The sequence below is a fragment of the Acetivibrio mesophilus genome (assembly GCF_004102745.1).
Taxonomy (GTDB): domain Bacteria; phylum Bacillota; class Clostridia; order Acetivibrionales; family Acetivibrionaceae; genus Hungateiclostridium; species Hungateiclostridium mesophilum.
Genome location: NZ_RLII01000023.1, coordinates 1 through 56,103 on the forward strand (window position 1 = coordinate 1; position 56,103 = coordinate 56,103).

The following is a 56,103-nucleotide window of genomic DNA, read 5'->3' on the forward strand; positions in this document are numbered from 1 at the left end:
TTGGCAATAGATCAGATGGTATTTTGATGTATTTTTCAGCAGATTATTTTCTTGATTTATAGGTAAAAGTAATTTTAATTTGACGCTTTAGCAATCTAACAGGGAAAAACAATTTGTCGCTCTACACTATAGTACGAATCCAAACATCGAATTTAGACTTGTCTTTTAGCTTGCATAATCCTTCAAATGCGCTCATAAAAGTTATTTGAGTTATGTCTTTTGATAATTCTTCATCGTATGTAAGAGATAATGCAAGCCTGTATACTCTTTCATAGTTTTTAGAAAATAATAAGGATAAAGCATCTTCATATAATATATTATCTATTTCATTTTTTATCAACATTTTCCACCCCCTCTATTATAAGGAATAGAAATAATACTAACCATCCACATATTGTGTTATTTATCCTTTTATGTAAATATGTCACATATCCGATATAATGTCAATTTGAATGTTTTGATGGAACTACCAGCTTCAATCCATTGGGAATAATATCAAAAGTCGCTTCATAAGAGTCGAAAATTTCACCATCGACATTCAAGAGGAAGCCTTCTTCAGAACGTATTTTGATTTCCTTTGACACAAAATATCTGACCTCTTTAATCCCCTCATGCTTGCCTTTGATTAGCTTCGGAAAGAAAAATACGACTTTAAGCGGATTCGCCCTATCGATGTGGTAAACATCGAAATTACCATCATTAATGTTCGCTCCAGGAGCAATTTTCATTCCCCCTCCGTAATATTTGCCATTTGCAACCGCGAGCAGGAGAGTTTCTCTGTTGTAATCCATACCATTAACAGTTATTGCAGAATTAAAACTTTTATATCGAAACACAGTATAAAAAATTCCTGCGACATAAGAGCCCATGCCGAAAAACAAAGGATTCTTTTTGAACTTGCGTGCATTAGCCACAATTTCCGCATCAATTCCCACAGATGCAACATTCAAAAAATAACGACCGTTTACTCTGCCAACATCAATATATTTTTCCGTTCCGTTTATTGTCCGGTATAGAAGGCTTGGGTCAGCGATATCTCCTATATTTCTAAAAAAGTCATTCCCGCTTCCTGAAGGAATTACCGCAAGGCTACTTGAGCTGTCCATAACACCGTTTAGAACTTCGTTTAAAGTCCCGTCTCCCCCAATCGAATAGACTCTATACCGGTCATCTGCTACATATTTTTGTGCAATTTCAGTAGCATCCCCGGGACCCTTTGTAAATTCTATATAATAAGGCTCCTCATTGCCAAGCTCCTTGTTCTTCTCAAAATACCTTTCTATTTTTTCAACATATTCAACACCGCGACCTTTACCGGCGTACGGGTTAATGATAAACAAATGCTTCATTATTCACCTCTTACCAAAAACTCAAATCGACCTAGTATAATATTATACTCTATCCCAAAAAGTGTCTCAGTATTTTTCAATCTTTGTTGAATCAAAAACTAAAAAAATCATGTATAATAAAATAGAAATACTGATATTCGCAATTGAACATGGCTAATAAGGGGGAACAGTAAATGGATATTATCATAAAAGAAAATTATGAGCAAATGGGCAAATATGCCGCTAAAATTATCGCTTCATATGTAAAATCGAAACCCAACTGCGTCCTTGGTCTTGCAACCGGCGGAACGCCAATAAGCACTTATCGGGAACTTGTCAGAATGCACCGGGAAGAGGGGCTTGATTTTTCACAGGTAAAAACCTTTAATCTCGATGAATACCTCGGGATAGGAATAGATTTGAATAAGCCTTATGATATGGATCAAAGTTATGCACGATTTATGCACGAGGAGCTACTCAACCACATCAACATCAAAAAGGAAAATGTATATATTCCCGATGGTCTTACAAAAGATCCTGAAAAGTACTGCCAATGGTACGAAGAAGAGATTAAAAAGGCTGGAGGTATTGATTTGCAGCTTTTAGGGCTAGGTTGCGATGGCCATTGGGGATTTAACGAGCCCGGCTCATCCCTCGCCTCAAGAACTAGAGTGCAGGTGTTGACCAAGCAAACTTTGGACGACAATTATGAAGCTTTTTACAAAAAAGCCAATATTGAAAGGAGCCAAATGCCACACTTCGCCATTACAATGGGAATAGGAACCATTTTAGAGGCAAAAAACATTCTAATGATTGTAAACGGTGCAAAAAAAGCTGATGTTGTGGCCAAATGTCTGGAAGGTCCTGTAACATCGCAGATTACTGCATCAGCCATACAGCTACACAGTGGCAACATAACTGTTGTGCTCGATGAGGAAGCAGCATCAAAACTGCAAAACCTTGAACACTACAAATATGTGGAAAGTCTAAAAAAAGAACATGGGTTTTCAAAATTTTAATCAAAGTTATCAGCCATCATAGGTCAGGAGCCGTATCCTGGCCTTTTATTTTCCTTTCAAAATAAATCTCAGGCAGCACAATCCTGATCTCGTATTCTGAGCCTTCCCCTAAAAGCATTTTTTGCTCTATTGACGTATTGATTTTGAAATCTATTTTTATGTTCATGAGGATCCACATAATTTGTATTGCATTTATATGCGTTTGCGTATACTATGGAAACTAGTAGTGTATCCACAATTTACTGTGTAAAAAATCCTAGTATCTTGAAGATTCAACTATTTCGCAGGATTTTCATTAAGTAAATATTTTAGAAACACTATATTGGACAAATTCTAAACTTTTCTTTGGAGTGTGTGATCATGAAGCTTTTTTTGGCCCCAATACAGGGTATGACAATTGCATGTTACAGGAATGCATTTGCACGGCATTTCGGTAGTATTGATGCGTACTATGCCCCATTTATCGGGCTTTCGGAAACAAAGAAAATAAGCAATTTACTTCTAAAAGACCTTCTTCCCGAACGCAATGACAGTTCAATTAATGTTGTTCCGCAACTTCTTGGCAATGACGGTGTTCTCTTCAAGAATTTAGCTTATGCTATTTCAGCTATGGGATACAATGAAATCAACTGGAATATAGGCTGTCCTTATCCTATGGTAACAGGAAGAAAAAGAGGAGCCGGTATATTACCGTATCCGGATATGATAAAGAAGTTTCTTGATACTGCCTGCTCCGACAATTCTTACAAGGTCTCAATAAAAATGAGACTGGGACTGAAGGATCCTGAGGAAGGACTTCACGTCATGGAAGTGCTAAATGAATATCCTCTTTGCGGCGTAATAGTTCATGCCCGCACTGGAGAGCAGATGTACACAGGGCAAGTGGATTTGGATGCATTTAAAACTCTCGCCACCTCCTGCAAACACGAGATAACCTATAACGGTGACATCTCCACCTATGATAATTATCTTCACATTAATTCCTGTTTGCCCACAGTAAAAAATATAATGCTGGGCAGAGGAGCTTTAAGTGACCCTTTTCTTCCGTCCAGGATTAAAGGTCACAACATACCCTCTGAGGATAAAATTAGTATAATTCGTGATTTTCACGATGATATTTTTAACTATTACCAAACCCAACTTTCAGGGGATAAGCATTTATCGGATAAAATGAAGGAACTCTGGGATTATCTGCAAGTCCATATATGCATGGATAAAAGGTTATTGAAAAAAATCAAAAAATGCCACAACTCATCACAATATACAGAATTGGTTAATCAACTGTTTGATTCTGCGGTATGGATTGAGTAAGTGTACAATAAAACTTCTTTACGGAGATATTTTTGACCCTCATCAAAATATCCTTTTTGTTGCGGTACAACATCAAACAGAGTGCCGTACCTTGTTTTATTGCACAAGGAATTTCCCTATTGATTCCGAAAGGGATATGGCTGTATTTTCCATCTCTGAGCTTGTGACATTGAGTTCTTCAATCATTTTTGAATATTCATCCACCGACGCAGATACTTCCTGAGTACTGGATGCTGTTTCTTCCATAATTGCTGACAAATCGTTTATCATTTCAACTATTTTATTCTTCTTTACCTCCATATTGCTTCCTAGTGAAAACACGTCTTCTACTCTAAGCTTTGTATTCTGTATTGCCTTTGCAATTTCATTAAATATCTTGTTAGTTTGAGCCATAGAGTTTGTTTGGTCTTCTAAAATATCATTTATTTCAATTATCATTTCTTCCATATTATTTGAATTTAATTGTATATCCCTTATTATCTTATTTATTTCGTTAACAGATTTAGATGATTGTTCCGCCAGCTTTCTGACTTCCTCTGCAACTACAGCAAAGCCTTTTCCCGCTTCTCCGGCTCTTGCTGCTTCAATAGCTGCATTTAGGGAAAGAAGATTGGTTTGGGATGAAATATGTGATATGGTTTCCGATACTTTGCCTATTTGCTCTACCCCTCTTTGAGAATTTAGTAAAGTTTCACTTATCTTGCTTGAAAACTCAGTATTTTTCTTGGTTTTTTTACTAAGACTATCAATAGTTTCCATACCAATATTTTTTAATTCTTCTGTGTTTGTTATTTCCTCTTCGAGAATGTTTGTTGACGCAATTACTTTTTCAATTATATCTGCAAGATCATTAACCTCTTGAACACCTTCATTTATATCCATTGCTTGTTGTGTAACACCTTGTGTTATTTGTTCAATTGCAAGAGATATCTCCTTATTCAGTTTATAATTCATATTTGTGGATTTAGCTAGCTGGGTTGATGAAGCACTCAATAAATTTGAAGTTTCATCTATTTTAATTATTAAATGTGAAAGATTAGCTGACATTTCGAGAATTTTTTGTCCTAAAAAACCAATCTCATCTTTTGAATCAATCTCGACGGTGGAGGTAAAATCTCCATTAGATATTTTATCAACAAACTCGCAGAGCTTTTTTATAGATCTTACGATACCCCTAGAAACCAACAAAATTATCCCCCAAAGGATAAGAGTAATTATCACAGCCTGTCCTAGTGCATTAACTATATTTTTATATATTTCTTGCCTAGCATAGTACTTAGTAATCGTTAGTTTTATTCTCCCAATATTCTCTTCATTTTTTAAAACCTCACATTCTAGAGGAGGTAACAAATTTTTCTCAAGGTACTGATCACCATCTTTTTCTTTCTTAAATAAGGATTCATTATTATAGTCGAATATTTCAATAGCGGCAACTTCATTGTTTTCCATCAAAGAACTCGCCATAGCTTCAAGTGCAGCAAAATTCAATTGCCATAGGGGTTCAACAGAGGACACTTCGGCAATCCTTAAAAGCCCTTCTGCTCTTTCATTCAAGCTTTTATTTTGTGAATTATAAGCAATAATTGCAACAAAAAAATTATACACTAGCAAAAAGGCAATGACACTAATTATCGTTGGCACGCAAAAACGTAATGATATTTTCTTAAACTGTCCAAATTTAGTTTCCTTTGCTTTAGAATTATTGTTTAAAAATTTATCTCTTAATTGTAGTAAAAAATTCATTATAATTCCTCCAAGGATTTAATTTGGAAAAGAGAATGTTTACTGATTCTATAGTACAACAACCATAATTACAGCTTTGATGTGTCAATATATTTTGCCAGCATGTCAAGATACTCTTTTTCTAAATCCATATCTTTTACTACTTCATTGTATTTTTCTGCAAACTCATTTGCAGCTTTGGAAAATACCACGTAAAAACCTGCTTTGCTTTCAGGAATGTCAAGTATTTTTATATCATCTTCCAAGTCCATTTGCTTCATCAATTCTAAAAATGCCGCTTTGTCCGGAGCATAAACTGCATCTATCCTGTCTGACATAAGCCTTTTTAAATTTGTTTCGTGATAGTTGCTTGTAGATACCAAATCAAATTGTACCCTAGGATCTTTCATAAACTCACTTACAAAGCTTTTTTCAGCATATCCGATTTTAAGGTCTAGTATGTCATCAATTTTCTTAATTTCATTTAGTGGATTATCCTTTTTTACTGCTATTGCAGTTTGACTGTCAAAAAAGATTTTCTCGGAACATATAGAAACACTTTCTCTTTCGGGATTTTTGGTAAGCAAGGCAGACGCAAAAGGTTTTGTATTAGCTTCAAAATTGGCTGTTTGCCGTGGAATAGAGGTTCCTTCTTTATCCCACACAAGTTTTACATTCATTTTTGGTGCTATTTTTTGCTCAAGCAAATCATATACAGCACCTGTCAATTCACCACTTTGCTTGTCGATGAATATATGTGGGGGATTTTCAAACCACGAAACTTGAAGCTCATTTTCAGCAGTTTCATTTTTTACAAGATCTTTTTGCACTTCTTTTTCATTATTTTGATCCTTTGCCGTACTTTCAACTGGTTGAGTGCCATTATCGCCACCTGAACTTTCAACACTTTTGCATCCTGTCAACACAAAGATAATTACCAAAACAATCGCTAAGGGAAAAAATCTTTTCATTTCAGCATTCTCCTTTAAAATTTTTATTAAGATTTCCAAAATTATTTAACGTATCATACTTTTATATAATATCGGCTAAACTTCTATTACAATTTAGAGGTTACCTAATTAAATCAAAATTTACATAAATGTAAGTAAATCCAAAAACCACTTACCATTTACACCCATATTGGCCGTAGTTGTATTATTTAAAATAATTACCAGCGTTATCCCATCATCTGGTAGTCATATGAGATGATTTATTATACTTGATTTGCTCTCAAAGAATAGCTACAATATACGTATTATTTCTCGCACTCCGGATAAAAAATAATAGTAAGTATAAAATTAATATCCTAAAATATTAGAAACGAAAGGAATTTAAAATGAATAATAATAAGCTCAAATATTTAATAAGAACGGCAATGCTTCTGGCATTAACTATAGTTTTTCAGTCTCTGGGACGGCTTATCCCCCTAGGACAAAACAGCAACTTTATAGTAGGGCCTTTAGTTAACGCCTGCCTCATTATATCTGCAGGTTTGGTTGGGGTTTTTAGCGGGGCAGCAATATCCTTTCTGGCACCTTACGGGGCCATACTGACTGGCGCCACAATGCCTTTACCGTTAGCTCCGTTTATAGCGCTGGGGAACTTTGCTCTTGTACTTGTATTCTATATTTTTAGAAAGAAAAAAGTTATTGGTATAATCTTAGGTTCGATTGCGAAATTTGCAGTTATTTATGGTTCTCTCCTTTACATCATTCCATTTTTCAAACTGTTGCCTGCAAATAACGCAATGGCTTTAGCCAACGCCGCTTTCGGATGGCCTCAGCTTGTGACGGCACTAATAGGAGGAATTATTGCAATGCCCATTATCTATAGGCTTGAAAAACATATTTAGGCTCAATATATATTTTTCATCTTTAATTATTATTCTGATTAGATTTGCTTCTTAATTTGCAGATGGATTGAGTCATAGTTCCCATTGGACAAAAGGTGCACCATGTTCTTGGCTTATAAAGCACCATTACAATGAGTCCAATTAACATGGATGTAAGCATCAAACTATAAAATCCGAAGCTAAACTGCGCAATCCAATCCGGCACGGTTCCTGCCGTGTAGGTCCAACCCCATGGCACTTTGAATGTCCAGAATAACTTTATTGCTTCTGTTAAAGATCTCGCTTCTGCTGCGACAAGATATGTCTGGAACACCATATTAGAGAACATAGTAAGGAAAAACCCAAGAAAACCATACCTAAACCATTTTGATGCCATCCATCGGGGAGCCTGCTTGTTTCCAAGAAACTTAAGTGCGCCTCCCAATTTAGAAAGCAACTGCCCCCGGCCACACATGTTGTTGCAAAACCATTTATTCCCGCGAAATACCGCAATAATAATCGGCAACAGAAAATCAATCATTCCCAACCATGCAAACAAAATATTAAAAAAACCCAGTGAAAAATAGATTATTGACCAAATCCAAAGATAATCATACCAATGCTTACTCCTCATAGCTTCTCCCCCTGTCTCTCATTAATTAAATACCTTGACGAATCAAATTGACTTTAATGCATCCGGCAGGGCACGCCCTTGCGCACTTCCCGCATCCGATACATTTTTCAATATTTACCGCAGCAAAGCACCCATGGGGCACACTAATTGCTTCTTTTGGGCAGACATGAGTGCATTCACCGCAGGCAACACAACGGCTTTGGTCAACAACAGCATATTTCTTCGCTAGCATCTTTATCCCTCCATAAAAAAACCACCTTAGTCTTCTGAATAGATATTACCAGAAAACCAAAGTGGCGTATGTAATCAAATCACATTACAAATACTTTCTAAGTTTATTCTTATCAATAACTTCAATTTTTCCTCTTCTCAAAGTGACCACGCCCTCCTGTACAAAGTACTTCAATACCTTTGTAACAACTTCTCTTGCACTGCCTATATAACGGGCAATCTCATCATGCGTTAGACATATGGTTGTATGTTTGCTTTTGGTCAACTCATCCCACAGAAAAATAGCAACCCTTCTGTCTGCTCCCATAAACAGGATTTGCTGCATTGTCCACATCACATCTGAAAAGCGTTCTGCAGCAGTTTTATATAAATACACCTCCACCCGAGAATGCTCCTTCATGATTTGGGACAGCACAGAGGACGGAATCGTTATAACTTCTGTATCCTCCACCGCCTCTATCATAACGTCAAAAACAATGGAATCCATAAGGCAGGATCCTGATAAAACACATGTTTCTCCTTGTCTAATACGAAACAATGTAACCTCCCGCCCTTCATCTGAAACAATGTATGTTCGCAGTTGACCCGATAACACTAGCATAATACCCTTGCATCCTTGCTCAGAATGATGCAGAAGCACACCTTTCTCATATTTAGCTTTAATGCTGCTTTGTTCAATCATTTCCTTCTCACTGTTATTTAGTTCGCTCCAAAAAGGAAGCCCCTGCTCAAAATAAATGATTTTATCCATAAAGCAATTCTCCTCACGCAAAAAAGCAATGCAGAAATTATCAGTTCATTGTAATAGAGTATACATATTTTGTCAAGCAATAACCAGTATATAAACTCAGGTGTTAACTGTAGTTTTTTACAAGAATAAAAGATGAAAGCGTTTTCAATTATCAGCCCTTTATTGACTGGCCAAGTGCGATAAATGCAGTTTTGGCAACAGCTATTATTGTTGCAATTTATTTTCTGTTTTCTCATAAGCTGAAGGCTGATTCTGCATATAATACCGGTTTTGGTATTCTGCTTTGTTTAAGCTGTTTTTCTATCGTTTACGTAATTCCAACAATACTCAGTACTTTTAGAAATCTAGTAGTATCAAATAAATTAACTGCTGGGGGAATTACGCAAGAGGCATATGTTGCACAAGTAGCATTTAGTCAAATGATTTCTTATTTAAATCCGCTGCATTTGATCGCTGTAGTCCTGTTGTTGTGTGCCTATTCCATGTACTGGTACAGAACTAAATACTGTTGAGGCCAAATAAAAATTCCTCCTAGGTAGCAATCGAAGATTCTTACCTAAGAGGAATTCAATTAATCATTCCTGCACAAAATATTTTACATACTTCATTTAAAATTAATTAGCTATTGCAGCATAAAGAATCTCATTAATTATATTGGCTAAAGTTTCCTTTTCAAGTCTAATCTGATCATTTAAGATTTTTTCTTCTTTCATCAACTCTTCAACTGCATCCTTATCAACTGGCTTAGCTGCTCTTAATTCTTTTAATTTTGCCTTTACTTCATTTTTCTTTTCTTCTAATGCAATAATCTTTTTCTCAAATAATGCTTGCTGTTCTTCTATCTGTACTATAACATCTTTGCCATACTCTGCAATCAATTTAATTCTGTCAATTTGATTTTTCAATTCATCTCTCTTCGTCTTCAACTCATCATGCAATGCTTTTTCTTCTTCTCTTAATTTGGCAACTGCATCCTCATCCACAGTTTCGGCCGCCAACAAAGCTGCTATTTCAGCCTTTATCGCTTCTATTCTTTCTTTTATTTTACTTTCTTCTGCTGCAAATTTGGCCTGTGCTGTTTCAATTTGAGTTGTAGCCTCTTCCCCATACCTGAGAACCATTTTTGCTCTTTCAATTGCCTTATTTAACTCATCTCTCTTAGCTTTCAACTTGTCGTGCAATTCTTTATCTTCTTTTTTTAATTCTGCCATTGCTTCTTCGTCTACCGGTTTTACTTTTCCCAAGGCTTTTATTTCTTCATGCAAAGCCTTAAGACTTTCTTCTAGTTTGGCAATGTCTGCCTCATACAATGCTTTAATCTTTGCTACCTCTTCCTTTTCAATGAGAGATTCAACGTGCTTAGGATGAATAATCTGACCTATTGGTTTGTTGTAAATCTCATTTTGAATTGGAGCCTTTGAGGCAAAAGCACTTGTTGTAACAGAAAATACTACTGCTGCTGTTAATAAACAACCTGCAACTCTCTTCATTTCACATTCTCTCCTTTATTTTTTATTTAATAAGCTATATTTAAAACCAAAATTCTTTTTGTTTTATACATAGCTTATTTTCACTAATTCCCTTCGCTGAAGTCTTTCGGTAACACAATGTTTTTTTGTTCGGTTTATTTTACCTTTTAGCTATTCTTAAGTTTGAACCCTTAAATTCTTCAGTATTGGCTTGGAGGATAAAAGCTATATAATTTAATTGCTGCAATTTATTTATATATTACCGAATAAAAATAGAATCTATATACGAATGTCCTATAGAGAGGAGGGAATATTCATTGATAAGTTTAAAATCCTACAACTTATTATGGCATGAAAAAGATTCTTTTATAGAAATCATAAAAAGAATCAAATCTGGCGACAACTTACTGAGAAATAAGTTTATTGATGACTTCAAACCCTTTATTTTAAAATGTGTATCTCAATCCGTAGGTAAAAAAAATAATTTAATTCAAAGCGATGAGTACAGTATTGCTCTCATTGCCTTCAACGAAGCTATCGAGTCCTATGATTTGGATAAAAAGACAAGGTTCGTTAGTTTTTCGAAACAGGTAATAAAAAGACGGCTTATAGATTATTTGAGGAGCACAAAAAAGAACAATGTCACTGTACCTTTTTCATATTTTAATGATAATAATACTGGTTTTGATGATCACAGCACTTGTAGCTTCGAAGAAAAGTATTTATGTGATAAAAATTCAGACTATAGCATTGATTTTGAAACTAGAGAGGAAATCAAGAATCTGGAGTTAAAAATATGTGAATACAAAATGTCCATTGAGGATTTGATTGAATGTTCCCCAAAACATCGTGATACTATAATTTCATGCCTTAATATAGCAAATATTATTATAGAAAATGAATCACTATACCGAATATTCAGAGAAAGGAAAATTCTCCCATACAAAGAATTATCCGATCATTTTAATCTATGTCGAAGAACTCTCGAAAAAAACAGAAAATTTATTATCGCTATGGTTTTTATACTTAAAAGTGATCTTGAGATATTAAAAAAGTACATATATGATACAATAGGACGGTGAAATATTATGGTAAAGCAAAAGGGCACTATTTTGAAGTTTAAGAATAACTTGGCAATTATTATGACTAATGATTGTAAAATTGTTTCAATAATAAAACAGCCAGGTATGTATGTGGGATTAGAAATTTCATTCAATGAAAATGAAATTATTAATCGAAAGAAAAACCTTGCTTTTTCTTGTAGAATTGCTGCAGGAGTTGCTGCAATATTTATAGTCATGCTTGTTTGTTTTAACCCATTTGGTAATAGCGGAGTATATGCCTATGTTGCTATAGATTCTAATACTAGTATAGAATTTGAATTGGATAAAAACAACAAGATACTTAAAGTGAATTGTTACAATGATGACACAAATTCTTTATTAAATGAATTGGACTTAAAGAATCAATCTGTCGATTTTGCCATAAAAGAGGTAATTAAAAAACTAAATTTGAATGAATCAACTGTTTTGATATCAGCATGTTTGAATGAGCAAAGCAAAAAGAAATCCATTTCCCCAGTTGACAATGAGTCTATCGAATTCAGCAAATTAATTGATATATGTAAAAGCGCCGTGGAAACCAATATTAGTGAAAATATAGAGTCAAAGGTGGTAGAGGTCCCCTATGACTATAAAAAACTTGCGGATGCAAATAAAATTTCCATTGGTAGAAGTATTGTATATGAAAAAGCCAAAGAACAGGGCATTGATTTCGATATTGAAGAAATAAAAACCAAAAGTATTGAAGAGACTCTGCAGAAGGTCAAAATTGATGATGTGGGTGTTGTTCATAATGTAAAAAAGGTTGAATCAAATAGGCCTGCTCCGGAATCCCCAAAAAAGGATTCGCCAAAAGAAAAACCGATTCCAAAAGAAAAGAATGATCAAAACCCTATAGTTGAGCCAAAAGATAAACCCGATGAAAAGCCACATCCGGAACTAAAGGATAAGCCTGATGAAAAGCCATATCCGGAACCAAAGGATAAGCCCGATGAAAAGCCATATCCAGAACCAAAGGATAAGCCCGATGAAAAGCCATATCCGGAACCAAAGGATAAGCCCGATGATAAGCCATATCCGGAACCAAAGGATAAGCCTGATGAAAAACCTGCGGCGGAGCCAAAAGGTTCTTTAGAAGAAAAACCCATATCGAAGCCAAAGAATAGTCCCGAGGCCAAACCAAAGGATGATCTACAAGGACAAATTAAAGTGGAACTAAAGGATAGTCCCAAAGAGAAGTCAGAGGACCATCTCAAAGGTAAACCGGAGCACTTTTAATTTAATTCTCGGGATTTTAGGAGAAGATACCGGAAAGCAAACCATCTATATATGACAACCATGATTATGGCACCTGAAGGGTCAATCTCGGTCATTTTCCAGAATAACCGGTATTTCACGAATAATATCCATTCTCCTTTGATCCGCATCAACCTTACACACATAAGCCATAAGGTCAACGCCGGCCTCTGCGGCCACCTTTAACGCATTGGCAAAATCCTTGTCCGTCCTATCATTGGGTCTTACAACATCTGCATCCTCTCTCTGAACAACAAAAGCAACTCCTGCCCCCTTTCCACCAAGTCTTATCTTTGCCAACTCCTCTAGATGTCTAGTGCCTCTTTGCGTTGGAGCATCAGGGAAGAAGCCTTGTCTGTCTTCCACAAGTGTTACACCCTTAACTTCAATATAGTATTCTTTATCTTCAGAGAACAGTCCGAAGTCAAAGCGGCTGTTTAATACAGTTACTTCCCGACGTATCTCACTATAGCCGCGAAACTTATCGAACCTTCCCTGCACCAGCGCTTCATGCATTATTCTATTGGGTGCATTGGCCGAATCAATAGATACCCATATTCCGTTTTTTCTAGCCAATATGAGTCCAAAACGGGTCTTACGATCTGTTCTGTCATATTTTCTAACCATGACAACAGCCCCCTCTTCCAATAGCTCTTTTAACCTTCCTGTATTCGGAACATGGGCCAATTCCTGCATTCCATCAACCTCTACTACAGCTACAAATCGATTCAACCTTTTAATAAACCTTGCTTCTACAAGTTCTCCTTCAATCCGCATTTTATCCTCCTTTATTCCAGACCCAAAAAGCCAGTGTTTTATGACAAGATCAAGCATCGCATCGAACCTATGAATCTTTTTGATCCTACCGTTATTTTAGCCCTTTAACGGTACTTGTCAAACATTATTTTATTTTGCTTTTTAAATAATTTTGAGAAATTATATAAAATGTGCGACTTAAAAAAATGTGTCGCTGCGAATAATTAATATATAATTATAGGTTTATTGATTTTTTTCTTATGGCCATAAAGAAAAGAATCTGTAATGCCATCAACTTACTGCTAAGGTGAAGGCATATATTTTTTCAAAATAATAAGAAGGGGGAGCAAAATGAAGCAAAAACTGTTGGTAATTTTCATGATTTTAATGTCATTTACCATCTCGTTTACCCTATTCCCGGTAAACGTACACGCTCAAACAATCACGTCAAATCAGACGGGTACTCATGGCGGGTACAACTTTGAATACTGGAAGGATAGCGGAAACGGAACTATGGTCCTGAAGGATGGTGGCGCGTTCAGTTGCGAATGGAATAATATCAATAATATATTATTCCGTAAAGGTTTTAAATACAACGAAACGCAGACACACCAGCAACTTGGAAACATAACACTTACCTATTCCTGCAACTATCAGCCAAACGGAAATTCGTATTTATCCGTCTATGGATGGACTTCCGACCCACTCGTAGAATATTACATTATCGAGAGCTGGGGCAACTGGAGGCCACCAGGAGCAACCTCAAAGGGTACTATTACCGTTGATGGAGGTACATACGATATATATGAGACCACCAGAGTCAATCAACCTTCCATTAAGGGTAATGCAACTTTTCAGCAGTACTGGAGTGTACGTACCACAAAGCGCACAAGCGGAACCATATCTGTTAGTGAACACTTTAAAGCATGGGAAAAGATGGGTATGAAGATGGGAAAAATGTATGAAGTCTCTCTAGTGGTAGAGGGATATCAAAGCAGCGGAAAAGCCGATGTAACCAGTATGTCAATTACTGTAGGCGGTACACCGCCATCACCTCAACCCACAGCTACGCCCGCTCCAAGAAGTGCTTTTGAAATAATTGAGGCTGAAGAGTACAATTCTCTTAAGTCATCGACTATTGAGACAATAGGTACTTCCGATGGAGGAAGCGGTATAGGCTATATCGAAAATGGCGATTACCTAGTATTTAACAAAATAGACTTTGGAAGCGGTGCAAATTCATTCACAGCCCGAGTTGCATCTGATGCGGACGCACCTACCGATATTCAGTTGAGGTTAGGAAGTGCATCCGGTACCCTTATAGGCACTCTTTCAATACCTTCTACAGGTGGCTGGAATGATTATAAGGAAAAGACCTGCAGCATAACCAATACTACAGGTATAAAAGATCTGTATCTGGTATTTAGCGGTCCTGTTAATATTGACTACTTCACATTTGATTCCGGTAGTGTTGCCCCTACACCTACGCCTACATCACCACCTTCGCAAAACAAAGGTGATTTAAACGGGGATAAAAAAGTTAATTCAACAGATCTTACGATATTGAAAAGGCATTTGCTGGAAATAAGCAAACTTACGGGAACTGCTCTTGATAATGCCGATGTGAACAGTGATGGCAAGGTTAATTCAACTGACCTCACTATTCTAAAAAGACATGTCCTCGGTGTAATCTCTAACCTTTAATCTTGGTTCGAGCAAAGAAGGGGGGAATAAAATGAAGCAAAAACTGTTGGTAATTTTCATGATTTTAATGTCATTTACCATCTCGTTTACCCTTTTTCCGGTAAACGTACACGCTCAAACAATCACGTCAAATCAGACGGGTACTCATGGCGGGTACAACTTTGAATACTGGAAGGATAGAGGAAACGGAACTATGGTTCTGAAGGATGGTGGTGCGTTCAGTTGCGAATGGAGTAATATCAATAATATATTGTTCCGTAAAGGTTTTAAATACAACGAAACACAGACACACCAACAACTTGGAAACATAACACTTACCTATTCCTGCAACTATCAGCCAAACGGAAATTCGTATTTATCCGTCTATGGATGGACTTCCGACCCACTCGTAGAATATTACATTATCGAGAGCTGGGGCAACTGGAGGCCACCAGGAGCAACATCAAAGGGTACTATTACCGTTGATGGAGGTACATACGATATATATGAGACCACCAGAGTCGATCAACCTTCCATCAAGGGTGATGTAACAACTTTCCAGCAGTACTGGAGTGTACGTACCACAAAGCGCACAAGCGGAACCATATCTGTTAGTGAACACTTTAAAGCATGGGAAAATATGGGTATGAAGATGGGAAAAATGTATGAAGTCTCTCTAGTGGTAGAGGGATATCAAAGCAGCGGAAAAGCCGATGTAACCAGTATGTCAATTACTGTAGGCGGTACACCGCCATCACCCCAACCCACAGCTACGCCAGCTCCAAGAAGTGCTTTTGAAATAATTGAGGCTGAAGAGTACAATTCTCTTAAGTCATCGACTATTGAGACAATAGGTACTTCCGATGGAGGAAGCGGTATAGGCTATATCGAAAATGGCGATTACCTAGTATTTAACAAAATAGACTTTGGAAGCGGTGCAAATTCATTCACAGCCCGTGTTGCATCTGATGCGGACACACCTACCGATATTCAGTTGAGGTTAGGAAGTGCATCCGGTGCCCTTATAGGTACTCTTTCAATACCTTCTACAGGTGGCTGGAATGATTATAAGGAAAAAACCTGCAGCATAACCAATACTACAGGTATAAAAGATCTGTATCTGGTATTTAGCGGTCCCGTTAATATTGACTACTTCACATTTGATTCCGGTAGTGTTGCTCCTACACCTACGCCTACATCACAACCTTCGCAAAATAAAGGTGATTTAAACGGGGATAAAAAAGTTAATTCAACAGATCTTACGATATTGAAAAGGCATTTGCTGGAAATAAGTAAAATTACGGGAACTGCTCTTGATAATGCCGATGTGAACAGTGATGGCAAGGTTAATTCAACTGACCTCACAGTGTTAAAAAGATATATTCTCGGCGTAATCTCCGCTTTCCCCGGTGGCAATCCACAACCCAGCAACAGTCCGCAACCTACTGACGTTCCAAAGCCGACGATTAATCCAAATGCAAAGCTGGTAGCTCTTACCTTTGACGATGGTCCGGATAATGTGCTTACAGCGAGGGTTCTCGATAAGCTTGACAAATATAATGTTAAGGCAACATTCATGGTAATTGGTCAGAAGGTTAATAATTCTACGGCTTCTACCATCAAAAGAATGGTTGATTCGGGCCATGAGATAGGAAACCATTCATGGGGTTATTCAGGCATGGCCAATATGAGTCCGGCGGAGATAAAGAAATCTATTGATGATACAAATGCGGCTATCCTAAAATATTCAGGAACGACACCTAAGTTTTTCCGTCCGCCAAATCTTGAAACAAGCGCCACATTATTCAACAATGTTAATTTGGTCTTTGCAAGCGGTCTAACAGCAAATGACTGGATTCAGTCTACAACTGCTCAGCAGAGGGCATCGGCAATTATAAACGGCGTCAAGGACGGCACAATAATTCTATTGCATGATGTTCAACCCGAACCTCATCCAACACCGGAAGCTCTAGACATAATTATTCCAACACTAAAGAGTCAGGGCTATGAATTTGTGACCTTAAGTGAATTGTTCACATTAAAGGGTGTTCCAATAGATCCATCGGTTAAAAAGATGTATTACTCCGTGCCGTAAGCCAAATCAAAAGATTATTATTTTCAATTAAATAAAAAATAAGGGGAATGAGATTCTTCCCCTTATTTTTTATTTAATTTGTTGGGTGCATTATATAGCTTCTTTTTCCATATAATTTTTCGTTATAGCGGGTCGAAATAAACTCTTTTTGATTATCCAGATTAACAATTTATGCCATTTGATGCTTAAACACTATATATTACATAAATTTATATTGATTTGACAACAATAGCTTTAGATAAGGAGGTTGTTTTTATGAGTGAGACAATTCTTGAAAAAACAGAAGGCAGAGTAAGCTATCTTGACTCCGTCGAGGAAATGCTTAAAATCATACGAGAAGATGGTTTATCCAATGCATTTGACAGATACGCTTTGCAAGAAAAAATACGCTGTAAGTTTTGTCTGGAAGGATTAAGCTGTAAACTCTGTTCTGATGGACCTTGCAGAATAAGCGAAAAAGGCGGTCAGACTAAGGGAGTATGCGGTATCGGGCCGGACGCAATGGCAATGCGCGAATTTCTTCTCCATAACATTATGGGAGCAGGTACCTACAGCCACCACGCCTACGAGGCGTATCGCACCCTGAGAGAGACTGGCCGGGGGAATACTCCGTTTAAAATTACAGATATAAACAAACTAAAATGGCTATGCCAGATGGTAGGAATCGATACAAATAAAAGCGAAAGTCAAATGGCAATTGAGCTTGCAGATCTATTGGAATCCGAAATGTCTAAAGGCCCGGATCAGCCAAGTATTATGGTTGAAGCATTTGCCCCAAAAAAACGAAAACCTGTATGGAAAAATCTCAACATATACCCTTCAGGAGTTATTCATGAGATACAAAATTCTGTTGCAAGCTGCTTGACAAACGTGGACGGAGATTACGTGTCATTGGCTAAGAAATCTCTACGGCTCGGACTTGCAACAATTTACACCGCTCAGATTGGTCTGGAAATGGTTCAGGATATACTCTACGGAACCCCTACACCACATGAAGTCAATACAGACTTAGGAATCATGGATCCGGATTATGTCAATATCGTATTTAACGGACATCAGCCGTGGATTGGTGTAGCTACGATGCAAAAAGCGAGAACGCCGGAAATACAGCAACGGGTGAAAGATGCTGGAGCAAAAGGATTGCGTATTGTAGGTTCGATCGAAACAGGACAGGAGCTTTTGCAAAGATTCCCGGTTGATGACGTTTTTGTCGGCCTCACAGGTGACTGGCTGACAATCGAACCGCTCCTTGCCACGGGAACAGTTGACGTACTTGCAATGGAGGAAAACTGCTCTCCTCCGGCGATAGACCAATATGCAGAAAAATATCAGGCAACTCTTGTGAGTATAAGCACAATTATCGGTATGCCCGGATTAAAGGAACTCATACCATATCATCCTCAGGATGCGAACAAAATGGCCGATCGGTTAATTGAGCTGGCAATTGAAAACTTTAAAAAACGTCATGGCAAAATCACAGCAACAGTGCCAAAGAGAATCCAAAAGGCAATCGCCGGATTTTCGACGGAAGCAGTACTCGGGGCCCTTGGAAACAAGCTTGATCCATTGGTTGAAGTAATTAAGCAAGGAAAAATCAAAGGTGTTGTTGCCCTTGCAAGCTGTTCAACTTTAAGGAATGGACCGCAAAACTGGAACACAATTAACCTTGCCAAAGAGCTAATTAAAAAAGATATCCTTATTGTCAGCTGCGGCTGCGGAAATCATGCTCTTGAAGTAGCGGGACTGTGTGATTTATCAGCTCAAAACATGGCAGGTTCGGGACTGAAAGAAGTTTGCTCCATGCTTAAAATCCCCCCTGTTCTCAGTTTCGGCACCTGTACCGATACGGGAAGAGTCTCAATGCTTGTTACGGCGTTGGCCGACCATCTTGATGTGGACATACCTGACCTGCCAATTGCAGTAACAGCCCCCGAATGGATGGAGCAAAAGGCAACAATTGACGGGGTCTTTGCTGTGGCATACGGTGCATATACCCATCTGTCTCCAACCCCGTTTGTAACTGGAGCCCCAAACCTTGTAAAACTTCTTACCGAAGATGTTGAATCCCTCACCGGGGGAAAAGTTGCTCTCGGTGATGATCCGGTACAGGTCGCACAGGATATTGACGCGCATATTCAGAAGAAGAGAAAAGGACTCGGTTTAAATTAAAAGTACTTCATTAAAATTCATAACCACCGGACAAGCCGGTGGTTTTCTCCTATACCCTCTTTTTATATATTCGTGTTGATAGTGCAATGGATATTAAATTTATAGCCAACGTAAAAATCACAGTGACCAGCATTGCAGTGATAATGTTTATATATGATGTCGAAAGAAACCCTGCAAGTCGGTCACCAATCACCATTCCCACGCCCGTTATGATTCCGACTAGCACAAAAAATGCAAGGCGTCCCTTTTCCACCCCAAACTTGAACATACTGGGCAGATTAACAGCCTGAACTACAGTTGCAATACAGGCAATAAGTATAAGAGAGACAATGCCTTCAGGCTCAAAAGCTGTATTCTTTATCAAGGTGATAGCAATTTGCGCAACAATCGAGATTAGAAATGCAGCAGCAACTGCTATATAGCCTAAGATGTATTTGCTAAGCACTATACTTCTATCGGAATATGGCATCATCAAAGCAAGACTGTCCCATTTAGAGCGCTCGTCATAGGCCAACGCCGTAATCGGCAGCATAGCAGCATATACCATAGCAATCGCTGCTATAGAATTACCTGGAATACAGGCAAATACAATAATCATCACAATGTAAATTTTTATCTGCTTTATCAGTGTGTAAAAGTCCTTAAGGAGTAATGCCTTCATTATTTCTTATCTCCTTTCGCCAGAAATAAAATAATATCCTCCAAAGTAGTATACTCAGTGCTAAATACACCTGAAACAGCCGATTTGAGAACTAAGGCTTCAACACCGTATTTGCTGACCTTTTTGCCCCTTACCGCTTCTTCAGGTATCTTTTCAAAGTCGGCCTTTGACATCTTTATAATAGCATATTCTTCCAATAGCTTATCCTTCTCCTCGCAGAACAAGAGCCTGCCATTATGGATAAAAGCAATATAGTCGCATATCTTTTCAAGATCGCTGACTATATGGGAAGAAATAAGAACAGAATGCGTTTCATCCCGCGTAAAGTCGTTGAAAATGTCCAGTATCTCGTCACGAACGATGGGATCAAGACCGCTGGTGGCTTCATCCAATATCAGCAGCTTTGGACTATGGGACATGGCAACTGCAATTGCCAATTTCATTTTCATACCGCGGGAGAAATCCTTGAATGCCTTTGTCTCCGGCAGCTTGAATCTATCCAAGAAATTGTAATAGCAGGCTTCATCCCAGTTGCGATAAGTGTTTTTCATGACTTTACCCACATTTTTGGGTGTCAGAACCTCCGGGAAGTATGCCTCATCCAGCACAACGCCTATATCCTCCTTAACAACGTTGAACTCATTACTCCGGTTATTGACTCCTAAGACCTGCACGCTCCCGCTGTCTCGTGAAATAGCATTCATGATTAATTTGAGGGTCGTTGATTTGCCCGCTCCGTTTTCGCCAACAAGTCCCATAATGCTCCCGGCGGGAAGCACAAGATTTATATCTCGAAGATCAAATCCCGGATAAGACTTGCTTAGATTCTTGATTTCAATGGCATTCATTCCTTTACTCCTCCTTCTGGATGATGCTAAACATCTCAATAATGTCATCGTGGGAAAGATTGCAGACTTTAGCAAGACGCTGTATTTCACGTAGATGCCCCTCTATCCTTTTCAAATGCTCCTCACGGATAAGCTCCGTATTCTTTTCCGCTACATAACAGCCTTTTCCCGCAACAGTATAAATGTAACCGTCCCTTTCAAGCTCATCATAAGCCCGTTTGGTGGTAATGACGCTAATACGAAGATCTTTCGCAAGTGCTCGTATAGACGGAAGCATATCTCCTTCTCTAAGCTCACCCGAGATAATGTAGTTTTTTATCTGAGTATATATTTGCCCATATATCGGTTGATTACTCATATTGCTTAATACGATATCCAAGGTTATGCCTCCATTCAATACTGTATATATACACTATATACAGTATATACAAAAATTAGTTCCTTGTCAATAGATATATCAAAAAACAATGCAATCAAACCAAACTTCATTCCTTCACCTGCAACAGCAATATTTTACTGGCTTATAGCTCTTCCTTAATTTTTGTAAGTGTAGTAAAATCAAATAGTGTGTTTTTTGTTTTCATTAAAATTTCAATATATTATATAATAGATAACGTACATCAAAGGTTTTGGTAATTATCGGAAAAACCAGCTTTGATTGAGTTATTTGATGGAGGTTAATTGATATGAAAGGATGTATATTATACTTTTCTGCTACAGGAAATACCGAATATGTTGCAAGGGCAATAAAAGATGAGTTTGCAAATAACAATATACCTTGCGACATGTATGAGGTTTCTAAAAATTCAGGGTTTGAAGACAAATATGATTTCTACGTTTTCGGGGCACCAATTTATGCTGAAATGTTCCCGCCTTTTTATACAGAATGGGTTAAAAAGCATATAACTAAAGGAAACGGCAGAAAATGCATTGTTTTTTCTACTCAAGCAAATACCATTGCATGCGGACCTAGTACCTTTGCTAAAGAGCTAAATAAAATAGGCTTCGAAGTTGTTATTGAAGATAATGTTTTGATGCCCAACAACTACTACCTGGTTATGTTTAGAAAGTTTACCGAGCAACAGGTCAATGATACTTTAAAGAAATCAAAAGACCTCGCAAGGACACTTGTAGATAGGTTTATCAAACACGAAAACCAGCTTATTAATGCAAAGGCAAGAGAAATATGGGCAAAGCCGGTTTTCAAGCTGTTTTTGCTTTGGTCTAGAAAGTGGGCAAAAAAGAGCCTTGTTGCTGACATGGGTAAATGTACGCGGTGTGGGTTATGCCAAAAGCAATGTCCGGTAAATAATATCAAGGTTAATAAAGACAGCATTACATTCTTTGAGAATTGTGTTTCATGCCAAAGATGCGTGCACAAATGTCCTGCAAATGCTTTTCTATACAAGGATAAGGTGATTGATCAATATAAATTGCCAAAAGAGGTATTTTAGTGAGAATATTACAAGGCGAGTATCGGTTGGCCTTTTAGGTTAGAAGCTATGGGTGGCTTCGTTCAAACAGGGCTGAGAAAAGGAGCTAAATCAACTTGTCAAAAGTTATTCAGCTCCTTTTGTACTATCTAAATTGATGATTGAAGAAAGCTCTAAAAAGATAAAATATTGCCGACAAAAATCAAGTTGGATTATTATTTACTTTCCTTACTTACCACAAGACGATTAAGCCTTTCTGTCATGATTAACATCAAAATCAGAAACAGACTCAAATAAAACGGGTATAGGGATATTGTTGTAATACTTGCCAGGAAACCAAATATAGGCGGCATAAATGTTGAACCGGTATATGCACTTGCCATCTGAATACCAATAATAGCTTGAGAATTCTCTGCCCCAAAATTCTTTGGGGTCTCATGTATAATACACGGATAGATAGGGGCACATCCCATACCGATCAAAATTAGACCAATCAAAGTTAGAAGTTCAATTTGAACAGGCAGAATCACTGCCACCAGCCCCACGGTGATTATGCTTAATCCTATACGAATCATATTGCGATTTCCCAATTTGTCAGTTACAAATCCGTTCAAAAAGCGCCCGAAGGTAATACCTAAATAGAACAAAGAAGCCCATCTAGCCGCCACTTTTGCCTCAATTCCTTCATGCAATACCAAATAACTACTGGCCCATAAGCCTGCTGTGGTTTCAAGAGAACAATAAGCAAAGAACGCTATCAGCGCCTGTTTTACCCCTTTTATTTTTAATGCTTCGTGGATTTTCAAATGCTTTGGCTCCTCCGTTTGACTCTCTCGCTTCACATTTGCCTGTTTATTCCAAATAGGTAAACTGAAGAAGAGAATCGCTGTCAATACGATTTGAAAAATGCCTACCGTCATATAACCGCTTTCCCAACTGTTTTTGACCGATAGACTATAACTCATGATATAGGGTCCGATAGACGCACCTATACCCCAAAAACAGTGCAGCCAGCTCATATGCCTAGAAGCATAATGGAGGGCCACAAAATTGTTCAAAGCCGAATCCACCGCACCTGCTCCAAGACCATAGGGAATTGACCAAAGGCAAAGCATCCAAAAAGTTTTTGAAGTGGAAAACCCAAACAGAGCCAGCGCTGTCATCAATACACTAATTGCAGTCACAAGCCCAGTACCAAATTTGCGAATTACACGATTTGTATTTAAACTGGAGATAATGGTTCCCCCTGCTATAATCATAGATATTATACCTGCAGAAGAAACGGACACTCCCAATACGGGATACATGGTAGGCCAAGCCGATCCTAGAAGAGCATCCGGTAACCCCAAACTGATAAAAGCAAGATAAATCAGCGCCAGCAACAACGAATACATTATGTATGCCTCCTATTAATCTATTTACAAAAAAATACACCCATTATATTGAGATAATCTTAGAAAGTAACCAATTTGAATTCTTATGTTTACAATTAGAAGTATAAACAGGACAGTTTATTACTGCCCTGCTCTCTCTTATATCAAAAACTATATTCTTCTACAATCCAATAATTTAGTGCTCCATGTTTACATATCAAATCTTATATGTAAACAAAATATATTTTATAATAAATCTAATATAGTTGCAATAATCTATATCGGTATAATGGTTAAAATAGAGCCCTATAACCTGATATCTCTACTGCATTCTTGTGGAGACTAACCACAAGATGAAATTCTCCACGTAAGTCGAAATACCTCCCACTGCCAAAAATAACCTTCGATTTATCGTCTGAAATTACATATTTCACTAAAATATTTACATATCTATTAGACTCAATGACACATTCTATTGTAATGTAATTGAGTCTATAAAGATAGAACCACTGTCGGTTTTATCAAAAATCAAGGAGATGGATTCAATATGCTCCAAATCAAGATTCTTAAATTCACCAAGAGGCAGATTGATACATGAAATAGGTGATGCAGTGGACCAAAAGGTCAAAACCATATCCTCTAAAGGGGTATAATCCATTTCTCCCGGTGTAGATGCTAAAGCATTCATGTTCTCAGGTAAAACCACTCTTGAGAGGTTTCCGGTAGCATCCATTAATTCAACAGTGAACTGTTGCGAGGCATCCTTCTTGTTCAATTCGTCCGCGGAATCAATCACCATATTCAGCGTCAATGCCTCATACCGGCTGAAATCTTGCACCTTTGGAGATAGAATCACACGACTGTTTTTATTGGTCCATTTCACATTTATTAATGGTCTGATATTAAAAGGCTCAATGCCGGAAGTTACCGTATCAATCAATACTTTATCCAATTTAAAAAACCACGAATCTACAGTAGCTTCCACGACACCCCCTTCTGCTTGAAAATCATCTGTCGTTGTTATATCTACCAAATCAATCCTCTTATCGGTCCGATACATGGTTTTAACATCAAAGCCATACATCTTATTAGGTTGTGGTGAATTCGCATTGATAAAATCATTAGTGTTGCCTAAAAGCACAGAGTTAAAAAAACCTACTGCATAGTTGACTAAAAAGCTTTCCTGCTGTTCTCTAGTCAGCTGATCATCAACATTTTGATGCCTTGAACGCCATGAATCATTTGCTTGAATGTTCCTGTTAAAATAATTGTGGTTACCTTTCATAAGTAGTGTCACAAAATGTAAGCCCTTGCTCTTGCTATTCAACATACTATACATGTTATAACCATCCAATTGCACATCGCCATCATATTCGGAAACTATGATGGCAACATCGATATCGGGCATTTCCCTTTCAAACAAGGCTGTAGGCGTAATGGAAAGTAGAGCCTTAATTAGAATACCTCTTCTTGCCTGGTCGTTAGTAATATCAAAAATAGTTTCTCCTCCTCGGGAGTGACCTACCAAAGCAATCTTATCAAAATCAATCTTCCCCTTTAAATCCACTCCGTATTCCAGATTATTTCCCTCATTGGCCCAAATTAAGTTTTCAATATGATCGTTGGCTATGGGAATGGACTTTTCGGCGTCATCACCATCTCCGTACTTCCATATATAGGGTTTACTCATATCCATGGATACAGCTATATAGCCGTTTTCAGCCAAATCCTTTACCAAGTAGTCAAATCCGGTATCAAATCTCTTACTTTCGTCGTCATTTGAGTGAGAACCGTGGGTGATTAGGATGAGGGGAAAAGGCCCATCTCCCTCCGGCACACCAATAATTCCCCTAATATTATAAGGCATAATCTTGCCGGCCTTAGACAAATACTCTTTTTTGCCAAGATCAAACTCCGTCACCACAGCCTGGTACTTACTGCCTTTTGGAGCTTCTAAATTGTAGAGTTCCAAATTGCTGACAGTTTCTTTGGTAATCTCTGATGTTTCGTGAGGTTCTTCGGTATTTTCCTCCGTTGAACAACCAACGAACACAAATATCGTCAAAATTAGTAATGCAAATACTTTTCTCATAGCTCTCCTTTCTAAAACAGAGAATGGTTCTCTGTTCCATGCCATCTTCCTATTCTCCCAAAACATTGGCACAACATAATCTATATTAACACTTCCGACTTATTTTTGCATGTTCGTTAAAACTGCTCCATTTAAATTTCATCATACTGTTAAGAAATATTAATCCGTTTCATCAATACATTATGAGGTTATCACGAAAATATACAATTTTTCGATTGATTTTTGTTTAAACATATATAAATTCATAATTATTAAACATAACCCCATAAAATTCTTAAGTCCTACGAATATATTATAATAATAATGGCTTCAATGACCGGAATATTTATGGAGAATTTGTGTTTTATTATAGTGTATCTATTTTATATAACTAAATATTGTACAGGGGAGGAATATGTAAAATGATTAAGGCACCAAAAAAAAGGATTTTCAAACGAAAAAACAGGTGTAAAAGGCTTATAACAGCTGTCATTGTTGCAGCGCAGCTATTAACATCGAGTATATTATTTGCAGAAGCACCACCTGAGACTTTTACACCTGCTGAAAACTGGGAGAGTTATGATTACTTTAACTTTGCCGAAGCCCTGCAAAAATCGCTATATTTTTATGACGCTGAAAAATGCGGAGTCGAGGCAGGCTATGACCAAGGTGGAAGGCTTGAGTGGAGGGGTTCATGTCATGAAGTGGATGAGAGGATTCCCCTTTCCAATACATCCCTTTCCGAGGCTTTTTTAGAAAAGTACAGAGATATAATCGACCCTGATGGAGACGGTACTGTAGATGTACATGGAGGCTTCCATGACGCAGGTGACCATGTCCGTTTCGGTCTTCCTCAAAGCTATACTGCAGGTACTTTGGGGTGGGGATTCTATGAATTCAGAGAATCCTTCAAGGCAATCGGGGAAGAAGAACACATGATTGAGATTTTAAGATACTTTACAGATACCTTTTTACGTTGTTCATTTATGGATAGTGAAGGTAATCTTGTTGCCTTTTGCTACATGGTTGGTGAAGGAGACGAAGACCATTGCTATTGGGGGCCTCCGGAATTATACCCTGAAGAATACTTAAGAAGCAGACCGGCGGATTTTGCAACTTTTGATTCTCCCGGAAGTGACGTTTGTGCAAGCACGGCTGCAGCACTGTGCACATCATATTTGAATTTTAAGGATGAAGACCCCAAATACGCTGAAGAATGTCTTACTGTTGCCAAGGCATTGTATGATTTTGCAGTTAAATACAGAGGATTGCATGATGGTGACGGCTACTACACCTCGGATTATGACGAAGATGAACTGGCCTGGGCTGCTGTTTGGCTCTATGAGTGTACCGGAGATATGAAATATATAGATGACATTAACGCGGTTGATGAAACCGGCAATTATATAGGATATATGAAAAGGATAATACCCGAAACCTATAAACAGAATGTCTGGTATAATTCATGGGTACATTGTTGGGATGCTGTATGGGGAGGAACCTTCTTAAAACTAAATCAGCTCTTCCCGGAAAATGAATTGTACGACTTTATCGCAAGCTGGAATGTTGAGTTTTTATCCGGCGGAAAATGCAAACATAAGGATCCTAATGATACGAATTACTATAAAACATCACCTGCAGGATACACAATGATAAACGGCTGGGGCTCTGCTCGTTACAATACAGCGGCACAATTATCCGCTCTTGTGTACATGAAAAACAATCCGGAAAGGACAGATTTCGGTGAGTGGGCAAAGGGTGCAATGGAATACCTTATGGGAAGAAATCCTATGGGTTATTCGTATATAGTTGGTTATGGCTATGAAAAGGGTCTGCCTTTTGCAAAGCATCCGCACCACAGAGCAGCTCACGGTTCAAAGACAAACAGTATGAACGACCCTGAAGAACACCGTCATATTTTGTGGGGAGCTCTTTCAGGAGGTCCTGATATAAATGACTATCACATTGATTCAACTACTGAGTACGCTTATAATGAAGTTACAATTGACTATAACGCTGCCTTTGTAGGAGCTCTTGCAGGGCTGTATAAATATTATGGTGAGGGACATGAACCAATTGCTAATTTCCCTCCATTAGAACCGGAAACTGACGATTACTTCTGCGAAGCAAAAGTTGCCCGTGAAACTGAAGACAGTACACAAGTTGTTTTAAGAATTCATAATGAATCAAGCCGACCTCCTCATTATGAAACAGGAATGATGGCAAAATACTTCTTCAATATAAGCGAGCTTATAGAGAACGATCAAAGCATAGAAGATGTCATATTTACTATTGAATATGATGAACAGATTTCCCTGCAGCAAGAACCCATTACATACAGAGGGCCTTTTAAATGGGATGATGCGGGAACGTACTATTATGAATTTGACTGGAGCGGAAGAAAAATTTATGGAGACAGGGAGCTTCAGATTTCTTTTAGAGTTAAACAGGATTCAAATTACATGACTCATTGGGACTCCAGTAATGACTATAGCAGGAAGGGCCTTACGAATGAATATGTAGTATGCAAGAATGTGCCTGTATATTTAGATGGGGTAAAGGTTTACGGAGAAGAACCGCCCAAACTTTCTCCTACACCGACGCCAACAATTAATCCTAATGTTACTCCGGATATTAATGCTTCAATCAGTGTGTCATACAAGTGTGGAGTTAAGGATGATGCGAAAAATACTATAAGAGCTGCAATAATTATTAAGAATACCGGAACTACTCCTGTAAATTTATCGGATATCAAGGTTCGATACTGGTTTACAAGTGACGGAAACGAGCAAAACAACTTTGTGTGCGAGTATGCAGTTTTTGGAACGGACGAAGTAAAGGGTAGTGTCAAAAAGATAGAAAACTCAGTCCCGGGTGCTGATTCGTATTGTGAAATATCATTTACTGAGGATGCGGGAAGGCTTGCACCTGGAGGAAGTACAGGAACAATACCTTTCAGAATTGATGGTGCAACAGCTTATGACCTTACAGATGATTATTCCTATAATCCTGAAATGTTCGATGTTTTTGGGGATAACAACAAGATTACTGCTTATGTAAAAGATAAACTCAAATATGGGGTTGAACCTGTTACAATTGATATTGTATTAGGTGACCTGGACTATAACGGTAAAGTTAACTCTACAGACTATTCAATTTTGAAAAGGTATTTACTTGGGCTAATTGACAAGGAATCGGATGCAAACTTTCTAAAAGCCGCAGATGTTAACAGGGATGGCCGTGTTACTTCAACGGATTACTCATTAATGAAACGTTATATTCTTGGCATAATAACATCTTTTTAGTAAAATAAGCAGATTGGGGTATGGATAGATTTGTCCAAGCAATATTATGAACCCGATAAGGTTAATAATATTGCTTGGACTGTTAAAACACTAACAATATTAATTGGGGGGGTACATAATGAAAAGAATAGGAATACTTGTCTTGATTGCTGCTCTTCTAGCAGGAATAATTCCAAAACCGGCTCTGGCCGAAGAACCAAAATTTAATTATGTGGATGCGTTTGCCAAATCAATTCTGTTCTACGAAGCTAACTGGTGCGGCCCTGACGCAGGCAATAACAGGATAAAATGGCGTGGTCCATGTCATATTGAGGACGGCAAAGATGTGGGACTTGACTTGACGGGAGGCTTCCATGATTGCGGAGACCACGTTAAGTTTGGATTGCCTCAATGTGCGTCGGCTTCAACACTTGCTTGGGCTTACTATGAATTCTCAGACGTGTTTATAGAAAAGGGACAAGATGAGTATATGCTCAACATTTTAAAGCATTTTTGTGATTACTTCATGAAATGCTATCCTGAAAAGAACAAGTTTTACTATCAAGTCGGTGACGGTGATGTGGATCATCAGTACTGGGGACCACCTGAGCTTCAGAGCTACGACAGACCTGCATATTATGTAGCCACACCGGAAAATCCAGGTTCAGACGTCGCTGGGGATACAGCAGCAGCATTGGCACTTATGTATTTAAATTATAAAGACAGGGATTTGGAATATGCAGAAAAATGCTTGACTTATGCAAAGGATATTTATGAGTTTGGTATGACCTATAGAGGAAATAGTAAAGGACAAAGTTATTATCTTCCTAGGGATTATCTTGATGAACTTATGTGGGGCTCCGTATGGCTTTATGTTGCCACAGGAGAGCAAAAATACATGGACAATGTGGATAAGCTGATGGTTGAAAAAAGGATTGGCGATGATGCCGGGAACTCGTTTAACGACAATTGGACCCAATGCTGGGACTATGTTTTGACCGGTGTATTTATCAAGCTTGCCACCCTCTCCGACAAGCCTATATATAAAGAAATTGCCGAAGACCATTTGGATTACTGGCAGAACAGGCTAAAATCTTCTCCCGGAGGCATAAAGTTCTTGGATAGTTGGGGTGTTTGCAAATATCCTGCTGCAGAGAGCATGGTTCAACTGGTGTACTATAAGTATACAGGAGACAAGAGTTGCCTTGATTTTGCAAAGAGCCAAATTGACTATATCCTTGGAGATAATCCGAATAAAATGTCCTATGTGGTTGGTTTTGGAGACAATTACCCCAAATTCCCGCATCACAGGGCTGCAAGCGGAAGACTTGAAGGACAGCCGGCCGACGAAACAAAGAACGATCCGCAAAGGCATATTTTATATGGTGCTTTAGTTGGAGGAGCAGATATAAATGATGAATATTTTGATGATATAGATCAGTACGTTTATTCCGAGACGGGATTGGATTATAATGCTGGGCTTGTTGGTGCATTAGCCGGTATGTCAAAATATTTTGGAGAAGGTCAAATGCCTGAAGATACTCCGGGTATTGAAGGTGAACCGACCATATACTATGCAGACGCAAAAGTATACGAAGAAGATGAAACCGGTATTACAGTTGATCTTAACATGTATAATATTGTTACATCTCCTCCACAATTTGAGCCTGGTCTATCCTGCAGGTATTTTATTGATTTGTCGGAATATGCAGGGGCAGACATTGATATGTCCAAATTTGTTACAAAAGTGTATTATTCGCCTGCAGATGCTACAATATCTGAGCTCAAGCCCTTTGATAAAGAGAATAATATTTACTATGTGGAAATAAGCTTCCCCAATCCGGTATATGCCAGAACTTATGTGCAGTTCTGTATTTATTATTATGAAAATAAACTCTGGGATTCTTCGAATGATTTTTCTTATGAAGGTTTAGGTAATACTTATAAGACCTTGGAGAATATTCCTATATACAAAGATGGCATTCGGGTGGCAGGGAAAGAACCGTCCGGAACAGGACCAGTTGAACCCACGCCGACACCTGGAAATTATTTATACGGGGATGTAAACGGTGATGGCAAGGTAAACTCAACGGATTGTACATATATCAAGAGATATTTGCTCAAGCTTATAGAGGATTTTCCGTACGAGTATGGAAAAGTAGCTGCAGATGTTGATGGCAATGGTAAGATAACCTCAACGGATTATTCTTTGATGAGACGGTTCGTACTGCGTATTATAGATAAGTTCCCTGTAGAGGAGTAATCAAAACAGCATGAAGATGTTTTAGAGATTGCAAAGCTTAAAATCAATGCTTCTAGGTAAGTATTTTCAAGTTTTTAAGCTTTACAGAATATAAATCTGAGCCACCTTCACATTATACATTATTGCCAGATTTGTTAAGTTTTATATGTAAACTTGATCTAATCTGGCAATAATTATTTATAATGCTATATTCCGCCCATTTATACAGGTTTGTGATATTGTTAAAATGATTTGATGATAGAAAGTATACTACATATACCTTATGAGAATCGATTCACAATTCCGCTGATTGCAACTGCGTTTTCTCTATTTTGACGAACAATAACCGTCATTTCCTCTGTTGTTACTTCCGTTTGACGCGCTTTATCCAAAATATCTTGACTGTTCACTGTCTGAGAACCCGGAACATCTGATACTGACTGAATCTGTGCCTGAATTCTATCTACTGTCTCAGCAAACGTTGATGATTCACCTGCAATATCTGCAATAATTCTCTGAATATCCTGGATTGATTGATGATAATCCTCCGTTGCTTTTCCAAACTCTACAAACTGCGCCTGTACATCCTTTTCCAGGAGCAAAATAACCTGATCAAAACATGCTTGAATATTTGCAATATTGTTTCTTGTTTCATTACAAATTGCTTGAATCTGAGTTGCGGTCTCAGATGAGCTATTGGCCAATTTGCCAATTTCTCCTGCAACAACAGCAAATCCTTTTCCGGCTTCACCAGCTCTTGCCGCCTCAATCGAAGCATTTAATGAAAGAAGATTGGTCTGACTTGTAATATTCAAAATCTTTGACGCCATCTCATCAATACGCATCAATGATTGTAAGTCACCCAGTGCACGTTTAATATTCTTTTGATTTTCTTCTATTCGCTCACTGATTGTTCTCATTGAGCTATTTGCAAGTTTCTGCATTTGATCAACTTTTTCAAGCAACTCACTACTGTGCTGATTCCCCCGACTAATTCTTTCTTCTACCTCCGATACTGCATGCGCAATCTTTCCAACCTCATGATCTACTTTTGAAACAGCTGCATTTACTTCTTCTGTATGTTCTGCGAATAATGTTGTTGCCTTTGAGTTATCTGATACGCATTTTACCAATACTCCCGAAGAATCTTGCATAGCAATTGCTGATTCACTTAATGAAGAAGAGCAATTGCTAAGGGTATATACAATTTCTCCTAACGCTTCATACAAAGAATTCATTGCAGTAGCAATCTGTCCTATTTCACTCTTCGTACCAATCCATGGCTCCAATTTTTCATTTTTCTGTAATCTTAAGTTTCCAAGTTGCTTGATGGAATCCTCAACATATTGCAAAGGCTTCATACTGAATCTAATCATTACAAATGCCAATATACTGATTACTACAACGAATATAAGACAAATTGTAGCAAGTGCTATCGTATTCTTTCTGGTATTGCTATAAATATTCTTTTCACTATCGAATGATACAACTGCCCATCCATGTTCACTTATATATTGGTAACTGGCAATACAAGCACCCTCTGTTTCATCCGTATATGAAAGTTCTCCGTTACCGCCATTTTTTTTAATTGCTTCAATAACACTTAATAACATCGGATTTTTGATATCCGTAGCCATCAAAGTCTCATCATCGGCAAAGATATATTTTTCGGTCATAACATTAATCATATAATATCTGGTTGTATGTTCTTTACTTTTCAATTTATTCAAAAGATTCTTTAAACCTTCTGCATACGGACCACCACCTACATAACCTAAAATTGTAGTCCCATCTTCATCAAACACAGGGTAATACATGGACAAAATAAGCTGTCCGTGTGCCGGTGAAACAATAATTCCCGCATTATATAGTCCATTTTTCTCCAGCATTGCATCTTGTAATTGTTTTAAGCGATCTGCTTCTTTCCTCCAGATACGTCCGACGTTAGAAACATCAGAATGTACAATACAATGCGTATCCCACTCTCCGATATATATACCTTCCCAATTATCAAGTCCTGCATAGTAGTTTTCAGTATATGCCTGCGCAATCGCTTGCTTTTCGGCATTATCTACATCCTTTAATAGTTCTCGTACTGCAGGTGCCTTACTAAAAGCAATTAATAAATCTTCTTGGTTGGATACATACTGATTAATAAGACTTGTCTGTGCCAAAAGATTTGTTTCCATTTGATTGCGTTCTGACTGTTTCATTATGTTGTTCATTGTTGTGCTTGCCATAACATAGAGTAGGCTGATGCAAATAATGACAATTACCATTATTCCCAACGTGATTGTCCTGCTTAATTTCCAGTTTTTCATTCTTTTTTAGGCCCCTTCCCATCTAGGAATTTTACGTATTTAGTACAATATTTTATAATTTGATACTCATCTTCAGTAGTATTGCATAAAACTATTTTACAAACTTTTGCCGGGTGACCAATCCAGCAATTTACTGGAAATCCAACAGATTAGTTTGGCCCTGTAAAGTAATACAGTTGTTTGGGAATATGTCGCCTATTAAATTGTCAAAAATCACCTGGTTTTGGTTAAAGGAGTTTGATTTTTCTACCGTAAATGTTTATCTATATTTTTAATGCAACACTACTGATTTATCTTCTATTAATATCGACAAAAGAGTGGGGAAAATATAGTTTTTTCACAAGATCCATAGATTCCCATATTCGTATTTTTCATTGAAATCGTCTTCATAATATACTGACTCTTGATAAGACTATCCACAAGCTGAACATAAAAAAACAAACAATAAAAGAGGCCTTATTGTGTCAAAAATCTATAAATTGTTGTATGCTTATACTCTTTACCTGCATTAAATACAGGTGATGGAAAATGCTTGTGCTTTAAAGAGTTGGGGAAATATTGTGTTTCCAGACATAATCCTCCCCATTTTCTGTAGCGAATCTTATCTTTTGCTTCCTTATCACCGCATAGATTGTTGCCTGAGTAAAACTGAATTCCTGGTTTTGTTGTATAAACTTCCAAAAATCTGCCACTTTCAGGGTCATACAACTCAGCAACTTTTTCAGGAGCTGTACCCGAGACTTTCAGCACCCAATTATGGTCATATCCGTTTCCTAACTTAATTTGAATATCATCACTCAGAAGCCCTATTCCAATAGGTTTCATTGAGGTAAAGTCCAGTGGGGTTCCACTCACTTCCAGAATTTCCCCAGTAGGTAAACACTCTTCGTTTACAGGTGTATATTTATCAGAATAAAGCTTTAATTGATGATTTGTAATTTCACCGGAGCCATGGCCGGAAAGATTAAAATATGCGTGGTTTGTAAGGTTTATAACAGTATCTTTATCTGAAACGGCGAAGTAATCAATCCTTAAAGAATTGTCCTCCCCTAAAGAATAAGTAACTGTAGTTTTCAAATTTCCGGGATAGTTTTCTTCACCATCCTTACTTAAATATGTTAACTTTAGGCACTCTCTATTATCTATAATAACCGTTTCAGCCTCCCAGATCACCTTATGGAACCCTTTATTCCCACCATGTAAATGATTTCTTCCTTCATTATTATTCAATATATACTCTGTTCCCTTAATTTCAAATCTTGAATTTTCAATTCTATTTGCGTGTCTTCCTATAATTGCACCAAAATAAGGGGCATTTTCAAAATAATCTTCAAGTCTATCGTACCCGAGAACCACATCATCAAATTTGCCATTTCTATCAGGTACCAACATAGAAGTAATTGTCCCACCAAAGTTTGTAATTTTAACTGTCATTCCATTTTTATTCGATAGAACGAATATATCGATATCCTTGTTGTCACAGCCATCAATAAACTTTTCCCTTAAAATAGCCATAAAAATGTTTCCTCCTTCAAAAACATAATCCTTTGGCAGTGCAATAGCTTCCAAATTGAAAAAGCTAGTCTAGAGCCTATAAATACCCTTAGGGTCGGGAAAAACCCCCTTATAAAAGAAGGCTTCTCCCTTTCCTCGCTGGTTTAACAGGCTCTATAACTGGCTTTCTGATGTTTCTTCAATATTTCTTCAACAAGTCAATATAAGACTAATCCTCAAGAATATATTTGTTCAACATGGCTTCGAGAACTTCCTGTCTTCCTGACACATTCTTGATTTCATTAAGCTCTAAAGCATATTTTTCAAGCTCTCTAAACCCTACTTCTCCATTTACAATATCTCTTCCAATACCGCTCTTATAGCTTTCATATCTTTCATTAATAAACTTGTCAAACTTACCATCAGAAACCATTTTATATGCTATTTTAAGCCCTTTGGCAAAAGCATCCATACCTGCAATATGTGCATAGAACAGGTCAACAGGCTCAAAAGATCCTCTTCTGACTTTAGAATCAAAATTCAGCCCTCCAGTTGTAAATCCGCCTGCCTTAAGTACTTCATACATAGCAAGGGTAGTATCGTAGATATTTGTCGGGAATTGATCAGTGTCCCATCCTAAAAGAAGATCTCCCTGATTTGCATCGATACTTCCTAGCATACCGTTAATTCTTGAAACCCTCAATTCATGCTGGAAAGTATGTGCTGCAAGGGTAGCATGATTTGCTTCAATATTCATTTTGAAATAATTCTCAAGACCATAAGTCCTTAAGAAACCGATAACTGTAGCTGTATCAAAGTCATACTGGTGCTTTGTCGGTTCTTTTGGCTTAGGTTCAATCAAGAGTTGCCCTTCAAAACCAATCTCTTTTGCATAGCTAACTGCCATTCCAAGGAACCTTCCCATATTGTCAAGTTCCAATTCCATATCAGTATTAAGTAAGGTTTCATAGCCCTCTCTTCCACCCCAGAACACATAGTTCTGACCACCAAGTTCAAGGGTAATTTCCATAGCCTTTTTGACCTGAGCTGCAGCATATGCAAATACATCTGCATTTGGAGAAGTAGATGCACCATGGACAAATCTTGGGTTGCTAAAAGCATTGGTTGTACCCCAGAGTAGTTTTACACTACTTGTTTTCATATAGTCCTTTATCAGTGCAACGATCTCATCAAGCCTTTTATTGGTCTCTCTTAGAGTTGAAGCTTCAGGCGCGATATCTCTGTCATGAAAACAGAAAAAGGGTACTCCCAATTTTTCACACAGCTCGAAGTTTGCAGCCACTTTAGCCTTTGCAAGTTCCATTGGGTCTGATATGTTATCCCACGGTCTTACAGCAGTACCCGGCCCAAATGGGTCTGAGCCTGTTCCCTGATATGTATGCCAATATGCAACAGCAAACCTTAAGTGCTCTTTCATTGTTTTACCGCCAATGACTTCATCGGGATTATAGTACTTAAACGCTAAAGGATTGTCCGAATCCTTTCCTTCATATTTGATTTTCGGTACATTTTTAAAATACTCTGCCATGCATATTTCCTCCTTATTTTATTAACTCAAAATGTTTTTTGTCACTTCCGGTTGCTACTTTTTAGGACAGTAAATTTTACAGTATAGCCGAAAGGTCTGCAAATTCCTTTTTCAAGGAGTTATACAGACGTATATAAATATCATAAAGCTTTGTGTATTTGGCATATAGCTCATGGTCTGGAACCTGCCTGGTGTTTTCTTTTATTACTGCTTCACATGCTTCATTAATGTTACTGTATATACCCGTTCCTACTCCAGCAAGAAGTGCCGCTCCAAGTGCCGGTCCCTCACTTGACTTTACAGTTGTAATATCAGTTCCGAATATATCAGCCTGCATTTTTCTCCACAATTCACTTTTCCCGCCACCACCGGAGGCTCTTACTTCAGAAACGTTAACACCCATTTCATTAATAATTTCAAGGCAATCTCTAAGGCTATATACAACACCTTCCATAACTGACCTTAAAATATCCTGTTTTTCATGCTTTGCTGTTAATCCGAAAAAGACGCCCTTGGCATTAGGGTCAAGATGTGGCGTTCTTTCTCCCATCAGATAAGGTAAATAGATTAAACCGTTACAACCCGGGGCCACTTTTTCAGCTTCCTTATCCATAATTATGTATGGATCTATTTTCAGTAGCTCTGCAGTTCTCTTTTCTTCTATACAGAAATTGTCACGGAACCATTTAAGAGACAGTCCGGCTCCTTGTGTAACCCCCATAATGTGCCAAGTATTTGGCACTGCATGGCAAAAAGTATGAACTCTACCCTTTGGATCGATAATAACCTTTTCAGAGAATGCAAATACTACTCCTGAGGTTCCTATAGTGGATGAAACCACCCCAGGTCTCACAATTCCATTACCAACAGCTCCTGCTGCCTGGTCCCCTGCTCCACCCACTACAGGAGTTCCTTCTTTCAGTCCGGTTGATGAAGCAGCATGCTTATCCACTTTCCCACTAACTTCCTGAGACTCATAGAGTTCTCCCAGCATGCTTTTATTAAGTCCGAGTTTGCTTATGACTTCATCACTCCATTTTCTCCCCGGTATATCCATAAACTGCATTCCACTTGCATCAGATACCTCTGTAGCAAATTCTCCTGTCAACTTATATCTTATATAATCTTTAGGGAGAAGTATCTTATAAATCTTCTCAAAAATATCTGGTTCATTATTTTTAACCCACATAACCTTTGATGCTGTAAATCCCGTTAGTGCAGGGTTGGCAGTTATCTCAATGAGCCTTTCCTTCCCTATGATTGAAGTAATCTGATCGCACTCGGCAAAACTTCTCTGGTCGCACCATATAATTGCTTTTCTTAGCACTTTGCCATCTTTGTCCAGAAGGACAGCACCATGCATCTGCCCTGAAAGTCCAATTCCCTTAATGGAGGAAGCATCAATTCCGCTTTTGGAAATAACATGTTTGATAGATAAGCATGTTGCCCTCCACCAGTCTTCCGGTTCTTGCTCTGCCCACCCAATATAGGGCTGGTACAATGGATATTCCTCAAGGCTGCTTGCTATGGTATTTCCCAGTTCATCATATAAAACCGTTTTTGTACCCGATGTACCTATATCTACTCCTAGTAAATATGACAAACAAAATCCCCCCTATTTTTTATCTTCTATCTATCTTTTATGTTTCTTCATGAACTCAGAAAAGCTTTGATTGGTATACTTCTTAAAACACTTGCCAAAATAATTAGGATCAGGAATTCCTACCATCTTTGCAGTTACATACATCATGGTTCCTTTTTTTGCATAATCTATAGCCTTTTCCATTCTGCATTCTGTAAGATAGTCAATAAGATTAACCCCTGTTACAGCTTTAAACAGCCTGCTCAAATAGCTAGAATTAAAGCCGAAGGTCTGGGCAATAACTGTTAGATCCAGATCTGGCCGGGCATAGTTTTCGGTTATAAATAACTTTATTTTATGAACAGTGTCTTTTTTATGAACAATGGGCTCTTCTATCTCAGCCTTTTTTTGCTTTGAATCGAGCTCCTTTGTAATCTTCAATAAAACATCTCTAATTTCTTTACGCACGATAGGTTTCAATAAATACTCACATACTCCAATTCCGACACATTGCCTGGCATACTCAAAATCACTGAAAGCAGTGAGTATAATAATCTTTAGATTTGGATAACGGCTAATTGCCAGCTTTGAAAATTCAATACCATCCATAAAAGGCATTTTAATATCTACAAAGGCAATATCGGGTTGTACTTCCTCTATGATATTGATGGCTTCAATGCCACTTTCCGCTTCTCCCACTACTTCAATATCCAATTCTTCTCTTTTTAGTATATTTTTCAATAAATTCCTGATTGATTTCTCGTCATCAATGATCAGAACCCTATACATTTCCAACCCCCCTATATTGGGATTCTAATATCAACTAAACAATACTTTCCTTCCTCACTTTTGATTTCAAAGACATCTTCTGCATCATAATAATATCTGATTCTGTCCATAGTACCTTTAAACCCAAAGCTTTTTTTATTGTCTCCGTTCATTATTGAACTTATTTGCTCTAGGCTCATACCAACCCCTGTATCATATACACTAATGTGCAATAAACCATCCTTGGCATAGACAGATATTTTTATTATTCCTTTTTCACCTTTGAGCCTTACTCCATGATACAAACTATTTTCCACTAAAGGCTGAAGTATTAATTTGGGCACCCTAAAATCCATCAAATCTTCCTGCAACTCATATTCATCCTCAAAAACATCATGATACCTCAATTTTTGCAACTTCAGGTAGTCTTGCACAATTGCAATTTCTTCCCGTATAGTAATTTCTCTGCTTCCCTTACTTAAAAATCTCCTATAAAAGTTACCTAGAGTTTCAACAACGTCATATATCTCATCTGCCGAGATCTCTAGTGCAAGGTCTGCAATAGACCCTAATGTGTTGTATAAAAAGTGCGGGTTTATTTGCTCCTGAAGCACCTCCATCTCAGCCTTACGCATTGTTTTTTCCTTCTCTAGCAATTCACTCATTATTTGATTAATTTCAATAAGACGGCTGTTTTTCAGCATCATTTCATTTTCTTTACTTGCTAATGCAGACCTGTTTCTAGTCCCATTCTCATCAAGCTCCAGTTTTTCAAGATTCATAAACTGCATAAGTCTCTCAATTGGATTTGTAATAAAAGCTGATATAAAAACACCGGTAATAACAATACATAAAATTGATAAAGCAATTACAATAACTATAACAACGACTGCTTGAACTGAGAAATATCTAAAAAATGGTACCGTTTCAATCTTAGCCAACACAAAAGGTGTATTAGGAACCCGATAATAGGAAAATACTCTTGTAACTCCAAAGCCTTGTTTAATGCTTTGATCAAATTCTTTTTTGCCAATACCCATCTTCCGGAATTCATCGAGTCCTTCAAATTCTTCATTCTGGTCCAAAATATTTTTACCTCCTGCATAGTACCAGAAATTTCTGTCATCACTTGTCATGTCATTAAACGAATTTTTAAGTATGTCAATATTTAAGTTTATGGCAATAATTCCAATAGGTTTTTGAGTATCTATGTCGTTAATGACCCTTATAACGGAGATTAACGGTTCCCCAAACTTCTTCTTAAATGCACCGTCTCCGTTAACTCTAATCACACAAGCTCCCCGTTTCTCTAGGATTTCCTTCCTCCACAACGGACTATAAACAAGGTTTAAATCAACATTTGTTAGATGTCTGGATATATGAATATACTCTTTATATTCTTTAAAGATATAGATAGACGAAACGTAATTAAATTTGGTGCTGATATCATACATAGCCGTTATTGCATTATTATTAATCCTCGTATTTTCATGTCCCCTATCTCTCAAATACTCAATTACATTACTATTAGTCATAATAAGCTGGCTCATTGTATCTACAACTTCAAATTCAACATTGAGATTGTTTCCAATAGAAATCATTGTATTATAGTTACTCTCAAGAACATACTCCATCATATTTTTCTTAACTAAAAAATTATAGATAAAGTAGAGTGTAACGATATACGTAATTACAAGAACCAAAAATAAGAATCTAATTTTGTCTTTTAGCCTTCTGCGATAAAACCACCGAATGATTCTCTCTATTTTTTTCTTCATGACCCCTTTTACAACACTGTCCTCATAATAAATTTACAACTATTATATCAATGTATCTTTTGCCTATCAAGAAACGATATTATTTCCACATACACGTAGCAGGTGCTATATATGTAAAAGTTGAGTCTATAACTCAAAGGGAATTCTAATGGGCTCTTTCCCTGTAAGTTCTACACTTCGTTTATCAGGTCCACATAGGCCAACAAACAAGGTAAACTTTCTACTGTCGAGTACTTTTTCTCCTTCTAGATTTACCGCCTTTAAACAATCAAAAGGAATACTCATAGAAACCTGTTTTTCTTCATTGACTCCTAGACCAACTCGCTTGAAGCCACACAAACTAAAATTTTTAACAGCATATATGGATTGTTCGTCTTTAATATAGATCTGTACAACCTCCTCCACAGCAACTCTCCCTTGATTCTTTAGAGTTACAATAAGATTAATATCCTTTTCACTCTCTATAGTGCCGATTATTTCTGCGTGTTTTAATACTACATCGCTATAGGTCAAGCCGTATCCAAAGGGATACAAAGGAGTTTCTTCTATATAGCGGTAGGTTCTGTTTTTCATTGAGTAATCCGTAAATGGCGGTAGATTTTCCAATGATTTATAAAATGTGACAGGCAATTTCCCGGATGGCGACACATTCCCAAACAGGAGATCTGCTATAGCCTTACCACCTCTTGCACCTGGATACCAGGTCAGCAAAATACCATTACAATGTTCCTGGGCATAGCTTAAGTTTATTGCACTTCCAGCCATAAGGCAAAGTACTGTTGGCTTTCCAAGTACCACTATTTTTTCTAAAAGTGTTTTTTGTACTTCCGGTAATTCAAGATCTACCTTATCACCGGAGCCCTGATTGTTACCATCGTCCATTTCTTCGCCCTCAATGGTTTCATCAAGTCCCAAGCATAGAATAACCAAATCACTATGCTCTGCAACAGTAACAGCCTCTGCAAGACGGTCATTTGCATATGCCAAGACTTCAGTTCTGTCTCTAACCAGCTCACACCCTCTTGAGTATAGTACTCTTACTTCATCTCCAACTTCATCCTGTATGCCTTCGAGCAGGGTGATGTATCTTGAAGATGTTCCATAATAGTTCCCTTTCAATGCAAGTCTGCTGTTGGCATTTGGTCCAATTACAGAAATTGTTTTTACAGCGCCCTTGTTAATAGGCAAAATTCCGTCGTTTTTAAGAAGTACCGCACTTTTCCTTGCAGCCTCAATTGCTATCTCCTTGTGTTCACTGCATTCCACAACCTCATAAGGTATATTATCAAATTCATTATCCTCAAATAAACCTAACTTGAATCTTGTTGTAAAGAGCCTTACTGCTGCTCTTGTGATATGCTCTTCTGTTATTAATCCTTCTTTTAAGGCCACAAGCAAGGTTAAATAAACGTTGCCGCAATTCAGATCACACCCCGCATCAATAGCTAGTGCCGCAGATTCTTCAGGTGTCTTTGTCACCATATGGTGCAAGTGGAAATCTCTTATTGCCCAGCAGTCGGATACTACATGCCCTTCAAAGCCCCACTTGTCTCTTAAAATGTCCCGAAGCAGTGTATAACTTCCGCAGCAGGGTTCTCCGTTTGTTCTATTGTAAGCTCCCATTACTGCTTCCACTTTACCATCCTTTACACAGGCCTCAAATGCAGGTAAATAGGTTTCCCACAAATCCTTCTTTGATACTTCTGCATTAAACTCATGCCGTAAATCCTCAGGACCACTATGGACAGCAAAATGCTTTGCACAAGCTGCCGTCATCATCACCTCTTTATCTCCCTGTAGCCCTTTTATAAAGGCAACTCCCAGTTTGCTGGTGAGAAATGGATCTTCTCCATAAGTTTCATGACCTCTTCCCCATCGAGGATCCCTAAATATGTTTATATTTGGACTCCACAAGGTAAGACCCTTGTAAATATCCCTATCTTCATGCTTTGAACTTTCATTATATTTGGCTCTGGCTTCTATAGCAATTATATTTGCGATTTTCATCAGAAATTCATCATCGAACATTGCAGCAAGACCAATTGCCTGTGGAAAAACAGTAGCAGTTCCAGCTCTTGCAACTCCATGCAGAGCTTCGTTCCACCAATTATATTGAGGGATTCCAAGTCTTTCAATAGCCGGAGAATTGTAGGTAAGCTGACTGGCCTTCTCCTCTAGTGTCATCTGTGCCACCAATTCTTCTGCTTTTTTTCTATAATATAAATCTGATCTCATATACTATTCTCCCTTATCCTTTCACTGCACCGGCAGTCAAACTTTTTTGTATTTTTGTGCTCATAAAAGAATATAGAATCAAAGTAGGGAAAGTAGCAATAACAAGTGCCGCTCCTATTGGTCCCCACTCGGTTGTATGCGTACCGGATAATGTCTGAATACCTACGGATATAGTTCTGTATTTGGCATCATCAATTAAGATATTTGCAAACATCAGCTCATTCCAGCATGACAAGAACGTAAAAATTGCAACTGTAGAAAGCGCAGGCTTCATAAGCGGAAGAATAATCCTGAAAAATATTCCATATACACTGCACCCATCAATACATGCTGCCTCATCAAGTTCTTTTGGAATATTTACAATAAAACCGTTGCAAATCATAATGGACATGGCGAGTCCAAAAGCAGTATAGGGAATTATCAAAGCCTGATAAGAATTTAGCATTTTCAGTTTATCGAGTATCAGATATACGGGCAAAATTGCTGCATGTATCGGAATGGTGAGACCAAGCATAATAATATTATTAACTGTCTTTCTCCCTCTCCATACAAGCCTTGTCAATGCATATGTTGCCATTGAAGCAACTATCAAAGTCAATATAATAGTAAGGCCTGTTACAATAGTACTATTTATCAAATAAAGAGCCATATTACCTTTTGTTAAGGCATTTAGATAGTTTGAAAACAACCATTCCTTAGGAAGACCAATAACATTATCCCCAAAAATCTCCTTATTACTTTTCAGGGAAAATGTAAACATCCAGTACAACGGGAAAATATTAATTACTGCCCATATTCCAAGAACCGTATAAGTCAGTATACTGCTAATTTTAATCTTTTTTTGGACTATTGCTTTAGTTGGAGTATGAAACTCATTTGTTACAGCTTTTATTTCTCTATCCAATTTAATCCTCCTCCGTACCAAAAGCTCTTTTAATGGCTAATGCAAAGAAGAAACACAAAGCTATTATCATAATAGCAATTGCACTTCCAAATCCATACCGGTTCCTATCAAAGATCATAGCTACCATCAGGGTACTTGGAACCTCAGTGGCTTTAGCAGGACCTCCTCTTGTCAATACATATATCAAATCAAAGGCCTTTAGTGAACCCGTTACTGCAAAAATTACACATACTTTAATAATTGGCTTTAGCATTGGAATAATAATATATCTATCAATCTGGCCTTCTGTTGCGCCTTCTACCTTAGCCGCCTCTCTAATTTCAGTTGGAATGCTTTTAATACCGGCATACATCAAAAGCATGTGATACCCGACGTATTGCCATATAATCGGTATAAACACCGCTATCAATGCAGTATCCTGTTCTCCAAGCCAGGTTCTGGCGTACTTTTCAAGTCCCAGGCTATTTAGTGCCACATTCACAATGCCATACTCCGGATTGTAAATCTTTAGCCACAATTGTCCTATAACTACTGTGGATATTAATACCGGCATAAAGAAAACCGCTACAAAAAACTTTTCCCCTTTTACTCCCCTTGAGAGCACTAATGCCAGACCAAGAGAAAGAGGAAGCTGAATAAACACCGACAAGACTGCAAGAATTAAAGCGTTTAGTAGAGATTTTGGAAATCCCGCTACCGGACTTGTAAATAACTCTATATAGTTTCCTATTCCTATGAAGGTTGGCTGATTAATCCCATCCCATCCTAAAAAGCTATAATAGCCTGACATAAAGATTGGCATAATGATGATTGTAAAAAATAGCAGGGAAGCGGGTAATATAAATAGAATTGCGGCCAACTTATTTTGCCTTACAGTTTTCATCATACCCCCCCATTCAGATTCTGTTTAAAGTAATCAAACCTTCCAAACATCGAATAATTCTATTCTTCCAATAAGATTGGTTCTTACAACGTTCAAAGAAGCTATAGTTCCTTTAATTTGGCATGGGATTCTTTCTGATTCCGTTGCAATATTCATGTTTGGAAGGCTTGATCTACTTATACTTCATATTGTATAAAACCGCTAACTATTCAAGGTTCTTTTTCATAGAACTAACAAATTCTTCAGGAGTTATTTCGCCAACATACAGTTCCTGTAACAATGTGAGGTATTCACCTGCATCTTCAGCTTCCATGGTAGTATCAAACCATAGTGTAAACGATGTTGCATTTGCTGCAAAGTCAGCTAATTTTTTAGTCATTGGGTTAACACCACTGTCATCATAATCTTTTTTCCAAACTGCCAGACCTGCTCCGTCAAGATATGCGTATTTTGAGATACTTCTTGTGAGTTCAAATGCAGCCTTTCCGGCAAGATCAGGATCTTTAGTCGAAGCACTTACCATAATGCTGTCAACCGCACCGCCCATAAAATCTGTTGCTTTCGCATTAGATCCCAAGAGTGGGAATGGAACCACATCAAAATCGCTTGGATTTTCAGCATCTGTTTGAATAGAGCCTGCCATCCAGCTACCTGTTGTATACATTGCAACTTTACCGCTATAGAATAATGCACTTGCTTCATCATTTGATAATCCGGTAGCTCCTTTATAGAAGGCCCCCATTTCAACGAGTTGTCTGAATTTCTTGGCAGACTCAAGAAAATCCGGATCATCATAGCTTTGTCCTGCTTTTGTTAGTGCTGCCTTAACCTTTTCCGAACCTGCAGATTTTAATGTCATAGCGTCATGGGTCATGGCAAGCACCCAGGTATCCTTTGCACTGATACCGATGGGGGTAATACCTTTTTGTATAAGCTTATCACATACCTGTACCAGTTCATCGAATGTGGTTGGTGCTTTAAGTCCATTTTCATCAAAGATTTTTTTATTGTAGAATAACGCTGAAATAGGGGTTGTGTATGTGGAACCGTAAATCTTTCCATTATATGTTGTGTATGTTAATGCTGCTTCCGACAACTGCTCTTTGTACTCATCCGTATAATATTTGTCAATAGCAAGTACTTTCCCGGATTCTACAAAGGGTTTGGAAAATCCGCCGCCCCATGTAAAGAAAAGGTCAGGAAGTTTATTTCCAGTTACAGCAGTCTTAATCTTTGTCTTGTAAGCTTCATTTTCAAAGGTTTCATGAACAATTTTTACTCCGGGATTTGCATCCTCAAAGTCTTTAATGGCCTTAGAATAGGCATTACTGAAAGCATCGCTTTCTGTTGCAATACTCCACAGTGTAAGTACTATTTGATCTTTAGATGTCTCCTGTCTGCATCCGCTCATAAACGAGGTAATAATTACAACAGACAATAATGTACCCAGCAATCTTTTTAACATTGCTTATCTCCCCCTTATACGTTATTTAATTCCAATTATACTAGATGTTTTTGATCAAATGAACGGATAATTTTTACTTCTAATATGCAATATTTTTACTTCGGAAATATAACCCAAGAGCTGTACTTTTACACTTGTCGATTTTTGTCATATTAAAAGGGATTCCCCCAAACCCACCTATGCACAATTTTTACCAACTTTTTTGTCATTAATAATCTGTTGTAAAAACTCTAAATTTGTAGTATAATGGCACATCATAAGAGACTCTATCTTAATCTTCGACTTATTACAATTTTACATCTTAGTTTGCTAATATATTTTAGCCCCACAAGTTACTTCCAGTTAACATAATATTATTTACCAACATACATAAAAAATTTAATAAAAAATTCAAAAAACACTGTGACTACACAGTTCACAAATATGGAGGTATTATGCTTAAATATGTTTTGAAAAGATTATTTGCATCATTTTTGACATTATGTATCATGTTTACGTTAACTTTTTTTCTAATGCATTTGACACCGGGCAATCCCTTTTTGGGAGATGGAAAAATTACGCCCGAAATACTGGCAAACTTAGAAGCGAAATATGGCTTAGACAAGCCACTATTAGTTCAATATAAGATGTATGCAATGAACATTCTTAAGGGTGACTTAGGGGAATCAATAAAGCTTTCGGGACAGAGTGTTAACGAAATAATTGCCAGAAAATTTCCTTATTCACTTAAGTTAGGATTGTTCTCCAGTGCTATAGCCATAATTATCGGCACTATCCTTGGAACAATAAGTGCACTGAAGAAGAATACCGCAGCCGATAGGGCAATTATGATCATTGTAACAGTCGGGATTGCAGTCCCAAGCTTCGTAGTGGCCACCGTAAGTATGGTTTTATTTGGAGTAAAACTGCATCTTTTACCTACGGTCAGCCACCTCGATAGCCTTTCGAGTTATATATTGCCTGGATTTGCGCTATCCTTCTTCCCTCTTAGCTTTATTACAAGGCTCATGCGTTCATCAATGCTTGACGTTATTAATCAGGATTATATTAGAACAGCACGTGCAAAGGGTTTGTCAGAGCGAGTAGTAATTTTCAAGCATGGTTTGAGAAACGGGATTCTCCCGGTTGTAACCTATGCAGGACCAATGGTTGCCGGGGTTGTGACAGGCTCCTTTGTAATTGAGTCAATTTTTTCAATACCCGGTCTGGGAAGTTCCTTTGTGACGAGCATTACAGCAAAGGATTATCCCACAGTAATGGGCGTAACAATATTCTACGGAGCTCTACTCATTTTTATGAACTTTTTTGTTGACATAATATATAGATTTGTTGACCCAAGAATTAATATTACTAAATAAGTTAAAAATATAGTAGCGTTTATGAACCTAATAGCAAGTTGGCATACTAAATACATCGTTGCCATGCGACAGAAGTCTGTTGCAAAGGACGGCGGAAATGTAAGGAAATGGGGAGATTAAAATGACAAATATGAATAAATCAGAAGTTCTAGATGAGAAGTTATTTCTACCTGCATCGGACAGCGAAAAGGCTACAGCTGAAGTTATGCGTCCATCGGTAGGTTATTGGAGAGATGCTTGGAGAAGACTTAGAGCAAATAAAGTCGCCATGGGTTCACTCTTAGTTATTCTGCTGGTTGTACTGGCTGCAATAATTGGTCCTATGCTTTCACCTTATGCATATGATCAGATAAATAAAGGCAGTGAAAATCTACCTCCGAGTGCACAGCATATATTCGGTACAGATAGTTTGGGAAGAGATTTGTTTACCAGAACTATGATCGGTGCCAGGATCTCTCTTTCTGTTGGTGTTGTTGCAGCTATCATGATTTCAATAATCGGTATTTTATACGGTGCAATTTCAGGATATTTTGGTGGTTGGGTTGATATTGTTATGATGAGAATTATAGATATTGTTTATTCAGTTCCAACCATACTTATAGTTATTTTGCTCCAGGTTGCACTAAAAACTCCAATAGATACTTTCTTAAATTCCGCCAACGCCCCCAACTTCCTAAAAAACTTAGGTGTCGGACTTATAAGTATATTTTTTGTTCTTGCTCTTCTTTACTGGGTTGACATGGCGAGAATAGTACGTGGTCAGATCTTAGCGTTAAAGGAGCAAGAGTTTGTTTTAGCTGCCAAGGTACTTGGTGCAAGCAATAGGGATATTATTTTCAAGCATCTTGTGCCAAACTGTATAGGTCAGATTATAGTCGTAGCTACCTTGAAGATTCCTGAGGCAATTTTCGTAGAATCTTTCCTCAGTTTTATAGGATTAGGAGTTTCAATACCTATGGCATCGCTTGGCTCTCTGTCACAGACCGCCTTAAAGGGTATATATTCCTATCCATATATGCTGTTTTTCCCTGCAGCTACTATCAGTATCATTATTTTGTCAATAAACCTTTTTGGTGACGGTCTGAGAGATGCTCTTGACCCAAGAATGAAAAAATAGAGAGTGGATGATTTGAATGAATAAAGAGTTGCTTAAAATAAATGATTTAAAAGTTTCCTTCTTCACACCGGCGGGAGAAGTTAAGGCCGTAAATGGAATCAGCTACAGTCTTGAACCCGGAAAAGTTTTGGGAATAGTTGGTGAGTCCGGCTCCGGCAAAAGCGTATCATCTTATTCCATTATGGGATTAATTGACAAACCCGGTAAGATTGTTGGAGGAAGTATAGTGTTTGATGGAAAAGATGTTTCCACCATGACTAAAGCAGAAAGACTGAATTTTGCAGGAAATGAGGTGGCGATGATATTTCAAGACCCCATGACCTGTCTTAATCCTGTTTTTACAATAGGAAACCAGATTGCAGAATCTTTGATTCACAAGTACGGTAAAATTTCAAAAGAGGAATTAAAAAAGCGTTCAATTGAGTTGTTGACACTGGTTGGTATAAACGAACCGGAAAAGCGATTGGCCCAATACCCCCATGAGTTCTCAGGAGGTATGCGCCAAAGGGTAATGATTGCCATGGCCCTTGCCGGTTCACCTAAACTGTTGATTGCTGACGAACCGACCACTGCCCTTGATGTTACAATACAGGCACAGATTTTGGAGCTTCTCAAGGATATTCAGAAAAAGACGGGAATGGCTATAATTCTCATAACCCATGACCTTGGCATAGTTGCCGATATGGCTGATGATATTATTGTAATGTACGGCGGTAAAATTGTTGAACAGGGCTCTGTTTACAGTATATTTAATTCCCCCCGCCATCCATATACCAAAGGCTTGCTTCGTTCCCTGCCTGACCTTAACAAAAAAGGTGAAAAACTAATCCCTATTCAAGGGAATCCCATAGACCTATTAAACCTTCCTAAAGGTTGTTCCTTTGCACCAAGGTGCGGTAATTGCATGAAGGTCTGTATAAATCATATGCCTGAGGAATATTCAACTGAAGATGGGCACAGAGTCAGCTGTTGGTTGTATGATAGCAGGGCCAATAATAACGCGGAGGTAAAGAATAATGGCTAATAATGAATCAAAAACTTCTCCATCCGGTTATAATTCAGCCCGGAAACAAGATGTTTTAATAGAAGTGAAAAACTTAAAGCAATATTTTAATATAAAAAGCAGCCTTGGCAAAAAAGCCACAGTTAAGGCAGTGGATGATGTTACTTTTAATATTTATAAAGGTGAGACCCTTGGACTGGTAGGTGAATCCGGTTCCGGTAAAACCACTTTAGGGCGGTCAATTCTCAGGATATATGAGCCTACTGCCGGACGAGTTATATTCTCCGGTGTAGATATAACCAAATTGAAAAAAGGGAAACTCCTACATTACAGAAAAAAAATGCAGTATATTTTTCAGGATCCCTATGCATCCCTCGATCCTCGTATGACGGTTTCGGATATTGTAGGTGAAGCATTAGATATCCATAAGCTTGCTACTTCAAAGAAAGATAGAGCTGAGAAAATCCGAGAGCTGTTAAAACTGGTGGGACTCAATACCGAACACGCATCCCGGTATCCCCATGAATTTTCAGGGGGGCAGCGCCAAAGAATCGGTATAGCCCGGGCTATCGCTGTAGAACCTGAGTTTATCGTATGCGATGAACCGGTATCAGCCCTTGATGTCTCTATAAGAGCACAGATAATTAATACCCTGGAAGAAATGCAAGAAAGGTTGAATCTGACATACCTTTTTATCTCCCATGATTTGGGTGTTGTCAGGCACACCTGTGACAGAGTAGGTGTAATGTATTTGGGACATATAGTAGAATTGGTGGAATCTGAGGAATTGTACAAGAATCCTCTCCACCCATACACACAGGCTCTTTTGACGGCTATTCCCGAGCCTGATCCTGAAGTTGCTAAGAAAAGGAACAGAATTATCTTAAAGGGTGAAATTCCATCTCCGGTAAATCCACCCTCAGGCTGCAAGTTTAGAACCAGATGCCCCTTTGCTAAAGATATCTGTAAAAAAGAGATTCCTGAGTTTAAAGAACACGGAAGCGGTCATTATGTCGCTTGCCATTTTGCAGGTAAATTGTGACAGCCAGATATTTGTTAGCAGTTAATATTCTTTTGGCCATTAATAGGAATATTAATTTTAGATATGGACACATTAATCTTAAGCTAAAATTATGAAATAGTAAGGGGTATGAAATCAAATGAAGAAAATCTTAGCACTTCTAACTACATTTATAACCGTCGCAACAGTATTATCTGGCTGCGGAGGCTCACCGAAATCATCAAGCTCAGATCAAGTTATTCGTGCAACTATTGCATCTGAGCCGAAAACACTTGATCCGTCTCTTAACAATGCAGTTGACGGTGGCAACTATATTTTATGTGCATTTGAAGGACTAACCACAATAGGCAAAGACGGCACCATTGTTGCAGGAACAGCCGAAAGATGGGAAACAAGTTCTGATGGACTTGTTTGGACATTTTATATCCGTAAGGATGCAAAATGGTCCGACGGTAAGGATGTAACTGCAAATGACTTTATTTATTCATGGAAAAGAGCCGTTGATCCGGCAACAGCTTCTGACTACGCATACTATATCTATTTCATAAAGAATGGGGAAATGATCAACGCTGGTGAGGCTAACGTTGATACATTGGGAGTAAGGGCTATTGACGATAAAACTCTAGAAGTAACTCTTGAAAATCCATGCCAATTCTTTACTGAAATAGTTGCCTTCCCCACTCTTGTTCCACTAAGGGAAGACATTGTATCCGCCAATAAAGATAAGTGGGCGCTGAACCCATCAACCTATATAGGTAACGGTCCTTATAAGTTAACCAGTTGGGAGCATGATTCAAAGATTATCTTTGAAAAGAATGAAAATTACTGGGACAAGAATTCTATTGTTGCTCCTAAAATCGAATGGTATCTTATGAATGATCAAAATGCTATTCTAAGCGCATTTAAAAACGGACAGGTTGCTTATGCCAAGAATATTCCCACAGACGAGCTGGCTGCTGAAAAACAAGCCGGTAATCTCAAAATCCTTCCACTGCTTGGAACATACTACATTGACTTTGTAAACACCAAAGCTCCTTTTGATAATGTTAAAGTAAGAAAGGCCTTCTCCTTGGCAATAGACCGCAATTACCTCGTGGAAAATGTTAAAAAGGGCGGAGAAACCCCAGCAACAGGCTTCGTACCCTACGGTATAGCTGATGTTAATCCGGAACCTGACTTCCGTACAACAGCCGGCGACTATATCTCCGTAAAGCCTGAGGATTACGAGAAGAATGTAGCAGAGGCTAAAAGGCTCCTTTCTGAAGCAGGTTATCCGGACGGAAAAGGACTTCCGAAGATTACCTTCGGCTTGAACTCAGGTGCTGGTCACGAGCCTATAGCTGAAGCTTTGCAACAGATGTGGAAAGAAAAATTGGGAGTAGAAGTTGAAATCCTTGCTCAGGAATGGAATGTATTCCAACAGTCAAGAAAAGACGCTGCTTATAATATAAACAGAAACGGTTGGATCGGAGACTATATGGATCCGTCAACCTTTATGGATATATTCACATCCGGAAACGGTCAGAATAACGCCAAGTACAATAGTTCAAAGTATGATGAACTAATTTCTTCGGCGAGAAAAGAAACTGACCCAGCAAAACGTATTCAACTCTTCCATGATGCTGAAAAACTACTTATGGACGATGCCGCAATAGCTCCTTTATACTTCTATACTGAACCTGTGGTTATATCACCAAAACTTCAAGGAGTAGTAAATTCAAAGCTTGGTTTCGTAATTTTCAAATGGGCATCCTTTAAGCAATAAAACAGTAAAAAAAGGGACGGCTCTCACACACAAATCACCCCACCGTTGATAATAGCGGTGGGGTGATTTCAAACACAGAACCGTCCTCAGTCTTAATTTCTGATTAGATAATCAAAGGCACTAAGTGCTGCTGTTGCACCAGAACCCATAGATATAATAATCTGTTTATAGGGACTATTGGTACAGTCACCGGCTGCAAACACTCCAGACATTGAGGTTTCATTCTTGTGGTTAACAACAATTTCACCTATAGGATTGCGTTCAATACTGTCTCCAAGCCATTCGGTATTTGGAATAAGACCAATTTGAACAAAAACCCCTTGAACATCGATGTGTTTTTCTTCATTAGTGTCACGCTGAATGTAAGTAATGCCGTCAAGCTTTTCCTTACCGGTAAACTCTTTTGTTTGAACATTAGTAAGTACAGTTATATTGGGAAGTTTATATAAACGCTCCTGAAGCACCTTATCAGCCTTTAACTCCGGCATGAATTCCAGTACTGTTACATGCCTTACAACCCCTGCCAAATCAATAGCCGCTTCTATACCGGAATTACCTCCACCAATTACGGCTACATCCTTTCCTGCAAACAATGGGCCATCGCAGTGAGGACAATAAGCTACTCCTTTATTTTTAAACTCCTTCTCTCCCGGAACGTTTACATTACGCCATCTAGCGCCTGTGGCAATAACAACCGTCTTGCTTTTAACAACAGCACCCTTTTCCAACTCTACTTCCAACAATTCCTTACGGCTTATATTGTTTACTTTTTGAAGATTTATTATATCCACATTATATCTACTCACATGCTCTTTTAGATTTTCGGCCAGCTTAGGACCTTCAGTATATGGAACAGAAATAAAATTCTCAATTCCCAAGGTATCTAAAATCTGACCTCCGAATCTTTCAGCTATAATGCCTGTACGAAGGCCCTTTCGGGCAGCGTAAATAGCAGAGCTAACTCCAGCAGGCCCTCCACCTATAACAAGTACATCAAAAGGCTCCTTTTCATTAATAGAAGAAGAATCTGTTGTCTGTCCCAGTTTGGCAAGAATCTCTTCCAGTGCCAATCGTCCACTTTCAAAGAAATTACCATTTAGGTATATTGTAGGCACTGCCATTATACCCTTACTCTCAACTTCATCTTTAAACACAGCCCCATCAATCATGGTATGGGTGATATTGGGATTGACCACACTCATTATATTAAGGGCTTGCACTACATCGGGGCAATTATGGCAACTTAGGCTAATGTAGGTCTCAAAATGATACTCTCCTTTTAGCTGTTTAATCTGATTGATATAAGTATCATCTACCTTAGGGGCTCTTCCTCCAACTTGGAGGAGAGCCAAGACTAAGGAAGTAAATTCATGACCTAATGGAATGCCGGAAAAAACAATACCTGTATCCTCATTTAAGCGGTTAACGCTAAAGCTAGGGGTTCTATCCAATTCTGCCTTTTCAACATGTATCTTTGACGAAAGTTTAGCAAGTTCATCTATTAGTATAAGCATATCTGTGGATACATTATCACTTCCGGCGCTAACCTTAATGACAATATCATTTTCAAGTAAAGCCAAATACTGTTCTAGTTGCTGTTTGATTTCTACATCCAAAAGCATGCCCGTTACCTCTTATATCTTTCCAACCAAATCAATGGTTGTTTTAAGTGTCTCGCCGCCTTCTTTCCATTTTGCAGGGCAGACTTCACCGGGATGATTTCGAACATATTGAGCAGCCTTTATTTTATTAAACAGGATATCAGCATCACGTCCGATACCACCTGCCGATATTTCAACCGATTGAATAACACCATCCGGGTCTATAATAAATGTACCTCTATCTGCCAATCCTGTTGCTTCATCAAGAACATCAAAATTTCTAGAGAGCGTATGAGAAGGATCGCCGATCATTATATAAGTAATTTTCTTTATAGCTTCTGATGTATCGTGCCATGCCTTATGAGTAAAATGTGTATCGGTGGAAACGGAATAAACTTCTGCTCCTAATGCTTTCAATTTCTCATAATTATTTTGAAGATCTTCAAGTTCTGTAGGGCAAACAAAAGTAAAGTCAGCAGGATAAAAACATACTACACTCCATTTCCCTTTAAAGTCTTGTTCTGTTACCGTTAAAAACTTTCCATTTTGATAAGCCTCAGCAGTAAATGGTTTAACTTCAGTTCCAATCAATGACATAACAAATTCCTCCTTACGTTTTATTATTTTAGATGTCTATTTAAACTTTTTTAATTTTAATAACAATAGACTAATTATAAATATACCCACTTTTCTTTAATAAAACCGACTTTTAAAAAATTTTTAAAGGGTATAATAAAAATTGTCAATTTATTCGGGTCTACGCATTAGCTCCGAATAAATTGACAATAATATACTGTTTCATCAAAGGGTTTGTTTTTAAACTACAATATCTATTATTAATTTCCTACAGGTAGATTGGCAATTTCTCCCGAAATATAGTCTTCTAAAAGGTATCTGTCTGTCTGGTTTATAGTATTATCCCCATTGGCATCTGCAGCAAGCAAACTTGCATCCGATAATGTCCCGGTACCGTTAATATAGTTGCTTATAAGGATATAATCGCTTTGATTTACTATTCCATTATTGTCAATATCGCCATATGTATATATGCGATTTTCTCCAATATGGGATGTAACACTTATTCCCGATAGATACCTATTAAATATATTCAAATCCAAGGCATTTACATACCCGTCTCCATTTACATCCGCAGCAGCCAATTGCTTATATGTCAAACTCGAACCCAACAAATATGCTCTAAGTTTGTCAAAATCGAGTTGGTTTATTTCTCCATTCCCGTCTAAATCTCCAATTTTAACAGTACTTCTAATCTTTTTCATGGCTTTTGCAACATTTAACCTACCACCTGTAGCAACTTTCCCCTGTAAGGACGGTATTACATCCACACTGGATAAAATTATATCTTTAAGTTGTTGTGTAGTTAAAGATGGATTCGCAGATAATAACAAAGCCGCCGCTCCTGCTACATGTGGTGCGGACATGGATGTGCCTGTTTTTATATCGTAGGGTTCGCCTTGTCCTGCGAAATATGTTGGTATAGTGCTATAAATATTTGTTCCAGGGGCAGCAAGGTCAACTGAAACAGCACCAAAATTTGAACTTTGATAAAGCGTATCCTCTCCATTAGTATTTGCAACAGTAATAATATTTTCAGCAGTATAGCTTGCAGGATAAATAGTATTCTCTGGGTCGTCTATATTCCTAGTTTCATTCCCAGCCGCTACTATAAACAATACGTCAGCTTGGCTTATTGCATCATTTAAAGCATTAGAATCAAATGGCCAATTACCTCCTTCAATAGTAAATTTGTATATTCCCAAACTAATGTTTACAATTTTAATATCCATTGCATCGGCATAATTAACTGCCTTAATCATAGTTGAAGCCCAATTGTTCAAATCATTAATTAGTGTTGTGCATTAAAAAGTAATAAATTGTATTACCAATAAAATAGCAAAACAAAAGCATAAGCAGACCAAATGTGGTAGTTTTGAATTGATAGATAAAAAACTATTTCCACGGGGGTCAAA

General features: G+C 37.9%; 44 protein-coding genes. 16 read left to right on the forward strand and 28 right to left on the reverse strand.

Annotated elements, in window-relative coordinates:
- Nucleotides 1-121 precede the first annotated feature (121 nt).
- The gene (locus tag EFD62_RS13640; protein ID WP_069195981.1) at nt 122-343 is read right to left on the reverse strand and encodes an RNA polymerase sigma factor; all 222 of its coding nucleotides are present in this window, start codon (nt 341-343) and stop codon (nt 122-124) included.
- 100 nt (nt 344-443) lie between these two features.
- Nucleotides 444-1,349, reverse strand: coding sequence for a diacylglycerol/lipid kinase family protein (locus tag EFD62_RS13645; protein WP_069195980.1), 906 nt, complete (start codon nt 1,347-1,349; stop codon nt 444-446).
- Nucleotides 1,350-1,522: 173 nt separating this feature from the next.
- Between EFD62_RS13645 and nagB the strand changes: the two genes are divergently transcribed.
- Nucleotides 1,523-2,347: a glucosamine-6-phosphate deaminase gene (gene nagB, locus EFD62_RS13650; protein ID WP_069195979.1), complete on the forward strand. Its 825-nt coding sequence runs from the start codon at nt 1,523-1,525 to the stop codon at nt 2,345-2,347.
- 16 nt (nt 2,348-2,363) lie between these two features.
- Here the strand turns inward: nagB and EFD62_RS17520 are convergent, their stop codons facing one another.
- Complete coding sequence (locus EFD62_RS17520) at nt 2,364-2,513, reverse strand: hypothetical protein (protein WP_155522901.1); 150 nt, start codon at nt 2,511-2,513, stop codon at nt 2,364-2,366.
- A gap of 194 nt (nt 2,514-2,707) precedes the next feature.
- On the opposite strand from EFD62_RS17520, the gene EFD62_RS13655 reads away from it, so the two are divergent.
- Nucleotides 2,708-3,658 carry a tRNA-dihydrouridine synthase family protein gene (locus EFD62_RS13655; protein ID WP_069195978.1) on the forward strand — a complete coding sequence of 317 codons (951 nt, stop codon included), beginning with the start codon at nt 2,708-2,710 and terminating at the stop codon, nt 3,656-3,658.
- A 96-nt stretch (nt 3,659-3,754) separates the two neighbouring features.
- Here the strand turns inward: EFD62_RS13655 and EFD62_RS13660 are convergent, their stop codons facing one another.
- Both EFD62_RS13660 and EFD62_RS13665 read right to left on the reverse strand, forming a co-directional pair.
- Nucleotides 3,755-5,401, reverse strand: coding sequence for a methyl-accepting chemotaxis protein (locus tag EFD62_RS13660; protein ID WP_128706286.1), 1,647 nt, complete (start codon nt 5,399-5,401; stop codon nt 3,755-3,757).
- A gap of 68 nt (nt 5,402-5,469) precedes the next feature.
- A complete protein-coding gene (locus EFD62_RS13665; RefSeq protein WP_069195977.1) occupies nt 5,470-6,351 on the reverse strand; it encodes a transporter substrate-binding domain-containing protein in 882 nt (293 codons plus the stop codon).
- A gap of 365 nt (nt 6,352-6,716) precedes the next feature.
- Between EFD62_RS13665 and EFD62_RS13670 the strand changes: the two genes are divergently transcribed.
- Nucleotides 6,717-7,232, forward strand: a complete 516-nt coding sequence (locus EFD62_RS13670) for an ECF transporter S component (RefSeq protein WP_069195976.1) — start codon at nt 6,717-6,719, stop codon at nt 7,230-7,232.
- Nucleotides 7,233-7,254: 22 nt separating this feature from the next.
- Here EFD62_RS13670 and EFD62_RS13675 read toward each other — a convergent pair whose 3' ends face one another.
- The 4 genes from EFD62_RS13675 to EFD62_RS13690 all read right to left on the reverse strand — a co-directional run bounded on the left by EFD62_RS13675 (nt 7,255) and on the right by EFD62_RS13690 (nt 10,317).
- Entirely contained in the window at nt 7,255-7,845 is a 591-nt protein-coding gene (locus EFD62_RS13675; protein ID WP_069195975.1) for a 4Fe-4S binding protein, read from the reverse strand.
- Nucleotides 7,846-7,870: 25 nt separating this feature from the next.
- Nucleotides 7,871-8,077 carry a 4Fe-4S binding protein gene (locus EFD62_RS13680; RefSeq protein ID WP_069195974.1) on the reverse strand — a complete coding sequence of 69 codons (207 nt, stop codon included), beginning with the start codon at nt 8,075-8,077 and terminating at the stop codon, nt 7,871-7,873.
- Between the two features lie 84 nt (nt 8,078-8,161).
- Nucleotides 8,162-8,827: a Crp/Fnr family transcriptional regulator gene (locus EFD62_RS13685; protein WP_069195973.1), complete on the reverse strand. Its 666-nt coding sequence runs from the start codon at nt 8,825-8,827 to the stop codon at nt 8,162-8,164.
- 614 nt (nt 8,828-9,441) lie between these two features.
- Complete coding sequence (locus EFD62_RS13690) at nt 9,442-10,317, reverse strand: coiled-coil domain-containing protein (RefSeq protein ID WP_069195972.1); 876 nt, start codon at nt 10,315-10,317, stop codon at nt 9,442-9,444.
- Between the two features lie 296 nt (nt 10,318-10,613).
- On the opposite strand from EFD62_RS13690, the gene EFD62_RS13695 reads away from it, so the two are divergent.
- Both EFD62_RS13695 and EFD62_RS13700 read left to right on the forward strand, forming a co-directional pair.
- Nucleotides 10,614-11,378, forward strand: coding sequence for a sigma-70 family RNA polymerase sigma factor (locus EFD62_RS13695; RefSeq protein ID WP_069195971.1), 765 nt, complete (start codon nt 10,614-10,616; stop codon nt 11,376-11,378).
- Nucleotides 11,379-11,384: 6 nt separating this feature from the next.
- Nucleotides 11,385-12,635 carry an anti-sigma-I factor RsgI family protein gene (locus tag EFD62_RS13700; RefSeq protein ID WP_235832655.1) on the forward strand — a complete coding sequence of 417 codons (1,251 nt, stop codon included), beginning with the start codon at nt 11,385-11,387 and terminating at the stop codon, nt 12,633-12,635.
- A gap of 81 nt (nt 12,636-12,716) precedes the next feature.
- Here EFD62_RS13700 and sfsA read toward each other — a convergent pair whose 3' ends face one another.
- Nucleotides 12,717-13,430: a DNA/RNA nuclease SfsA gene (gene sfsA, locus EFD62_RS13705; RefSeq protein WP_069195970.1), complete on the reverse strand. Its 714-nt coding sequence runs from the start codon at nt 13,428-13,430 to the stop codon at nt 12,717-12,719.
- Nucleotides 13,431-13,760: 330 nt separating this feature from the next.
- Here sfsA and EFD62_RS13710 point away from each other — a divergent pair, with 330 nt between their 5' ends.
- The 3 genes from EFD62_RS13710 to cooS all read left to right on the forward strand — a co-directional run bounded on the left by EFD62_RS13710 (nt 13,761) and on the right by cooS (nt 19,356).
- A complete protein-coding gene (locus EFD62_RS13710) occupies nt 13,761-15,113 on the forward strand; it encodes a glycoside hydrolase family 11 protein (RefSeq protein WP_069195969.1) in 1,353 nt (450 codons plus the stop codon).
- A 31-nt stretch (nt 15,114-15,144) separates the two neighbouring features.
- Nucleotides 15,145-17,187 (forward strand): glycoside hydrolase family 11 protein, encoded by a 2,043-nt coding sequence (locus EFD62_RS13715; protein ID WP_128706287.1) that lies wholly within the window; start codon nt 15,145-15,147, stop codon nt 17,185-17,187.
- A 255-nt stretch (nt 17,188-17,442) separates the two neighbouring features.
- On the forward strand, nt 17,443-19,356 hold the full coding sequence (cooS, locus tag EFD62_RS13720; RefSeq protein WP_128706288.1) for an anaerobic carbon-monoxide dehydrogenase catalytic subunit: 1,914 nt from the start codon (nt 17,443-17,445) through the stop codon (nt 19,354-19,356).
- 49 nt (nt 19,357-19,405) lie between these two features.
- On the opposite strand, the gene EFD62_RS13725 is transcribed toward cooS, so the two are convergent.
- Genes EFD62_RS13725 through EFD62_RS13735 form a run of 3 tightly spaced genes read right to left on the reverse strand, consistent with a single transcriptional unit; the run spans nt 19,406 to nt 21,244 of the window.
- Nucleotides 19,406-20,017, reverse strand: a complete 612-nt coding sequence (locus tag EFD62_RS13725; RefSeq protein WP_128706289.1) for an ABC-2 transporter permease — start codon at nt 20,015-20,017, stop codon at nt 19,406-19,408.
- Nucleotides 20,017-20,865, reverse strand: a complete 849-nt coding sequence (locus EFD62_RS13730) for an ABC transporter ATP-binding protein (RefSeq protein ID WP_069195965.1) — start codon at nt 20,863-20,865, stop codon at nt 20,017-20,019. The genes EFD62_RS13725 and EFD62_RS13730 overlap by 1 nt, the downstream gene beginning before the upstream one ends.
- Nucleotides 20,866-20,869: 4 nt before the next feature.
- Nucleotides 20,870-21,244, reverse strand: a complete 375-nt coding sequence (locus EFD62_RS13735; protein WP_069195964.1) for a GntR family transcriptional regulator — start codon at nt 21,242-21,244, stop codon at nt 20,870-20,872.
- Between the two features lie 307 nt (nt 21,245-21,551).
- Between EFD62_RS13735 and EFD62_RS13740 the strand changes: the two genes are divergently transcribed.
- On the forward strand, nt 21,552-22,319 hold the full coding sequence (locus EFD62_RS13740) for an EFR1 family ferrodoxin (protein ID WP_128706290.1): 768 nt from the start codon (nt 21,552-21,554) through the stop codon (nt 22,317-22,319).
- A 194-nt stretch (nt 22,320-22,513) separates the two neighbouring features.
- Here the strand turns inward: EFD62_RS13740 and EFD62_RS13745 are convergent, their stop codons facing one another.
- Nucleotides 22,514-23,692: an MFS transporter gene (locus EFD62_RS13745; protein ID WP_069195962.1), complete on the reverse strand. Its 1,179-nt coding sequence runs from the start codon at nt 23,690-23,692 to the stop codon at nt 22,514-22,516.
- 451 nt (nt 23,693-24,143) lie between these two features.
- On the reverse strand, nt 24,144-25,808 hold the full coding sequence (locus tag EFD62_RS13750) for an alpha/beta hydrolase (protein ID WP_235832656.1): 1,665 nt from the start codon (nt 25,806-25,808) through the stop codon (nt 24,144-24,146).
- Nucleotides 25,809-26,164: 356 nt separating this feature from the next.
- On the opposite strand from EFD62_RS13750, the gene EFD62_RS13755 reads away from it, so the two are divergent.
- Both EFD62_RS13755 and EFD62_RS13760 read left to right on the forward strand, forming a co-directional pair.
- Nucleotides 26,165-29,047 carry a glycoside hydrolase family 9 protein gene (locus EFD62_RS13755; RefSeq protein WP_128706291.1) on the forward strand — a complete coding sequence of 961 codons (2,883 nt, stop codon included), beginning with the start codon at nt 26,165-26,167 and terminating at the stop codon, nt 29,045-29,047.
- A gap of 118 nt (nt 29,048-29,165) precedes the next feature.
- Nucleotides 29,166-31,289: a glycoside hydrolase family 9 protein gene (locus EFD62_RS13760; RefSeq protein ID WP_069195960.1), complete on the forward strand. Its 2,124-nt coding sequence runs from the start codon at nt 29,166-29,168 to the stop codon at nt 31,287-31,289.
- A 260-nt stretch (nt 31,290-31,549) separates the two neighbouring features.
- Here the strand turns inward: EFD62_RS13760 and EFD62_RS13765 are convergent, their stop codons facing one another.
- From EFD62_RS13765 to EFD62_RS13810, 10 genes are all read right to left on the reverse strand, one after another.
- Complete coding sequence (locus tag EFD62_RS13765) at nt 31,550-33,589, reverse strand: methyl-accepting chemotaxis protein (protein WP_128706292.1); 2,040 nt, start codon at nt 33,587-33,589, stop codon at nt 31,550-31,552.
- Nucleotides 33,590-34,045: 456 nt separating this feature from the next.
- Nucleotides 34,046-35,104 (reverse strand): aldose epimerase family protein, encoded by a 1,059-nt coding sequence (locus tag EFD62_RS13770; RefSeq protein WP_069195958.1) that lies wholly within the window; start codon nt 35,102-35,104, stop codon nt 34,046-34,048.
- 208 nt (nt 35,105-35,312) lie between these two features.
- Nucleotides 35,313-36,632, reverse strand: a complete 1,320-nt coding sequence (gene xylA / locus EFD62_RS13775; protein WP_128706293.1) for a xylose isomerase — start codon at nt 36,630-36,632, stop codon at nt 35,313-35,315.
- A 76-nt stretch (nt 36,633-36,708) separates the two neighbouring features.
- Nucleotides 36,709-38,235, reverse strand: coding sequence for a xylulokinase (xylB, locus tag EFD62_RS13780; RefSeq protein WP_069195956.1), 1,527 nt, complete (start codon nt 38,233-38,235; stop codon nt 36,709-36,711).
- Between the two features lie 30 nt (nt 38,236-38,265).
- Nucleotides 38,266-39,003 carry a response regulator transcription factor gene (locus EFD62_RS18275; RefSeq protein WP_069195955.1) on the reverse strand — a complete coding sequence of 246 codons (738 nt, stop codon included), beginning with the start codon at nt 39,001-39,003 and terminating at the stop codon, nt 38,266-38,268.
- Between the two features lie 11 nt (nt 39,004-39,014).
- The gene (locus EFD62_RS13790) at nt 39,015-40,760 is read right to left on the reverse strand and encodes a cache domain-containing sensor histidine kinase (protein WP_069195954.1); all 1,746 of its coding nucleotides are present in this window, start codon (nt 40,758-40,760) and stop codon (nt 39,015-39,017) included.
- Between the two features lie 126 nt (nt 40,761-40,886).
- Nucleotides 40,887-42,995 carry a glycoside hydrolase family 3 C-terminal domain-containing protein gene (locus tag EFD62_RS13795; RefSeq protein ID WP_069195953.1) on the reverse strand — a complete coding sequence of 703 codons (2,109 nt, stop codon included), beginning with the start codon at nt 42,993-42,995 and terminating at the stop codon, nt 40,887-40,889.
- Nucleotides 42,996-43,008: 13 nt separating this feature from the next.
- The gene (locus EFD62_RS13800) at nt 43,009-43,845 is read right to left on the reverse strand and encodes a carbohydrate ABC transporter permease (protein WP_069196418.1); all 837 of its coding nucleotides are present in this window, start codon (nt 43,843-43,845) and stop codon (nt 43,009-43,011) included.
- Nucleotides 43,846-43,900: 55 nt separating this feature from the next.
- Nucleotides 43,901-44,785, reverse strand: coding sequence for a carbohydrate ABC transporter permease (locus tag EFD62_RS13805; RefSeq protein WP_407921094.1), 885 nt, complete (start codon nt 44,783-44,785; stop codon nt 43,901-43,903).
- 202 nt (nt 44,786-44,987) lie between these two features.
- The gene (locus EFD62_RS13810) at nt 44,988-46,247 is read right to left on the reverse strand and encodes an extracellular solute-binding protein (RefSeq protein WP_069195951.1); all 1,260 of its coding nucleotides are present in this window, start codon (nt 46,245-46,247) and stop codon (nt 44,988-44,990) included.
- A 434-nt stretch (nt 46,248-46,681) separates the two neighbouring features.
- On the opposite strand from EFD62_RS13810, the gene EFD62_RS13815 reads away from it, so the two are divergent.
- The 5 genes from EFD62_RS13815 to EFD62_RS13835 all read left to right on the forward strand — a co-directional run bounded on the left by EFD62_RS13815 (nt 46,682) and on the right by EFD62_RS13835 (nt 52,511).
- Nucleotides 46,682-47,605 carry an ABC transporter permease gene (locus tag EFD62_RS13815; RefSeq protein WP_069195950.1) on the forward strand — a complete coding sequence of 308 codons (924 nt, stop codon included), beginning with the start codon at nt 46,682-46,684 and terminating at the stop codon, nt 47,603-47,605.
- A 121-nt stretch (nt 47,606-47,726) separates the two neighbouring features.
- Entirely contained in the window at nt 47,727-48,722 is a 996-nt protein-coding gene (locus tag EFD62_RS13820) for an ABC transporter permease (RefSeq protein WP_069195949.1), read from the forward strand.
- 16 nt (nt 48,723-48,738) lie between these two features.
- On the forward strand, nt 48,739-49,746 hold the full coding sequence (locus EFD62_RS13825; protein ID WP_069195948.1) for an ABC transporter ATP-binding protein: 1,008 nt from the start codon (nt 48,739-48,741) through the stop codon (nt 49,744-49,746).
- Nucleotides 49,739-50,767, forward strand: coding sequence for an ABC transporter ATP-binding protein (locus tag EFD62_RS13830; RefSeq protein WP_128706294.1), 1,029 nt, complete (start codon nt 49,739-49,741; stop codon nt 50,765-50,767). The genes EFD62_RS13825 and EFD62_RS13830 overlap by 8 nt, the downstream gene beginning before the upstream one ends.
- Before the next feature lie 118 nt (nt 50,768-50,885).
- Entirely contained in the window at nt 50,886-52,511 is a 1,626-nt protein-coding gene (locus EFD62_RS13835; RefSeq protein ID WP_128706295.1) for a peptide ABC transporter substrate-binding protein, read from the forward strand.
- Between the two features lie 92 nt (nt 52,512-52,603).
- On the opposite strand, the gene ahpF is transcribed toward EFD62_RS13835, so the two are convergent.
- The 3 genes from ahpF to EFD62_RS13850 all read right to left on the reverse strand — a co-directional run bounded on the left by ahpF (nt 52,604) and on the right by EFD62_RS13850 (nt 55,971).
- Nucleotides 52,604-54,133, reverse strand: a complete 1,530-nt coding sequence (gene ahpF, locus EFD62_RS13840; protein WP_128706296.1) for an alkyl hydroperoxide reductase subunit F — start codon at nt 54,131-54,133, stop codon at nt 52,604-52,606.
- 12 nt (nt 54,134-54,145) lie between these two features.
- On the reverse strand, nt 54,146-54,709 hold the full coding sequence (ahpC, locus tag EFD62_RS13845) for an alkyl hydroperoxide reductase subunit C (protein WP_069195944.1): 564 nt from the start codon (nt 54,707-54,709) through the stop codon (nt 54,146-54,148).
- Between the two features lie 239 nt (nt 54,710-54,948).
- Nucleotides 54,949-55,971, reverse strand: coding sequence for a S8 family serine peptidase (locus EFD62_RS13850; protein ID WP_268919985.1), 1,023 nt, complete (start codon nt 55,969-55,971; stop codon nt 54,949-54,951).
- Nucleotides 55,972-56,103 lie beyond the last annotated feature (132 nt).

Coding starts and splice junctions, on each gene's coding strand:
- EFD62_RS13715 (WP_128706287.1), top strand. CDS start 15,145: ATGAAGCAAAAACTGTTGGTAATTTTCATGATTTTAATGTCATTTACC.
- EFD62_RS13690 (WP_069195972.1), bottom strand. CDS start 10,317: ATGAAGAGAGTTGCAGGTTGTTTATTAACAGCAGCAGTAGTATTTTCT.
- EFD62_RS13760 (WP_069195960.1), top strand. CDS start 29,166: ATGAAAAGAATAGGAATACTTGTCTTGATTGCTGCTCTTCTAGCAGGA.
- xylA (WP_128706293.1), bottom strand. CDS start 36,632: ATGGCAGAGTATTTTAAAAATGTACCGAAAATCAAATATGAAGGAAAG.
- EFD62_RS13820 (WP_069195949.1), top strand. CDS start 47,727: ATGACAAATATGAATAAATCAGAAGTTCTAGATGAGAAGTTATTTCTA.
- EFD62_RS13730 (WP_069195965.1), bottom strand. CDS start 20,865: ATGAATGCCATTGAAATCAAGAATCTAAGCAAGTCTTATCCGGGATTT.
- EFD62_RS13795 (WP_069195953.1), bottom strand. CDS start 42,995: ATGAGATCAGATTTATATTATAGAAAAAAAGCAGAAGAATTGGTGGCA.
- EFD62_RS13805 (WP_407921094.1), bottom strand. CDS start 44,785: ATGATGAAAACTGTAAGGCAAAATAAGTTGGCCGCAATTCTATTTATA.
- EFD62_RS17520 (WP_155522901.1), bottom strand. CDS start 2,513: ATGAACATAAAAATAGATTTCAAAATCAATACGTCAATAGAGCAAAAA.
- EFD62_RS18275 (WP_069195955.1), bottom strand. CDS start 39,003: ATGTATAGGGTTCTGATCATTGATGACGAGAAATCAATCAGGAATTTA.
- EFD62_RS13740 (WP_128706290.1), top strand. CDS start 21,552: ATGAAAGGATGTATATTATACTTTTCTGCTACAGGAAATACCGAATAT.
- EFD62_RS13770 (WP_069195958.1), bottom strand. CDS start 35,104: ATGGCTATTTTAAGGGAAAAGTTTATTGATGGCTGTGACAACAAGGAT.
- EFD62_RS13725 (WP_128706289.1), bottom strand. CDS start 20,017: ATGAAGGCATTACTCCTTAAGGACTTTTACACACTGATAAAGCAGATA.
- nagB (WP_069195979.1), top strand. CDS start 1,523: ATGGATATTATCATAAAAGAAAATTATGAGCAAATGGGCAAATATGCC.
- EFD62_RS13685 (WP_069195973.1), bottom strand. CDS start 8,827: ATGGATAAAATCATTTATTTTGAGCAGGGGCTTCCTTTTTGGAGCGAA.
- sfsA (WP_069195970.1), bottom strand. CDS start 13,430: ATGCGGATTGAAGGAGAACTTGTAGAAGCAAGGTTTATTAAAAGGTTG.
- EFD62_RS13655 (WP_069195978.1), top strand. CDS start 2,708: ATGAAGCTTTTTTTGGCCCCAATACAGGGTATGACAATTGCATGTTAC.
- EFD62_RS13825 (WP_069195948.1), top strand. CDS start 48,739: ATGAATAAAGAGTTGCTTAAAATAAATGATTTAAAAGTTTCCTTCTTC.
- EFD62_RS13710 (WP_069195969.1), top strand. CDS start 13,761: ATGAAGCAAAAACTGTTGGTAATTTTCATGATTTTAATGTCATTTACC.
- EFD62_RS13675 (WP_069195975.1), bottom strand. CDS start 7,845: ATGAGGAGTAAGCATTGGTATGATTATCTTTGGATTTGGTCAATAATC.
- EFD62_RS13835 (WP_128706295.1), top strand. CDS start 50,886: ATGAAGAAAATCTTAGCACTTCTAACTACATTTATAACCGTCGCAACA.
- EFD62_RS13700 (WP_235832655.1), top strand. CDS start 11,385: ATGGTAAAGCAAAAGGGCACTATTTTGAAGTTTAAGAATAACTTGGCA.
- cooS (WP_128706288.1), top strand. CDS start 17,443: ATGAGTGAGACAATTCTTGAAAAAACAGAAGGCAGAGTAAGCTATCTT.
- EFD62_RS13765 (WP_128706292.1), bottom strand. CDS start 33,589: ATGAAAAACTGGAAATTAAGCAGGACAATCACGTTGGGAATAATGGTA.
- EFD62_RS13680 (WP_069195974.1), bottom strand. CDS start 8,077: ATGCTAGCGAAGAAATATGCTGTTGTTGACCAAAGCCGTTGTGTTGCC.
- EFD62_RS13810 (WP_069195951.1), bottom strand. CDS start 46,247: ATGTTAAAAAGATTGCTGGGTACATTATTGTCTGTTGTAATTATTACC.
- EFD62_RS13790 (WP_069195954.1), bottom strand. CDS start 40,760: ATGAAGAAAAAAATAGAGAGAATCATTCGGTGGTTTTATCGCAGAAGG.
- ahpF (WP_128706296.1), bottom strand. CDS start 54,133: ATGCTTTTGGATGTAGAAATCAAACAGCAACTAGAACAGTATTTGGCT.
- EFD62_RS13755 (WP_128706291.1), top strand. CDS start 26,165: ATGATTAAGGCACCAAAAAAAAGGATTTTCAAACGAAAAAACAGGTGT.
- EFD62_RS13750 (WP_235832656.1), bottom strand. CDS start 25,808: ATGGCATGGAACAGAGAACCATTCTCTGTTTTAGAAAGGAGAGCTATG.
- EFD62_RS13660 (WP_128706286.1), bottom strand. CDS start 5,401: ATGAATTTTTTACTACAATTAAGAGATAAATTTTTAAACAATAATTCT.
- ahpC (WP_069195944.1), bottom strand. CDS start 54,709: ATGTCATTGATTGGAACTGAAGTTAAACCATTTACTGCTGAGGCTTAT.
- EFD62_RS13830 (WP_128706294.1), top strand. CDS start 49,739: ATGGCTAATAATGAATCAAAAACTTCTCCATCCGGTTATAATTCAGCC.
- EFD62_RS13665 (WP_069195977.1), bottom strand. CDS start 6,351: ATGAAAAGATTTTTTCCCTTAGCGATTGTTTTGGTAATTATCTTTGTG.
- EFD62_RS13670 (WP_069195976.1), top strand. CDS start 6,717: ATGAATAATAATAAGCTCAAATATTTAATAAGAACGGCAATGCTTCTG.
- EFD62_RS13640 (WP_069195981.1), bottom strand. CDS start 343: ATGTTGATAAAAAATGAAATAGATAATATATTATATGAAGATGCTTTA.
- EFD62_RS13645 (WP_069195980.1), bottom strand. CDS start 1,349: ATGAAGCATTTGTTTATCATTAACCCGTACGCCGGTAAAGGTCGCGGT.
- EFD62_RS13745 (WP_069195962.1), bottom strand. CDS start 23,692: ATGTATTCGTTGTTGCTGGCGCTGATTTATCTTGCTTTTATCAGTTTG.
- EFD62_RS13815 (WP_069195950.1), top strand. CDS start 46,682: ATGCTTAAATATGTTTTGAAAAGATTATTTGCATCATTTTTGACATTA.